The organism is Ruminococcus sp. (assembly GCF_016287535.1).
Classification (GTDB): domain Bacteria; phylum Bacillota; class Clostridia; order Oscillospirales; family Ruminococcaceae; genus Ruminococcus.
On the sequence record NZ_JAEFAJ010000006.1, the window covers coordinates 57,672 to 98,067 of the forward strand.

At 45.5% G+C, this 40,396-nt stretch carries 29 protein-coding genes, 1 tRNA gene and 4 pseudogenes (1 of these 34 running past the window's edge); 8 read left to right on the forward strand and 26 right to left on the reverse strand.

What is annotated here, in order from left to right:
- From QZZ36_RS04380 to QZZ36_RS04410, 7 genes are all read right to left on the reverse strand, one after another.
- A protein-coding gene (locus tag QZZ36_RS04380) for a formate--tetrahydrofolate ligase (RefSeq protein WP_295077403.1) crosses the window boundary here: on the reverse strand, nt 1–959 show its 5' portion. Its footprint begins 715 nt before the window's first position; the window shows 959 of its 1,674 coding nt (coding positions 1–959); its start codon is at nt 957–959; its stop codon lies beyond the left edge, outside the window.
- A gap of 170 nt (nt 960–1,129) precedes the next feature.
- Entirely contained in the window at nt 1,130–1,981 is an 852-nt protein-coding gene (locus tag QZZ36_RS04385) for a carbohydrate ABC transporter permease (protein ID WP_295077406.1), read from the reverse strand.
- Nucleotides 1,969–2,964, reverse strand: coding sequence for a sugar ABC transporter permease (locus QZZ36_RS04390; RefSeq protein ID WP_295077409.1), 996 nt, complete (start codon nt 2,962–2,964; stop codon nt 1,969–1,971). Before QZZ36_RS04390 ends, QZZ36_RS04385 begins: the two co-directional genes overlap by 13 nt.
- Nucleotides 2,965–3,032: 68 nt before the next feature.
- Nucleotides 3,033–4,523 carry a carbohydrate ABC transporter substrate-binding protein gene (locus QZZ36_RS04395; RefSeq protein WP_295077414.1) on the reverse strand — a complete coding sequence of 497 codons (1,491 nt, stop codon included), beginning with the start codon at nt 4,521–4,523 and terminating at the stop codon, nt 3,033–3,035.
- 49 nt (nt 4,524–4,572) lie between these two features.
- Nucleotides 4,573–5,886: a xylose isomerase gene (gene xylA / locus QZZ36_RS04400; protein ID WP_295077416.1), complete on the reverse strand. Its 1,314-nt coding sequence runs from the start codon at nt 5,884–5,886 to the stop codon at nt 4,573–4,575.
- A gap of 18 nt (nt 5,887–5,904) precedes the next feature.
- Nucleotides 5,905–7,983, reverse strand: coding sequence for a glycoside hydrolase family 3 C-terminal domain-containing protein (locus tag QZZ36_RS04405; protein ID WP_295077419.1), 2,079 nt, complete (start codon nt 7,981–7,983; stop codon nt 5,905–5,907).
- A gap of 18 nt (nt 7,984–8,001) precedes the next feature.
- Complete coding sequence (locus QZZ36_RS04410; RefSeq protein ID WP_295077422.1) at nt 8,002–8,895, reverse strand: hypothetical protein; 894 nt, start codon at nt 8,893–8,895, stop codon at nt 8,002–8,004.
- 256 nt (nt 8,896–9,151) lie between these two features.
- On the opposite strand from QZZ36_RS04410, the gene QZZ36_RS04415 reads away from it, so the two are divergent.
- A complete protein-coding gene (locus QZZ36_RS04415; protein ID WP_295077425.1) occupies nt 9,152–10,018 on the forward strand; it encodes an AraC family transcriptional regulator in 867 nt (288 codons plus the stop codon).
- 145 nt (nt 10,019–10,163) lie between these two features.
- Here the strand turns inward: QZZ36_RS04415 and QZZ36_RS04420 are convergent, their stop codons facing one another.
- From QZZ36_RS04420 to QZZ36_RS04450, 7 genes and pseudogenes are all read right to left on the reverse strand, one after another.
- Nucleotides 10,164–10,814 carry a glycoside hydrolase family 16 protein gene (locus QZZ36_RS04420; protein ID WP_365685649.1) on the reverse strand — a complete coding sequence of 217 codons (651 nt, stop codon included), beginning with the start codon at nt 10,812–10,814 and terminating at the stop codon, nt 10,164–10,166.
- A gap of 162 nt (nt 10,815–10,976) precedes the next feature.
- Nucleotides 10,977–11,564 (reverse strand): annotated as a pseudogene (locus tag QZZ36_RS04425) (glycoside hydrolase family 16 protein); the annotation flags it as partial.
- A 204-nt stretch (nt 11,565–11,768) separates the two neighbouring features.
- Nucleotides 11,769–12,344: pseudogene (locus QZZ36_RS04430) on the reverse strand (glycoside hydrolase family 16 protein); the annotation flags it as partial.
- 279 nt (nt 12,345–12,623) lie between these two features.
- A pseudogene (locus QZZ36_RS04435) lies at nt 12,624–12,944 on the reverse strand (dockerin type I domain-containing protein); the annotation flags it as partial.
- Between the two features lie 78 nt (nt 12,945–13,022).
- Complete coding sequence (locus QZZ36_RS04440; RefSeq protein WP_295077428.1) at nt 13,023–13,814, reverse strand: helix-turn-helix transcriptional regulator; 792 nt, start codon at nt 13,812–13,814, stop codon at nt 13,023–13,025.
- A gap of 295 nt (nt 13,815–14,109) precedes the next feature.
- Nucleotides 14,110–14,862 (reverse strand): AraC family transcriptional regulator, encoded by a 753-nt coding sequence (locus QZZ36_RS04445; protein WP_295077431.1) that lies wholly within the window; start codon nt 14,860–14,862, stop codon nt 14,110–14,112.
- A gap of 132 nt (nt 14,863–14,994) precedes the next feature.
- On the reverse strand, nt 14,995–17,997 hold the full coding sequence (locus tag QZZ36_RS04450) for a family 43 glycosylhydrolase (RefSeq protein WP_295077435.1): 3,003 nt from the start codon (nt 17,995–17,997) through the stop codon (nt 14,995–14,997).
- 501 nt (nt 17,998–18,498) lie between these two features.
- On the opposite strand from QZZ36_RS04450, the gene QZZ36_RS04455 reads away from it, so the two are divergent.
- Complete coding sequence (locus QZZ36_RS04455) at nt 18,499–20,619, forward strand: glycoside hydrolase family 11 protein (protein ID WP_295077444.1); 2,121 nt, start codon at nt 18,499–18,501, stop codon at nt 20,617–20,619.
- Between the two features lie 86 nt (nt 20,620–20,705).
- Here the strand turns inward: QZZ36_RS04455 and QZZ36_RS04460 are convergent, their stop codons facing one another.
- The gene (locus tag QZZ36_RS04460; protein ID WP_295077453.1) at nt 20,706–22,043 is read right to left on the reverse strand and encodes a peptidoglycan DD-metalloendopeptidase family protein; all 1,338 of its coding nucleotides are present in this window, start codon (nt 22,041–22,043) and stop codon (nt 20,706–20,708) included.
- A 197-nt stretch (nt 22,044–22,240) separates the two neighbouring features.
- Between QZZ36_RS04460 and QZZ36_RS04465 the strand changes: the two genes are divergently transcribed.
- The gene (locus tag QZZ36_RS04465) at nt 22,241–22,492 is read left to right on the forward strand and encodes a cation transporter (RefSeq protein ID WP_295077459.1); all 252 of its coding nucleotides are present in this window, start codon (nt 22,241–22,243) and stop codon (nt 22,490–22,492) included.
- 35 nt (nt 22,493–22,527) lie between these two features.
- Here the strand turns inward: QZZ36_RS04465 and QZZ36_RS04470 are convergent, their stop codons facing one another.
- The 3 genes from QZZ36_RS04470 to QZZ36_RS04480 all read right to left on the reverse strand — a co-directional run bounded on the left by QZZ36_RS04470 (nt 22,528) and on the right by QZZ36_RS04480 (nt 27,368).
- Nucleotides 22,528–24,921 (reverse strand): cation-translocating P-type ATPase, encoded by a 2,394-nt coding sequence (locus QZZ36_RS04470; protein ID WP_295077462.1) that lies wholly within the window; start codon nt 24,919–24,921, stop codon nt 22,528–22,530.
- Nucleotides 24,922–25,280: 359 nt separating this feature from the next.
- On the reverse strand, nt 25,281–26,789 hold the full coding sequence (locus QZZ36_RS04475) for a PASTA domain-containing protein (protein ID WP_295077465.1): 1,509 nt from the start codon (nt 26,787–26,789) through the stop codon (nt 25,281–25,283).
- A 12-nt stretch (nt 26,790–26,801) separates the two neighbouring features.
- Nucleotides 26,802–27,368, reverse strand: a complete 567-nt coding sequence (locus tag QZZ36_RS04480; protein ID WP_295077467.1) for a sigma-70 family RNA polymerase sigma factor — start codon at nt 27,366–27,368, stop codon at nt 26,802–26,804.
- Nucleotides 27,369–27,667: 299 nt separating this feature from the next.
- Here QZZ36_RS04480 and QZZ36_RS04485 point away from each other — a divergent pair, with 299 nt between their 5' ends.
- Nucleotides 27,668–28,231 carry a biotin transporter BioY gene (locus tag QZZ36_RS04485; protein WP_295077469.1) on the forward strand — a complete coding sequence of 188 codons (564 nt, stop codon included), beginning with the start codon at nt 27,668–27,670 and terminating at the stop codon, nt 28,229–28,231.
- A gap of 33 nt (nt 28,232–28,264) precedes the next feature.
- Here the strand turns inward: QZZ36_RS04485 and QZZ36_RS04490 are convergent, their stop codons facing one another.
- The 6 genes from QZZ36_RS04490 to aroB are packed head-to-tail and all read right to left on the reverse strand — an operon-like array spanning nt 28,265 to nt 34,016.
- The gene (locus tag QZZ36_RS04490) at nt 28,265–29,113 is read right to left on the reverse strand and encodes a patatin family protein (protein ID WP_295077471.1); all 849 of its coding nucleotides are present in this window, start codon (nt 29,111–29,113) and stop codon (nt 28,265–28,267) included.
- Nucleotides 29,114–29,128: 15 nt separating this feature from the next.
- Nucleotides 29,129–30,025 carry a hypothetical protein gene (locus tag QZZ36_RS04495; RefSeq protein ID WP_295077474.1) on the reverse strand — a complete coding sequence of 299 codons (897 nt, stop codon included), beginning with the start codon at nt 30,023–30,025 and terminating at the stop codon, nt 29,129–29,131.
- Nucleotides 30,026–30,075: 50 nt separating this feature from the next.
- On the reverse strand, nt 30,076–30,669 hold the full coding sequence (locus QZZ36_RS04500) for a DUF4364 family protein (protein WP_295077477.1): 594 nt from the start codon (nt 30,667–30,669) through the stop codon (nt 30,076–30,078).
- A gap of 11 nt (nt 30,670–30,680) precedes the next feature.
- Nucleotides 30,681–31,760 carry a chorismate synthase gene (gene aroC / locus QZZ36_RS04505; protein WP_295077480.1) on the reverse strand — a complete coding sequence of 360 codons (1,080 nt, stop codon included), beginning with the start codon at nt 31,758–31,760 and terminating at the stop codon, nt 30,681–30,683.
- Complete coding sequence (gene aroA, locus QZZ36_RS04510) at nt 31,741–32,973, reverse strand: 3-phosphoshikimate 1-carboxyvinyltransferase (RefSeq protein WP_295077482.1); 1,233 nt, start codon at nt 32,971–32,973, stop codon at nt 31,741–31,743. The genes aroC and aroA overlap by 20 nt, the downstream gene beginning before the upstream one ends.
- 2 nt (nt 32,974–32,975) lie before the next feature.
- Nucleotides 32,976–34,016: a 3-dehydroquinate synthase gene (gene aroB, locus QZZ36_RS04515; protein ID WP_295077485.1), complete on the reverse strand. Its 1,041-nt coding sequence runs from the start codon at nt 34,014–34,016 to the stop codon at nt 32,976–32,978.
- 372 nt (nt 34,017–34,388) lie between these two features.
- On the opposite strand from aroB, the gene QZZ36_RS04520 reads away from it, so the two are divergent.
- Both QZZ36_RS04520 and QZZ36_RS04525 read left to right on the forward strand, forming a co-directional pair.
- A complete protein-coding gene (locus tag QZZ36_RS04520; protein WP_295077488.1) occupies nt 34,389–36,077 on the forward strand; it encodes a GGDEF domain-containing phosphodiesterase in 1,689 nt (562 codons plus the stop codon).
- Between the two features lie 353 nt (nt 36,078–36,430).
- Nucleotides 36,431–36,517: transfer RNA gene (locus QZZ36_RS04525), tRNA-Leu, on the forward strand.
- Between the two features lie 251 nt (nt 36,518–36,768).
- On the opposite strand, the gene QZZ36_RS04530 is transcribed toward QZZ36_RS04525, so the two are convergent.
- The gene (locus QZZ36_RS04530) at nt 36,769–37,296 is read right to left on the reverse strand and encodes a hypothetical protein (RefSeq protein ID WP_365685652.1); all 528 of its coding nucleotides are present in this window, start codon (nt 37,294–37,296) and stop codon (nt 36,769–36,771) included.
- 11 nt (nt 37,297–37,307) lie between these two features.
- Between QZZ36_RS04530 and QZZ36_RS04535 the strand changes: the two genes are divergently transcribed.
- Nucleotides 37,308–38,630, forward strand: a complete 1,323-nt coding sequence (locus QZZ36_RS04535) for a recombinase family protein (RefSeq protein WP_295077494.1) — start codon at nt 37,308–37,310, stop codon at nt 38,628–38,630.
- Nucleotides 38,617–40,191: a recombinase family protein gene (locus QZZ36_RS04540; protein ID WP_295077497.1), complete on the forward strand. Its 1,575-nt coding sequence runs from the start codon at nt 38,617–38,619 to the stop codon at nt 40,189–40,191. Before QZZ36_RS04535 ends, QZZ36_RS04540 begins: the two co-directional genes overlap by 14 nt.
- Nucleotides 40,192–40,284: 93 nt before the next feature.
- Here the strand turns inward: QZZ36_RS04540 and QZZ36_RS12930 are convergent.
- Nucleotides 40,285–40,396, reverse strand: a pseudogene (locus QZZ36_RS12930) (XRE family transcriptional regulator); the annotation flags it as partial.

The window sequence follows — 40,396 nt, forward strand, 5'->3', positions numbered from 1 at the left end:
AGTCCGCCGACACGGCACTTTATATCAAGGAACTTTTCAGCGCCGAGATCGGAACCGAATCCAGCCTCTGTAACTACATAGTCACCGAGCTTTAGCGCAAGCTTTGTAGCTCTGAGGGAATTGCAGCCGTGAGCGATATTTGCAAAGGGACCGCCATGTATAAAAGCAGGAGTATTCTCTAATGTCTGTACAAGATTAGGCTTGAGAGCGTCTTTGAGGAGAGCGGTCATAGCGCCTGTGCATCCGAGATCCTTTGCATATACAGGCTCTCCGCTGAGGTTATAGGCTACAAGGATATTTCCGAGCCTCTCCTTCAGGTCGGATATATCAGAAGCAAGGCAGAGTATAGCCATTACCTCAGAAGCAACGGTGATATTGAAGCCGTCCTCACGTGGTACACCGTTAGCTCTGCCGCCGAGACCGATAAGGATATTTCTCAGGGCACGGTCGTTCATATCCATACAGCGCTTGAACATGATACGGCGCTGGTCTATATTCAGCTGATTTCCCTGCTGCAGATGATTGTCGATCATAGCGCAGAGAAGATTGTTCGCAGCTGTGATAGCGTGCATATCTCCTGTAAAGTGGAGATTTATATCCTCCATCGGAACTACCTGTGCGTAACCGCCGCCGGCAGCTCCGCCCTTCATGCCGAAAACCGGTCCGAGTGAGGGCTCACGGAGAGCAAGTACGGATTTTTTTCCTATCCTGCGAAGTGCGTCGGAAAGACCAACGCTTATTGTAGTTTTTCCCTCTCCTGCGGGAGTAGGGTTTATGGCTGTAACCAGTATAAGCTTGCCGTCTTCCTTATCAGCAAGATTTGAAAAGATTTTTTCTGACAGCTTGGCTTTATAATGTCCATAAGGTTCTATGTCTTCATCGGCTATCCCAAGACCTGCAGCGATCTCTGAGATACGCTTCATATTCGCGCTCTGAGCGATTTCGATATCTGATAACATATAAGGGTCCTCCGTATCAGTGTATTAATAAGAATATTATACCACATTTTTTCTGATAATGCAAGTTCCGGAACAAAATATTAAAACCACAATAACAAAGAAGGCTGCACGTTTTCAGTGCAGCCTTCAATGATTTAAGAAAGAAAATGTGATAACTTCGAGAATACAAATTAACCCTTTACACCGCCAAGTGCAACACCTTCGATGATATACTTGGACAGACAGAAGTATGCGATAAGGATCGGAACTACTGTAAGGAACAGTCCGAGATAAACTGTACCGTACTCTGTCTTGTACGAGTCACCTTTAAGAAGTGAAACCATCTGAGGCATTGTGTACTTTTCCATTTTAGTAATGAGAACCTGAGGCATAAACAGCGAGTTCCAGCTGGTAACGAAGGCGAATATTGCCTGTGTAGCCATAGCTGGCTTCATCATAGGCAGAACGATCTGGTTAAAGATCCTGAATTCACCTGCACCGTCAATTCTTGCCGACTGGAGGATCTCCATCGGAAGAGACGGTATCATATATTGCCTCATAAAGAATACGACTGTTGGTGCGGCTATTGCGGGAAGTATAAGAGGGAAGTAAGTATTTGTCCAGTGTATCTTATACATCATATGATAGAAACCGATACTGGATACCTGTGCAGGTATCATAAGTATAGCCATAATGAATGTAAAGAATGGTTTTCTTAATTTCCAGTCATATGCAACAAGTGCAAAAGCTGTCATTGTTGAGAAATAAACAGTCAGTGCCGTTGTACAAACTGAGATAAATAATGAATGTTCAAAACCCTTAAAAGGATTGAAGTCCTTACCATTGAGGTAACTCCAGTTTATTCTGAGGTTTGAACCCGGAATAAGTGATAGAGCGTGATGCTGAATCTCTCCTGAACTTCTTGTTGAGTTGATTATCATAATAACAAAAGGGAACAGACTGAGTACAGCAAGGAGAATACAAACCGTATAGGCAACTATCCTGAAAGCATAGGTACCCGGCTTTTTATTTACCACTGCCACTGGTTTACTCCTCCTTTCATAGCTCTTTTAGCTTCCTTCTTTGCTTTTTTAACTTCCTTATCGATCTTGATCTGATCCTTATCACGCATGATAAAGAAGAGAATAGCTGACAATACTGCTATCAGCAGCCACATCAGCATACTTGCAGCTGATGCTCTGTTGTACAGATATCCAACCTCAAACGCCTGATTATAGATAAATACAGCCGTCGTAAGCGTCGCTCGGTCAGGACCGCCGCCATTGTTGAACAGGAACGGGATATCGAACATATTGAGACCGCCGACAAGGCTGGTAACCAATGTGTAAAGCAATACAGTCTTTAAGTTTGGTATAGTGATTCGGAAGAAGGTCTGAACACCATTCGCACCGTCGATCTGAGCCGCTTCATAGATATCAGGGCTTATACCAAGTACACCTGAAATAAGAACGATCATTGTATTTCCGTACCATATCCAGAACTGGATAAACGCAACAATCAGCTTTGATGCTGTTTTGTTTACAAGGAAATAGAATGGTTCTTTAAGTAATCCCGTAGACTGAAGAATATCATTGACCGGTCCTACAGGATACTGGAAGAAAGTCCTGAAGAGGATCGCAACTGTTGCAGCTGTAATGATGTTCGGCATATAGAAAACGACTTTAAAGAATCCTTTTCCTTTTATCTCATTTGTGTGTGAAGTAAACCACGCAGTAAGGAGAAGGGCAAGGGATATCTGAGGGATAAAGTTAATGATCCATATAACAACGGTATTCTTCAGGGAGATCCTGAATGATTCATTTTTGAGGATCATTTTGTAATTATCCAGAGGATGATCAAGGAAATGGAAATTGTCCAGACCTGTGGCACCCTTACAGTCGGTAAAACCGAGGATAGCTGTATATATAGTGGGATACAGCGTAAAAATCAAAAAAGCAACAACAAAAGGAATACTGAATAGATATCCATATTTTGAATAACTAATACCCTTGAGCTTCGTTTTCAAAGCCGTAAGCCTCCTTTATTTTTTGAAGAGGGCTGTACCGCAGAATTGCGGTACAGCTCCTAAGAAAATTATTCTACATCAAGGCCAAGGTTATCAGAAACTGTTGTCTTGAAGTCCTTGATAGCCTGATCTCTTGTCTTCTGACCAGATGTGTACTGACGAACCTGATCACGCCAGTAGCTGTTGATCTTCTCATCATACTGTGTGAGGTTTGAACCGTCTGCATAATCGTTTGCAGGTACGAATACATCGAACATATTCTGTCCGCCGAGGAAGTCGAGCTTACCGTCAGACATTTCCATTACTGTTGTAGAAGAAACAGCGTCCTTTGTTCCGCCAGGGCCGTTGAATGTTCCGTTAGCCCACATATACTGGAGGCCGTCCTTTGTGCAGTCAAGAGTTACCCACTCAAAGAACTTAGCAACAGCTTCCTTCTTGCTCTCAGGAAGATCCTTGTTAGCAAGGAGCCATGTACCGCCCCAGAAGAAGCCTACAGGTGAATTACAGATTGCCCAGTCACCGTATGTACCGATTGATGTATCGAGCTCCTTGATAGGATTGCCGTCTGCATCTGTCTCTCCTGTATCCTTCCAAGAACCACTGTTCTCAGCAAGTGTGTAGTTGATGAGCCAAGCAGGTCCGAAGTAACCGAATATCTTCTTGGGTCCTTCGTCTCTCATATCAGCCTTCCAAGGCTCCTGCCAGTCTTCTGTATCGTTGTGGTACTGGTTCTCCTTGAGCTTCATAGAAAGATCGAGGAAGTTCTCACGCTTCTGGTCGATGTGGAGCTTGCCGTCAACAACCCAGCCTGCGTCAGAGCTGTTCTCAACTGCGTGCCAGAGGTCACCGTCACCAGAGATGATACCGTAGCCCTTATTCTTGAGCTTCTCAGCAGCCTCGAAGAACTTATCCCAGTTACCTGAATTTGAACCGATCTCCTTCTCTACTGTCTCACGCTCGTCTGAACCGAATACGTCCTTAGCGATTGAACGTCTGTAGATGAAAGCACCGCCTGTAGCCTGATAGTTAAGAGCAACAACATCGCTGTTGTCTCTTGTACCGAGCTTAACTGCGTAATCAGCTGTCTTTGCAGCAGCAATACCGCCGTCAACGTCGATTCCGAGATCCTTGTAAGGCTTTGCAAATGCCTTCATATCGCCCTGTGTATATCTTACAACGAAAGCAGCTTCTGCACAGTAGATGTCAGGAGCATCCTTGCCGCCAGCCTGAAGTGCCTTATCAAGAGCAGGCTGATATGCGCCGTCTGTTGTAGGAATGATAGAAGGCTCATATGAGTACTTTGCAGCAATGTCAGGATTGAGTTCGAGGAACTTCTTTAACATATTTGGAACTTCATCTGTGAAGGACCAGATGTTAATAACTTCCTTTGTACCGTCATTGCCAGTAGCCTTTGTTGTAGTCTGCTGATCGCCGCCTGACTTGGTTGTAGTGGCAGTGTTGCTTGAGTTGCCGCCATTGCCTTCGTTGCTGCCGTTGTTACAAGCAGTAAGTGAAGCAAGGATTGCAAGTGCTGAAATGACCGATAATGCTTTTTTCATATTCTTGACCTCCATTTGAAAAATAGATTTAATTTCCATCAGTCTTTAATTAAAGGCTGAAAAGAACATTGTTAACGATAGACTCCAACATTTCCTGTCTGCCGCTTGAGAGTGAAGCTGTAACCTCTCCCTTTTCAAGAGCATACTTTTCAAGAGATGCAAAGTCTGCCTTGCCTGCAATGATATCTGCACCAATGCCTGTGTTCCATGAAGCGTATCTGTCAGCAACGAACTTGTCGATACGACCGTCATCGATGAGCTTGAGAGCTGCTCTGAAGCCGAGTGCAAATGCATCCATGCCTGCGATGTAGCTGTAGAAGATATCCTCAGGAGTAAAGCTGCCTCTGCGAGCCTTAGCGTCAAAGTTGAGACCGCCGTTTGTGAAGCCGCCTGCCTTGATAACTTCGTACATACACATTGTTGTATCATAAATGTTTGTCGGGAACTGGTCTGTATCCCAGCCGAGGAGCATATCGCCCTGGTTAGCGTCGATCGAACCGAACACACCGTTGTCTCTTGCAACACGGAGCTCATGCTGGAATGTGTGCTGAGCAAGTGTAGCGTGGTTAGCTTCGATATTCATCTTGAAATCCTTGTCAAGACCGTACTTTCTCAGGAAACCGAGAACAGTAGCTGTATCGAAATCATACTGGTGCTTTGTAGGCTCCTTTGGCTTGGGCTCGATGTAGAAATCACCCTTGAAGCCGATTGAACGTCCGTACTCAACAGCCATCTTCATGAGACGGGCCATATTGTCGAGTTCAAGGCCCATGTTTGTATTGAGGAGAGTCTCGTAACCCTCACGACCGCCCCAGAATACATATCCGTTACCGCCGAGCTTTACTGTAGACTCGATAGCTTTCTTGATCTGTGCAGCAGAGAATGCAAATACATCAGCAGAAGGAGATGTGCCTGCACCGTGCATGAATCTCGGATGATCGAAGCACTTTGCTGTACCCCAGAGACACTTCTTGTCGCCCATAGCAGACTTCATATAGTCTGTAACTATGTCGAGCTGAGCGTTTGTATCCTTGAGATTACCGTACTCAGGTGAAAGGTCACGGTCGTGGAAGCAATAGTAATCGATTGAGAGCTTATCCATGATCTCTGCAGCAGCGTCGACCTTAGCCTTTGCTCTTGCAGCGGGATCGCTCTGTCCCCATGACTTGTCTGTTGTACCGCAGCCGAACATATCTGTTCCGTCGCCGCCCATTGTGTGCCACCAAGAAAGTGCGAACTTGAGGTGATCGCGCATCTTCTTGCCGTTGATCATTTCATCAGGGTTGTAGTACTTGAATGAAAGAGGATCTGTACTATCCTTACCCTTATACTCGATTTTTCCGATGTTGCTGAAAAATTCCATTTTATCCTCCATAATGTTTTATAAATTTATTTTCAGAGTAGTGCATTTCTTACCTGTCAGCTTTTCACTGAGCTCGTCGGGCTGTGAAGTTCCTGCGTAGAGGGTGAACTCACTGCCTTCCTTTACCCACTCGCCCTTTTCATTGACTGCCATTGTTGACCTTTCGGGAAGAGTGATCTTTACGATCCTGCTCTCGCCCGCGTCAAGTGCGACTCTCTTGAAGCCGCATAGGCTGTGGTTGGGAACTGCGTTCTCCGAATAACCTTTTATATAGAACTGAACTACGTCCTCTGTTGCGCGTTTGCCGGTATTTGTAACCTTTACTGAAACAACTCCGTTTTCAAAGCTGAGGTCGGAACATTCTGTCTCCGAGTAGGTCAGTCCGAAGCCGAAGGGATAGAGTATATTGCCCTTGGCGTATCTGTATGTACGGTTCTTCATGCTGTAATCCGAGAAATCAGGCAGCTTTGAAGCGTCCTCATAGAATGTTACAGGGAGCTTGCCGGAGGGTGAAGTCTTGCCGAAAAGGATATTGGCAAGAGCTCTTCCGCCGAGCTGTCCGGGATACCATGCGTGGATAATTGCGTCGCAGTCAGCTTCAACATTTATCGCACTGCCGGCAGCGGTTACTATGATAACGGGCTTTCCTTTAGCCATGACCGTCTTAACAAGCTTTCTCTGTGATTCGGGAAGTCTCAGGTCGTTCTTGTCGCCTGATGAGAACTCATTTCCTGTATCTCCCTCTTCGCCCTCGATAGTGGCGTCGAGTCCGACAACAAGTACCACAAGGTCAGAGTGCTCTGCGATGATCTCAGCTTCTGCGAGTCTGTCGTCAGGAAGACCGAGCTGCATACATCTGTCCTTATAGAGATGACATCCCTCGGAGTAGATGACTCTGCCGTCGAATGCCTCACGGATTCCTCTGAGGAATGTGACATATTCGTCAGCCCTGCCGTTGTAGTTGCCCTCAAGTGCGGGAACGCTGTCGGCATTTGGTCCGATAACTCCGATAGTCTTGTATTTGCCCTCTGCAAGAGGTAAAATACCGTTATTTCTGAGAAGCACCATTGAGCGCTCCGAACATTCAAGGGAAAACTTCTTGTGCTCATCGCAGGCAACGATATCATAATTGAGTCCGTCAAATTCTGTTGACTTGTCAAACATACCGAGCCTTACTCTTGTTCTCATCAGCTTGATACAGGATCTTCTGAGATCCTCCTTGGTGATGAGTCCTTCATTATATGCGATAAGAAGGTGAAGATATGTATTGCCGCAGTTGAGGTCGCAGCCTGCTTTAAGAGCCATAGCCGCCGACTCCGGAGCGGTCTTTGTAACTCCGTGATTTGTATGGAAATCTCTGAGAGCCCAGCAGTCGGATACAAAATGACCGTCAAATCCCCACTCGCTGAGCTTGCTCATAAGAAAACTGCTTGCGCAGGCAGGTTCGCCGTTCACACGGTTATACGCACCCATTACGCTTTCAACCTTTGCTTCCTTTACAAGTGCTTCAAAAGCAGCGATGTATGTTTCGGTCATGTCCTTCATGTTGGACTTTGCGTCAAATTCGTGTCTTGTGGCTTCCGGACCGCTGTGAACTGCGAAATGCTTTGCACAGGCAGCTGTTCTGAGAACCTTTCCTTCTCCCTGAAGACCTTTTGCGTATGCAACGCCGAGTCTGGAAGTAAGGAACGGATCCTCACCGTAGGTCTCCTGACCTCTTCCCCATCTTGGGTCCCTGAATATATTGACATTTGGCGACCAAAGGGTAAGTCCCTTGTATATATCACGGTCGCCGTGTGCTGAATACTCGTTATACTTGGCTCTTGCTTCAACAGAAGTTATCTCTCCTGCCTTATGCACAGCCTCTTCATCAAACATTGCCGCAAGACCGATCGTCTGAGGGAACATTGTTGCTGTTCCTGCTCTTGCGACTCCATGTAAGCCTTCGCTCCACCAATTGTAAGCCGGTATCCCCAGTCGTTCCACCTTCGGCGCATCGTACTTGAGCTGTTCAGCCTGTTCTTCGACTGAAAGCCTGTCCGTAATGTCCTCGGCTCTTTCAAGTGCGGATAATGCTTCATTCATGTATTTTTCCACAAGCATTCTCCTTTCATATTATATTTTGCTTACAAATTCTTCTATAAATTTTTCAGGAGAACCGCCTGTGTCGGATATCTCCCACACTTCCCTGATAGACGCTGTCTCACCGGGCTGATAGCTTTTCAGCTCGCCGAGTATCTCGCACTCAAGGAACAGATCGTTGGTATAAGTTTCAAAATTACAGCAGAAATCGGGATAAACGATCTGTTTATAATCATCGAAGCTGACTTTGAGCACCTGGCTGTCCTTTATATAAACTATCTTCTTGTCTGTAACATTGAATCCTGCCTTGAACGGCTTTTTTTTCTTTGAATCCTGTTTCAGGAGAGCATATTTGTTGTTCAGCTCAAAGCGTTCGTCCTTTATATCGGAATAGCTCCAGAGCGCCATTGTCCTGTTCGGAAGGAAACCATTGTCATCACGGCACAGCGGGATTATTTCGGTCCCTCCTGCCGCAAGGCCTGTAACCGACCACGGAGCGTATTCAGCAGGTTTATCAGAGCAATTGATGATCCTGTTTTCAATTATGACCGAATTTCCTTCGCCCATTGTGACCACGATCTCAAACTGCTTATCAAATTTTGTCATTGCAGGTCTGAGAGTGAGCACACCGTTATCGAAAAATGACTCGATCCTTGTATTGTCAGGGAGATAAGTTTCAGGCATGACCTCCGGCGCAGACCAGATACGGTGTCCGCCGTAAGCGTACCACACGCCATAGCCGTTGTTTATCTCATAAAAGTTCCTGTCTATATCCTCAAAGAGCATATTTGCGCCGTTTGAAGCACCGAAAAAAACTATTCTCGGCCCAACATCAACAGTAGCTATCAGTTTTATCCTGCCGTTATCGAGCCAGGCACACCTTCCATAGTTTTTATAATCGGATTCTTTGTAGTTAACAGACATCATATATCACCTTTCGTTTACTCTGTAAATATTATAATACACTTAAACAATTAATACTAATCAAATATTGCGGCTTTTTTAATAGTTTTTACTCAGGAATTGCTAACATTTTCAGTTTTTTACCCAACCCACTTTACAAATGACATAAATGTAGTGTATAATATAGCTGAAAATATCGGTATTTGTGATGGCGACACATCTACCGGAACGGGTATTAATATGTTATTAACATTTATTATTGATTATAAGGAGGTCAGTCATGATTAAAAATCTGTCAGGCGATTATGAGACAGTTGAGTATGAAAATCAGCGCTTCGTACTATTATATGATAATGACGAAGTGGAAGAATATCCCACTCACTGGCATAACGCCGTAGAAGTCATAATCCCTCTTCACAATGGCTTCACAGTTACAGTAGGCGGAAAAAATTATCATCTGAATGAAAAGGAGATAATAATAATACCGCCGGGCGAGCTTCACTCGATGCCCGCTCAGGAAGGCAGACGCATCATTTTCCAGTGTGAGAACAGCATTATAAGCGACGTTCCCGCCCTCGAAGCGCTCACGCCTGTTTTTTCGGCTCCGTTCCACATAACCCCCTCTCTCAGCAAGGAGCTCTACGTATTATCGAGGAAGAACATACTTGATATCTATTCTGAATACTATTCAAAATCAACTCTTGCAGACGTAAGGATATATCTTTCACTTGTAAACATACTCGCTGCTGTGCGCGAATATCAGCTCACCATTGCCGCCGACGCTTTCTCGAACGACGTTGCGGGACGCGACGACACACGAAAGTTCGGAATGATAATGAAATACATCAATCAGAACTATATGGAGGAGATCCCCCTTGAAAAGATCGCTTCCATAGCAGGTTACAGCAAATACCATTTCTCAAGGATATTCAAGAAATACAATAATGTTTCTTATATACAATATATAAACAGCAAACGCATCAAAGCCGCAGAACGCCTGCTGATCGATCCGAATCTCTCTGTAACGGAGGTGGCGATGCGCGCAGGTTTTGCAAGTCTCACCACATTCAACCGTGCATTCAAGAAAGCCAAGAACTGCACTCCGACAGAGTTCAAGACTCTTTACAAAATATCAGACCATACATAATTATACATCAAAAGCGCTGAAGTATCAATACTTCGGTGCTTTTTTTCTTATAAACTTTTATATGCATATATACCAAAAGGCGGTACTATCGTACCGCCCTTCAGCTTTATGTATAATGGAAGGATGTTATCTTAATGACAAACACTTACTGCTTGTTGTAGGTCGCCCACTGGTAACGTGCCGTAAGAGGAGTCTTTCCGTTATAGTGATTCAGCCACTCGTCAACACCTCTGCCGGGCCATGTGTTCATCATTATCTTTCCGGGTGTCTGAGGAATGTTGCTGTTTGCTGTGTAAACAGGCTTTCCGTCAACATACCATGTAATGTGATCGCGCTGCCAGTCAAAGCCGTAGGTATGGTAGCCCTGAGAAGCGTCGAATCCGAGATTGTACATGAACTCGTGATTGCCCTGACCATTGGTATAGTAGTTGAACTGTACCTTTGTAGTGTCCTTTCCGAGTATCTCGATATCTATCTCGTCCCACGGATTATTGTCGGAAGGACCTGTATAGGTGAAGAATGATGATACTACTCCGTCATTCTTTATTGCCTGCATGGAAGTCTCATAGTAGCCGAAGCCGTAGAAATCATTGGTTCTATACTCAGCGCCGGCGTAATTGTACTTGCCGCTGTAGTCCTTGTCTATGCTGAGTGTAAGAGCGCCGTCCTTGAAAGCGGTCTGTGACTTGTACCAGCCGCAGTCAAAGGGATCGCCGTTCTCCCAGCCGTCGGAAGCAATGAAGTAGCGTGATGAGCCCTTTCTGAAATCGTCAGCCATAGTAGCTGAAGTATTCATAGCTGTACCGTAGTCTGTCAGACCTGAAGCTGTCTGACCTGACTGCTGGTTATTTCCGCCCTGCTGACCGTTGTTTCCCTGCTCCCAGGGATTCTGCCACTGATTATTGTTGCCCTGCTGCTGGTTGTTACCGCCTTGCTGCTGGTTATTGCCGCCGGAAGCTCCGTTCTGATCATATGTTACCCACTGATAGTAAGCTGTGAGAGGAGTTTTTCCGTTGTAGTGATTCAGCCACTCATCAACACCTCTGCCGGGCCATGTGTTCATCATTATCTTGCCCTTGGTCTGGGGAATGTTGCTGTTTGCTGTGTAAACAGGCTTTCCGTCAACATACCATGTAATGTGATCGCGCTGCCAGTCAAATCCGTAGGTATGGAAACCCTGTGAAGCGTCGAAACCGAGATCGTACATCTTCTCATGGTTGCCCTGACCGTTTGTATAGTAATTGAACTGTACCTTTGTAGTATCCTTGCCGAGTATCTCGATATCTATCTCGTCCCACGGATTATCGTCGGAAGGACCTGTGTATGTGAAGAATGATGAAACAACACCGTCATTCTTTATTGCCTGCATGGAAGTCTCATAGTAGCCGAAGCCATAGAAATCATTGGTTCTGTACTCAGCGCCTGCGTAATTGTACTTGCCTGAGTAGTCCTTATCTATCGAAAGTGTAAGGTAACCCTTGCCGAGAGAAGTCTGTGACTTGTACCAGCCGCAGTCAAAGGGATCGCCGTTCTCCCAGCCGTCAGAGGCTATGAAATACTTTGACGAACCGTCTCTGAAATCCTCAACCATTGTAGCTGAGGTATTCATAGCAGTTCCGTGATCCTGGATAGAACCGCCCTGCTGACCGTTGTTTCCCTGCTCCCATGGGTTCTGCTGCTGGTTATTGCCGCCCTGCTCCCACGGGTTCTGCTGCTGATTGTTTCCGCCGCCCGAAGCGCAATTATTATCGTATGTTACCCACTGATAGTAAGCTGTCAGTGGAGTATTTCCGTTGTAGTGATTGAGCCAGCCGTCAACGCCTCTGCCGGGCCATGTGTTCATCATTATCTTGCCCTGAGTCTGAGGGATATTGCTGTTTGCCGTATAAACGGGCTTTCCGTCAACATACCATGTGATGTGGTCGCGCTGCCAGTCAAAGCCATAGGTGTGGAAGCCCTGTGAAGCGTCGAAACCGAGGTCGTACATCTTCTCATGGTTGCCCTGACCATTGGTATAGTAGTTGAACTGTACCTTTGTGGTGTCCTTTCCGAGTATCTCGATATCTATCTCGTCCCACGGATTATCGTCGGAAGGACCTGTATAAGTGAAGAACGATGATACTACTCCGTCATTCTTTATTGCCTGCATGGAAGTCTCATAGTAGCCGAAGCCATAGAAATCATTTGTCCTGTACTCAGCGCCGGCATAGTTATACTTGCCGCTCTTGTCCTTGTCTATTGAAAGTGTCAGACAGCCCTTGTCAAGAGAAGTCTGTGACTTGTACCAGCCACAATCAAAGGGATCACCGTTCTCCCAGCCGTCGGAAGCAATGAAATATTTTGACGAACCGTCTCTGAAATCCTCGACCATTGTAGCTGAGGAATTCATAGGAGTACCATAATCAGTTATATTCAGCTTTGGAGCTGTTGTAGTTGTAGTAGTTGTCGTTGTAGGAGGTGTTGTAGTTGTGGTGGTAGTAGTTGTTGTCGTGGTCGTTGTTGTGGTAGTTGTAGTAGTCGTGGAGGTGGTAGTTGTTGTAGTATTATCTCCGCTGTTCGGCAGATAGGATTCGGGAAGCTCTTTTATGGTATGCAGAAGATACTTCTGTATCGAAAGCGCATCCGTACTTGTAAGGTAAGAACCGTTCTCATAAACGTCCGCGTTTCTTATGCCCTGTTCTGTTATACGGTTTGCGTCTGTACCGTTAACACCATACTTGTTTGGATTCGCAAGAGCCTGCATAACAATTACAGCGTCGCCCATATCAACTGTACCGTCGCAGTTTGCGTCGCCCCACAAAGTAACGCCGTCAGCTGCCGTAGCATTGAGCGTCATTGCAGTTAAGGGATAGGTCATCAGCGCGCAGGCTGCAAAAACTGCGGCACAGCGCTTGAATGTATGCTTTTCCATAGTCTGCCCTCTCATTCCGTGACAAAGGTCACTGTATAAATTCTTTTTTATTGAAACAGAATATGCTGCAACACACGAAGCTGCTGCGGCACATCATGTTACATTCTGTGTACTTCTGCGGAACTCCGACGGAGTATATCCGGTCTGTTCCTTGAACTGCCTTGCGAAATGAACATAACTGTGATATCCGCTGCTTGCGGAAATATCATTTATATTCATATTTGTGGTCGAAAGCAGCATTTTCGCGTAACTCACACGGCTCCTGACAAGATCCTCTATGAAAGTCATGCCGAAATGCTTTTTGTAAGCGTGCTGGAAAGCCGACCTGCTCATACGTACTTCATGGGCTGTACTGTCCACTGTACGCTGCTCATAGGGGCGGCAGTATATCTTGTTGCGAACGGTCGATATAAGCTCGTACTGGGTACTGCGCCTGCCGGAGATACTGTTCTGATTTTTTTCCTTTATCTTTATGAACATTAGCTTCATAAACAGCTCTGCCGACTTCGCCCTGCAAGGGTTGTCCGAATATCTCTCATAAGCTATGGATTTTACGCAGTAGCTCAGAAATTCCAGAGGCATTGGCACAGGCGTTTCAAGCGGAAGCTCCATATTGCGGAACTCCTCTTCTTCGGCGAAGCTTTCAAAGTCGAAATGGACCCAGTCGTTCTCGAATACATTCAGCGGAACGCAGCGGTAACGCTGAGGTCTGCCCTTAGGATAGATAAACACCGTGCCTGCAGGCGTAAGCATCTCCCTGCCGTCTATCTCAAACACAGCAGGAGTACGCACAAGCAGAAGCAGATAGTCACCGCTTCCCTCCGGTCTGTCTATAAAAAAGTCTGCGTCATGGCAGTGATCAAAGCCCACATTATTAATTATCATTGTCATTTCTCCATTTTCTGAATTTCAGTCTATGACAGATTACCGATTCAACAGTTATGAACCTTTTTATTCATTGTGTAGATTATAACATTATCAAATCTGTTTTTATATTATTTTATTGTCAAATTTGGCAATATTATGATATCTGCACAAAATGTTATCCCCCGTTTCACTTTGATACTCTTACAGAATTTTTTGTCATTTACCGTGTGAGACTTTTCAGAAAAGTCAGCTCACCGTTAAATATACATTATATTCCATACGGGTATCAAAGCTGTGCGAGGGATATATAGATTTATTTATTCTCTTTCATAAAATCAGGGAATTTGTAACGCTTCTTGTATTCCTTCGGCGTTACGCCAAGATACTTCTTGAATATCTTGATAAAATAGCTCTGAGAGCTGAAACCGAGAAGGTTGCTTATCTCCGAATCGGTATACTCTGAAAAAGTCAGCAGATTTGCCGCTTCCTCAGCCTTCGTCTTGCTGACATAGTTGCTGAAGGCAATACCGGTTTCCGACTTGAAAAGACGTGAGAGGTATGCCGGACTTATCTTCAGGAAATCAGCAGCGTCCTCTATCATTATCTTTCCGTGGAGGTGGTCGCTTATGTAATCCAGGGCTCTTACGATCTGCTTTGAGTAGATACCGCTGTTGCGCACTCTTCTCATATGGCGTGTATAGCCCTCTATCATTTCCTGATGTACAGCGTGGACTTCGTCCGCAGTCCTGCATTCGTCAGCCTTCATTATATATATGTCACTAAGATTATAAGCTTCCTCAAGAGTCATGCCGCTGTTGATGCAGAATCTTGCGATCAGTGCAGCCGATATAGAGAAATGGTACTTCAGATTCCTGAGAGGATCCTTGCTGAGTATACCGTAGCCTTCACTGCACAGCGGAGTGGCAAACACCTTCACAAGCTCGATATTTCCGGAGCAGATACTCTCATAGCAAGCGATCTCGCGGTCAAAGGGCGCGTGCTCAAAGCCTTCCTCACGTTTAAGGAAAAGATGGGATGATATATACTTTTCGGTATAATCGCTCATTCATGTCACCTCACTTCATGGTACTATAGTAATATTATAACATTAAAATGTGAACTAATCAAGCACGATATGTTACTTGAATCAAGCTCACCATATCATTTATGGTGAGCTTGACAAAAAGCATCTATGTTATTATGTACCTGTTTCGTGGAAGAAGTAAGGCAGTGCGTCATAGACATAGTGTCTTACGTATCCCCACCAGTGAGTTGCTCCGGGAGCTACCATGAAGTAGAAGTTGCCCTTTGAGAAGTCAGAGGTATATACGAACTGGCTCATTTTCTTCATTTCCTCTATCTGAGGATTAAAATTCGGATATGCTATATCTTCTGAGCCCGTAGCCGCAAAGATGAAATACTGATTTTTCTTGAATCCCGACTTGTCAACTGCATCTGCTATCAGCTTTGCTCTGTCATAAGCAGAATTAGCGTCACGGTTCTCACCGCTGAGAGGCATATAGTATCCGACGATGTCAAGACAGTTCTCTAATACAGCCCATGTTGAAATCGAGCCCATGGAGAAGCCGCCGTATGCTCTGTGCATTCTTGAAGCCTGCAAAGAGCTCTGTGAGGTATCCTTCTTTGCGTAAGTGGAATACTTGCCCTCAACGAAAGGTACTACGCTCTGACGGAACTCGCTGTAGAAGCGTCCTGCCTCAGTCTTGTTGAATGTAGGGAATACAACGATAAGAGGCTCAAGCTCACCGTTCATGATCATATGATCCAACATATTCTGAATCATTGTATCGTCCTGGGCGATAAGAGTGTTCTCGTTCTCTCCGCCGCCGTGCATGAGATAGAATATGTTGTACTGCTTGCTGGCATCGTAGCCGTAGGGCAGGTAAACATTCAGGTTGTTTCCGCCGTTTATACCGTTGTAGCTCTCCTTAACAACCTTTCCCGCCTGCTGGCAATTGTTGAAGTAATTGCCGGGAGCTTCCTTGTACTGCTTATTTGAGTCGTAATCGAAAGGAGTTACCTGAGGTTCAGGAGTATTATCCGGGAATTCCTTTATCTTGCCGAGAACGAATTCCTGAAGGAGTATCAGGTCGTTCACCTCAAACTCCGTGCTTCTGTCAACGTCTGCAAGCTTTACCAGCGAAGTGTCCTTGCTGCCGCTGAGGATAAGCCTTCTTGCAGCGCTTACGTCCAGCGCGTTTATGCAGCCGTCCGAATTGATGTCGCCAAGTATGGACTGTCCCCCGACAGCTCCGTCTATGGACGTGCCTCCGGCAGCTATCGCCACATCGTCTACATAGAAGCTGGTGTTGCCGGATTCCGACTCGATGTATATGTATATATCTGAAGCGCCTGAGGGCACCGTGAAGCTCTTGTTCGCAAGCTGAGCCCACTTTCCCTTCATGGGAGAAGCATTGGCTATCTTTACATAATTTGTACCGCTTCCGTCGCTGTACTGCATGGTGAAATAGAACTTCTCGGAATCGCTTCCCTCGTTCTGCATCACATTAGCGCTGAAGCTGTAGGTCTTGCCCGCAGTCACATCTCCGTCGATACTTACAGTAGCACCGTTCCACGAATCCTCTCTGCCTGAGCAGTAGAGAGAGCCGCTGCCCTGGAAAGCCTCCTTTGACGAAGCGCTTACAGAAGCGCTTCCTCTGCCTTCCCAGTTATCGTCGCTGCCCTCAAAGGTCCAGTGCCTGATATAGCCGTCGGGATCGTCAGGCTTTACGGTCGTTACAGTAGTTGTAGCCGTTGTATTATCATCCGGCGCTGTAGTAACAGTTGTGGTTACTGAAGAAGATCCGCCCTCTCCGCCGAACTGCCACCAGTCCACATTGAACAGGTAATCGTTTCCGCCGGTGAACTTGAAGTAAAGGTCATGTTCTCCGCTGGCGCCGCTTACTGTGCAGGATACCTCCTCCCAGCTCTGCCAGCCGCCTGTTCCCGGAACAGAACAGGTACCTATCTTCTTGCCGCTGAGACCGTCGAGGTATATCTCGATATCGCCGCCGTTGCCGCTTGCAGCAACGCTTGCGGTAAACTTGTCGGCACCGTTTCCGAAGTCAACGCCGCTAACCTTGACATAGCTGCCGTTGCGGATATTGGAGATGTTCATTCCACCGTTGTCGCACTTCTCCGTCTTGACTCCTGATGAGAAGCATATAGTCTCAGCCTCTACCCGCTTGTAGGGATCAAGAGAAGCTATTTGCTTGGGACCGGATTTTGTGGGTGATATAGTCGGGATAGAGCCGTCCGAGCCGTACTGGAACTCGTCAACGCAGACACTTCTGTCGAAGTCTCCGCCGCCGGGAAGGCTTGCGTCATGGTAGAAGAGGTAGGAATGTCCCTTGAAATCAATAACGCCAGGATGATTTGTGAAGCAGTTATGCTTCTTCATCACCTGTCCGCGGTAGGTCCACGGACCCGTTGGCGAAGGAGCTGTTGAGTAGCCTATGCTCTCCGAGCCCTCACCATTGTAGAACGCAGCAAAAACGAGATAATAGAGATCGCCGCGCTTATAGAACCACGGTCCCTCACCATAAGAGGAAGCCTTTCCTCCTCCGGGACCGAAGGTAGATGAATTCATATTGAAATTACCGATCTGACCGTCGAGAGTAACCATGTCCTCCTTCAGCTTGACGTAGTAGCAGGTGGGATTTCCGAACATGAGCCATGCCTGACCGTCGTCGTCGATGAACACCGTCGGGTCGATATAGTCCCAGTTGGGACCGCAGAGCGGTTTGCCTATTGCGTCCTTGAAAGGACCTGTCGGCGAATCTGCTACAGCAACGCCTATACCTCTTCCGCCGCCGTTTTTGTGCTCAAGAGTCACATAGTAATAGAACTTACCGTTGCGTTCTATACACTGTGAAGCCCATGCGGTGTCCTCCTTGCCCCACGTGAAAGAATTCCACGAAAGCAGCATACCGTGATCTGTCCAGTTCTGCATATCCTGGGAGGAATAGCAGTGCCAGTCGGGCATATAGTAGAAGTCTGAGTTGTCCTTGTCGCGTCCTGTGTATACATATACCGTATCATTATACACCATCGGCGCGGGGTCTGTGCTGTAGATAGTCTGGATACATGGATTGTCAGCCATGACCTGAGTTACCGGGACTGTTGCCAGCGCTGTGCATGACAAAGCTGCAGCAGTCACAAATGATAAAAGTTTTTTCATAAGTCTGCCCCCATTTTAATTTTTTGGATTTGCTTTTTATTATTTCCCTTCGTTTTAACTGTGAACTTTCGACGGTCAAAGTTCACAATTTCTTTATATTTTATTAAATTATAATGTATATTTATCAGCCCATTATACCAAATTTTTGTCAAAAATGGTAATATTTCTACCACAAATATCATTTTTGCGCTAAACATATCATTATTTGCTATCGAAGCAAAAATATCTATACATTGCTATACTTTTGTTCATTTTTTTCCTAATTTATCGGGAGATTCGCGTTCAGTTACCTGCCGGATACGCTGTTATTCCTCCCGCAAAAAGCCTCTATTTTTTTCAACACACAAGCAATTTTTGGCACTGTTGACAACTTTTCACAAGTTTTGGCTTGCATTTCACTTGTTATTCATATTATAATATAGGTAGCGATAATGGGGGAATTTTCGCCATTATTGCTTACTTAATGATACTTTTTTGGTATTCATGTAAAGGAGTGATATAATGGGAGCCAAAAAAATCCGCAGGATAATCAGTGGCTTTGTTTCAGCACTGATGCTCCTGTCCTGTATACCGTTCACAGCTTCTGCAGCTGATAAGACTAAAAGAGGCATGAGCGGTCAGTACGACTATGAGATGTGGAACAAGGGCAGTATCGGAGAAGCTGATATGGAAACTGATACCAACTCGTTCACCTGCTCATGGAAAGATGTAGAGGAATGCATTTTCTGTATGGGCAAGAATTTCGACTCACAAAAGAAGAGTTCCCGTCAAATATCCACGAATTGGCGTACAATTGATTATGAGGTGGATTATTTCCCTAAGGGCGATTCCTTCATGGCTGTTCACGGCTGGACAAGAAATCCTCTTGTTGAGTATTACATCGTCGAGGCATGGGGAGCTGTCAAACCTTCTCCAATGTATTCAACCGCCGAGGACTGCGGCTCATACATAATTGACGGCAATACCTATGACCTGTACAGGAATATGGTCTATAATCAGCCCAGTCTTGACGGAACGACATCATTCCCTCAGTACTGGAGCATACGCACAGAGAATCCGGTAAATAACAACCAGAACAACCATATCGAGGGTGATGTCAGCTTTTGCAAGCATTTTCAGACCTGGGAGCAGTTAGGACTTGATATGTCGGGAACTCTTTATGAAGTGTGCCTGTATTTTGAAAATCATCACTCCAGCGGCTCGGCGGACGTGAATAAAATCCTGTTAAGCGGACATGAATCTTCCACCCCCGTACAGATAATCAGATTCGGTCCAAATTCATATAATCCGCGGCTGAATTTTACCAACATCTACGGTTATTATTACATATACAATTTTGACATTGCTCCTATCCTTGACTGGTCCCCCTACTATGACTGCAGTATGTCAGTATCCGAAAACGGCTACTATGGAAGCGCAAACGATAAATGTGTGCTCGTATCCGACCGTATAGAGGAATGGGACGGTCCTGTCTTGCCAATTTCCCACAACTTCTTCCCCGGCGATACTATCAGCTTCGGCGCGGCGGTAAAACAGGATACAGAAGAAGCGACAGATTTTATACTCACAGTCATGTATACAGACGAGAACGGTTTCGATAAGTTCGATGAAGCTGCCGCAGTCAAAGCAAAAAAGGGCGAATGGACTGATCTTTCAACTACCTCATATACAATTCCAGAGAGAGCACAGAATACCACTATCCGTATCGAAACGACCGGCAGCAATACCGATTTCTTCGTTGACTACGCTTACGTAGCCGAAGGCGGAGTACAGTCCTATATGAGCAAACTTAACGAACAAAGGCATGATAACGAAGGAGCAGCAGGCGATCTGAACGATGACGGCGTTGTTGACGTATTCGACCTTGCTCTCCTCAGAAGAATGATGGTCAATCTTCTTGCAGGCATAGGACAGTATTCTCACAGAGCTGATATAAACTCTGACGGCATAGTAAACGTAGCAGATCTTGTGTCTCTTCAGAGATACCTTCTCGGCGCAGGAAGCTTCTCCGGTAACCCGACAGGAACAACGACAACAACGACAACAACAACTACTACAACGACAAAGACAACTACTACCTCTTCTAAAACAACCAAGGTAAATAAAACTACAGCTTCAACAACTATATCATCAGTTACAACTGCAACATCTGCCGCAGAATCAAAAGCTTCTTACGACTTCAAAGCAAAATATGTAAGCACTGACGGAAAAAATGACACCTCCTATCCCCAGACAAAGATAATAACAAGCCGCGAAAAACTCGACAGCTATATAGCCGATTACAAAGCTTCCTTAATGGAAAAGGCTTACACCTCGGAAACATATTATTCACAGCTCTATTCGGAAGATATAAAGGAGTATACCGAAGAATGGTTCGGCAGTCACAAACTGGTAATGGTACTTTTGCGTGAATTCATGTCAGCTCCTGACTGTCACAAGGTTACAAATGTGACAAGGAATAAAGTGGAAATAGACCGCACACTTAAAATGGGCGATACGGTTATCTCCTACTGGCATATCTTTATCGAAGTGGACAAGGACGCAGATATCAGTAATGATTTTGAAGTCGTTATCACTGATACCACAAACCCTGAGGATCATTCTTTTGGTTCTATAGCGTAATTAATACTCAGCAGTCAAAACAAGCATGATATAGTTAATAAATAATCCCGGAAGCAGAGCGCCTCCGGGATCATTTTTTTCATTATTCATTCCGCAGCTTTTATGACAGCCTTCTTTATGGCTACAAGATCAAAAACGTCAACATTTCCGTCCTTATTGAGATCTGAAGCCTCATACTGCTCCTTGGTGAAGCCCTCCGACTTGTTCAGCAGATGATCCTGCAGGATCACCACATCGGATATATCCAGCTTCTTGTCGGCGTTAATGTCGCCTGCAACAGCCGTTTCTGCTGCTGTACCGCTTCCCTTGCCTATTATGAAATCGCTTTTCACCAGCTCGAACTTCCCACCCTTTTCGTCCTCGGCAGTTATCTTGTAGGTATAATCACCGTCGTTCAGGGCGTTGAAAACGATATTGCGGTCAAAGTAGGAAGAGAGATCATATTTCACAGCATTGGGCACAGCCTCCGCATACTGGCTGGTGACCTCTCCGCCTCGGAAATAAACGCCGCCATAGACCTTTGTGATCTTGAAATTCGACGTAATTACGCCCTTAATCGAAAAAGCACTGCCCTTGGAAATAGTTCCCGAAGGAGATGTGGCACCTGCTATCGTCATACCCGACTTGAGCTCGGATTTGAGCTGCATATATGCCATTGAAGCGTAGCCCTTCTTGCCGTTGTATTCAACATGAGCCCATTCGCCGTTGCCCTTGGTCACGGTAAACTCAGCGCCGGCAGGTATCTCTCCGATCACAGCTGACGTGGTATTATGTCCGGCTCTGATATTGAGGTATGTCACAACGCCCTTGGTGGTATACGCTCCTGCACAGTCATCGGTACAGCTGCACTCAGGCTCAGCTGTCGTCGTTGGCGGAGCAACTGTCGTACCGCCTCCGGCATTGTCGGAATATGTAAAATAACTGAGCGGATCATAGTAGGTACGTGCCGGCCAGCCTGCCTGCAATGTATCGCAGATTCCGAAATGCAGGTGATTTCCGGAGGAATTTCCCGTACTTCCAACCTGTGCGATGATATCGCCCTGATTGACAGCCGCTCCCGCACTGACAAGAAGCTGTGAGGCATGGGCGTAGAAGGTATATACTCCGAGGTCGGAATGGTAAAGTATTACCATATAGCCGTAGCCGTCCTTCCAGTCCGCTGAAATGACCTTTCCGCCGTAAGCGGCAAAAATGCTGCTGCCGCCGTCTGCTTCAATATCAATACCGTTGTGATATCCTGAAACATCGTTCACATTTCTTGAACCGTCAAAATATGTGGTGATATTTTTGAATCTTGATTCGGTAGGCCATACTCCAAAAGCTGCCGCATGGACATTTTGGCTGAAAGGCAGCCAGAGCTGAGCAGTAAAGACAAGTGCTGTTATAACAAGGAAAGCCGCAGCTCTCCTGAAAATATTTTTCATGATAAAATTACTCCTTTTGCGTAAAAGCGTAAATTTCTAATACATATATTACCATATTTCACACAAAAAGTCAAACCGGATAAGTAAGCCGGAGCAAAACGCTGTATCAGCGGCTATATCTTCTGCTCTTGACAAAATAGTGAAAAGAGGGTAAAATTATATTGTCAGTATATACTAACCTAAGGAGCTGAATGACTATGTTCAAAACTGTAATCAAGATAGAAGGCATGATGTGCGGAATGTGCGAGGCTCACGTCAATGAGGCAGTACGCGCAGCGGTATCCGCAGAAAAAGTGTCTTCCTCGCACAAAAAAGGCACCACAGAACTGATAACCGAAAAAGAACCGGACGAAAACAAACTCAGGGAAGCTGTTGAAAAGGACGGCTATAAGGTTCTTGGCATAACCACCGAGCCCTATGAGAAAAAAGGTCTTTTCAGAAAAAAGTGATTTAAAAGGCAGTTCATAACGAACTGCCTTTTATACTATTCTTTTTTTGTTTCTTCCTTCACAAAGAAGTCCTGCACCTTTTTGGTTATCATGGTCAGATATCTCAGGCAGGGCTCCGCGATAATTGAGAAGTTCACGCAGAGAATGATACATCTGTTTGACATGGATGATATAGAGAACAGGTCGCTTACAAATACCATACAGCATACAAGACCAATGCCGCAGCCTATCCATATACCCATTTTCAGAACGTCAAGCGGCTTTGATATCTGATAGAGTATCATCATGCCGACAATACTCATCAGTATCGTTGAAGCAGTAGCGATATCGTTCGGACCAACGCTGAAGATATTTCCGAAATATATCATGGCTCCGACTACAAGAACATCGGTAAGTGCCGCAGGAAGAGCCTTCAGCAGTATATTCATTATGAAACGTCCCCGTATCAGTTCACGGTTGGGCATGAATGAGAGGAAGAACGCAGGAAGTCCGATGGTGAACACGCTTATGAGCGATAACTGCGACGGCAGAAGCGGATACTTCATGCCGAAGCATATTGAAAGTATAGCAATGATGAATGAGAATATATTCTTTACTATAAACAGACTGCCTGAACGCTCAATGTTGTTTACTACCTTTCTGCCCTCTGCCACAACATCGGGCATTTTCGAGAAGTCCGACTCCAGCAGTACGAGCTGAGCGGCCTGTGCCGCAACATCGCTTCCCGAAGCCATAGCAACCGAACAGTCCGCGTCCTTGAGCGCAAGCACATCGTTGACACCGTCGCCGGTCATGGCAACTGTTTTTCCTGCTTTTTTCAGTGCTCTTACGAACTTTCTCTTCTGTTCCGGAGTAACTCTTCCGAATACCGTATATCTTGTCACAGCTTCCTTTATTGAACTCTCCGTGGTAAGAGTCGTAGCGTCAACATAATTCCCGGCATTCTTTATGCCTGCGCGTTTGGCGACCTCTGATACAGTGACGGGATTATCTCCTGATATTACCTTTATCTCCACGCCCTGTTCAGCAAAGTATCCGAAAGTCTCAGGAGCGTTCTTTCTTATCGGGTTGGACATTATAACAAAGCAGACCGGCTCCACAGCTGAAGTGAGCGCTTTTCCGTCGGGGAGACCTTTGTATCTGCCGAAAGCGAGCACACGGTAGCCCTTGTGGCTGTATGAGTCGATAAGCTCACGGTGATCCCTTATATTATCTTTCAGAATGAATTCGGGAGCACCCAGTACATATGAATCCTTTTCAAATGTTACGCTGCTGTACTTGAACTCCGACGAAAAGCCTGTAGCCGCAACAGCTGTCCTGCCTGCCGGACAGTGGAAGTGATTCTTTATAGCAGCCATAGTCTCATTGTCCGAATCCTGAGCCGCAGCAAAATCACTGAGCAGCCCCTCTATACGGTCGTCGTCATCTCCCTCCGCGGCATTCACGACAGCCGAAACTGTCATGGTATTCTCGGTGATGGTGCCGGTCTTGTCCACACAAAGCACATCGACACGCGCAAGAGTTTCAATGCATTTCATATCATGTACGAGTACCTTGTTGACAGCAAGCTTCATGGTACTGATAACGAGAGCAACACTCGCAAGCAGGAAAAGTCCTTCAGGTATCATACCTATTACAGCCGCCACCATTGACTGAACACTTGCCCTTATTGTCTCGTGACTGAGATAGTAAGCCTGATAGAAAAGAATGATGCCGATAGGTATTATAGCAAAGCCTGCAAACTTTACGATCCTGTTGAGCGAGCGTATCATTTCGGACTGCTCGCCCTTTTTTGTCTTTTTAGCCTGAATGGTGAGTCTTGATATATATGATTCCCTGCCCACCTTTTCCAGTCTTGCGCGGCAGGTGCCTGAAACGATGTAGCTTCCGGACATAAGGGTATCTCCGGGCTTTTTGCTGACCTCGTCCGATTCACCTGTCAGAAGCGACTCGTTTACCGAAACATTTCCGTCCACCACAATAGCGTCCGCGCATATCTGGTTGCCTGCCTTGAAGATAACTATATCATCAAGAACAAGCTCCTTCGACGGAACCTTTCTGACCTCTCCGCTGCGGACAACAGTCGAGACCGGAGCATTCAGCATTGAGATCTTGTCAAGAACGGATTTTGAACGAAGCTCCTGAATGATACCTGTCAGGGCATTGGCTATGATGACGGGCATAAAAGTAAGATCACGGTACGAACCGACTACGATCAGCAGTACCGAAAGGATAACGAATATAAGGTTAAAGTAAGTAAAAATATTGTCAGAGAGTATCTCCTTAACGGTTTTTGACGGAGCTTCAACAGGTGTGTTGTCAAGTCCTTCTTCAATTCTCTGAGTGACCTGTTCATCGGTAAGACCTGTATCATAATCCGCCTTAATGCGTTTATAGTCAATGATATCCCTGAATTCACTGGTTTTCATTATGCAATAATACTCCTCGCATATAATACTTTTAATATTATAACATATTAAAATGCAAATATCAACCCTTATACCGAAATTACGTTGTTTTTGTGTATTCAGCAGCCGACGTCATACAGCAATTGTCCCAAAATGTATTTATGATGCGCAGATTCCTTATAAAAACAGGGATCTGCGCATCATACATATTTATATTGAACCATATCATTTTTGACGCTTTGTACATATACGGTACATTTTTATTGTGCAAAGCGCAGAATCCGGAAACTTTTTAATATCAGTGATCTCCCGTTGAATTTCACCCCGTTCCTCTGATGAACTGTGTAAACATAATCTGTACCGGCGAATAACTGACTGTATTATTTTCCGCTTACTAAGCTGAATGTTTCTTCCATGTTGCTGCTGTCAGTTCTGCTGATAACATTCCTATCGCCGATGCGCTCACAGTAAAATGAGATCAGGAACGCTCTTACACCTGTATCGCTGTTTGTAATATATACGTTTACTACTGAGTTGTCGTCAAACTGTTCAGCCGGGATATTTACTTCTGCCGTTCCGGGACAGCTGAACTCATCACCGGATATTATCCTTGCATCTTCGTTATCTCTTGTAATAATAAAGTCTAAATTGAACTTTCCGCTCGCATTGTCCGGTATGCTTATCACGGGTTCAGACGCACCTTCGGAAGCATTCCCGCTGCTGATATAAAAGTGTACCTCCTTGCTCTCCGCAACTCCACTGCCCGGCAAAGGCGACTGAGCGACTATGATACCTTTTTTCTGTGCTGAGGCTACAGTAGTTGTATGTATATTAAAACCGTAATATCCTGCCCGAACATCTGCGTCATCTGCGTTCATGCCTCTGAAATCATACATTTCCATGACCTTATCGACTGAATCGCTGCTTACATAAAGAGTTACCGTCGAGCCCTTAGGAATTTTTTCACCTGCTGCGGGTTCTGACTTTATAACATAACCAGGCTTTACAGTTTCATCTGCCATTTTTTGGGTATTGATATTTAGACCTCTTTCCCTGAGCTGCTGCTTTGCCAGCTCGTACTGCATATCAGCGACCGGAGGTATGGAAACAGTTTCCGATGATGTTTTATCAAGCTGTTGCTCATAATTCCATATCTCACTGCTGTTATCCTTTGCTGACGCCCCGTCAACGGCGTATAAGAACTTATCAGGTTCCAATTCGACAGAGTTCAGGAACTGTGTTATCTTATCATTAATGCTGTAATGTTTAGTCTCTGTTATGCCATCGGCTTCTTTAAGATACGTTATGGAACCGTCCATCATACTTACCATGAGCAGATACGGATCATTATTATTATATATGTGCAGGATCGAAATTTCGCCATCAGCAGGCTCCTTATCCTTCAGTTCCTTCCACGGCAGTTCATCAAGTATGGAAACGAGCTCCTTTACATCTTCGCTTTCAAGCTCTATAGCCGCAGGCGCTATTGCAGGGCAGAGCATACGCACCCTGTCAATCTTGCCGAAGGGATAATTGTTTTCTGTTTCCGTAACTGCTGGAAGAGTGCCTTCCTGAGCTAAGAGAGTATGACCTGTTCTGCTTTTTTGCAGCATTGCCAGTCCGCCTGCAGCGCCTCCTGCGACTAAAGCGATAACAGCTGCTGCCGATACTATTTTCTGCCATAAGGGCTTTTTGTATATCTCCACGCCGGATACTACCATAGCGGGAGTTTCATTACTTTCTTTGGTTCTTTCGTTATATATCTTTCTGCTCATTGCAAACATCCTTTCCTTGTCACTTTCGGAAGCAGGACAGTTGCCGGCAATGCGTCTTATATCAGAATCGTCTGCATTTTCAAGTATTTCAAGATCAAGTTCTTTATCCTTCATACCTGTACCTCCTTACAGTGAAATGTTCATTTCGGTGAGCTTTGACCTGAGCTTTCCGAGAGCGCGGCTGCAGCGCATACGCACAGCTTCAGGCGTCATAGAAACTATTTCCGCTATTTCCTTTGAGCTGCGCATAAAGAAATACTTCTGCATTATTATAATGGAGTCCGGTTCGCCGAGAAGCTCCACACAGTGTATCAGCTCTGAGCGGAGCTCATTTTTGTCAACGGTCTCCTCCGTATTATCCGGAGCTGTAAGCTCCTTTGCTTCATCGTCCTCAATGGAAAAGCTGATATTTTTATGTCTTGTCAGCCTGTTATACACGTCAGCCGCCTTCCTGCGGGCTACAGCTCCTACAAAACCTGAGATGTCACCGCTGAAATCCTTTTCCGAATCGTAGTATATGTATATGTCGGCAAAGGAGTCGCTGACGCATTCCTCGATATCCTCGCGTTCTGCGCAGCTCCGCAGCCTGCTGAAAACAATAGTGTATACGTAATTGAAATACTCGTTGAAGAGTGTACGCTGAGCTTCTTCCTTTGATGTTTCGGAAGCCTGCCTGTATTCTTCATGTGTCATGATCTCACCTTCTTATCCTGTAAAGCTTTTATAATGCATTGTATCGGCTTACATCATATCTATTCCAGCTCCCGGACAGAAACGCAACAGCCGCAGATATATTTTTTTATTTTAATCAAATTCGGCTGAAACAGGTTTCAATTCCATTATTCCGGTCAGGAAAAGCATTCCGTACTTTAAACACTCTGCCGCGAAAAACAAATATCCGCAATTATTGTCAACCGATTTTTAATATTAAGGTTGACAAAGCAGACGTACTATGCTATAATAGATTTATAATCATTAAGGAGATGCTGCAAATGACAGAACAGAACACAATAAAACGAAGCTTTTCCACGAAGGAACTCGTACTCACAGCTCTTTCCACAGCCATAACGGTGGTATGCGCATGGATATCCATACCTATAGGAACTATCGCTTTCACTATGCAGACCTTTGCGGTATTCTGCGCACTTCTGACCCTCGGCGGCAGGGACGGGCTGTTCTCATGGTTAGCCTATATACTTCTCGGAGCTGCCGGACTTCCCGTATTTACCGGATTCAAGGGCGGTCTGGGAGTCCTTGTGGGTCCCACAGGCGGTTATATTCTCGGCTTTATACTTATGGCGCTTTTATACTGGGCCGGAACGAAGCTCCTCGGCGAAAAGCTAGCTGTACGGATAATACTGCTGCTTGCAGGACTTGCCGTCTGCTATGCCTTCGGCACATTATGGTTCGTATACGGCTACTCAAAGGGAGGAAATGCCATGACATTCAAAAAAGCTGCGGAAATATGCGTACTCCCGTTCATACCGTTCGACCTGCTCAAACTTGTCCTCGCACTTATAATATCGGACCGCGTGAAAAAATATGCAAAGCTCTGAAAAACAGACCTGTTCAGCTGAACAGGTCTGTTTTTATTCTGACATAAAGCCCTGAAGGGCTTCAAGTTTTTCACTGGCGATACGCCTGCCTATACGGTAGACCTCCCTCATGACATCAGGATCATGCTCTGTATGACCTATAGGAAGCTTCTCCGGAGGAGCGATAACAAAGGCTCTCCCCTCATTTTCAGCACTGAATATGTACTTTGTCTCACTGTTGTACATCTTATGATAATTGCCTATAGCCCTTACCAGCTCCGGATATCTGCGGTATCTTATCTTTATGAGATTAATTGCGCTCGTCGGCTTTTTCACGTAATCACGCGGCTGAGTGAGTATTACCACATTTCTTTCGCAGCCTCTGCTCTCCATGAACCTGAGAGGGAGCACATCGGCTATACCGCCGTCAAGCAAACTGTATCCTCCCACCTCTACTATCCTCGCGGCAAGAGGCATGGAAGCGGAAGCCCTTATCCATTCGAGCTCATCATAGCAGATCGCCCCGCACTTATGGTACACCGCCTTGCCTGTGGAAACATCGGTACACACCACCCAGAAATCCATAGGCGAAGCGTTGAAGGCTTCTTTATCGAAGATATCAAGCTTTTCCGGCAAGGTATGATAGCAGAACTCCGCGCCGAACATATCTCCTGTTTTTATCAGGGAAAGTGCGCTGCAATAGCGCTTGTCCCTGCAGAATCTTGTATTGTAGCGTATCGCCCTGCGTATCTGTCCCGACTTATAATTGCAGCCGAAGGCAGCGCCTGCCGAAACTCCCACAGCCGCGTCGAATGCTATATTGTTTTCCATGAGGACGTCGATAACTCCGGCGGTAAAAAGTCCGCGCATAGCTCCGCCCTGCATAACAAGTCCGTGTTTCATATCTTACTCCCTTTTTTATGCATTGTATCTGTAAAAAAGCAGCTTGTCAAGGGTCAGCCTCGGTCTCCACCAGTCTCTCGCCTGTCCGAACTCTTTATATCCGTTATGCCACTGCCATGATATATCAAAACCGCCGTCCTCCTGCTGCAGCTGACCGAGTATTTCCCTCTCGGCTCTGATAAGCGGACGTATCCTGTCCGTTATGAACTGCCCGAATATACCGCAGAAGAAGTCTGATGGCTTGGGAACATATTCCGTTCCGTACCTTGAAGTATCGCTGCATATTACCTGCTCAAGCTTTTCGCACAGGATATCCTTTGTGTTGAATCCGCTGCCTATAACTGCTGCATTGTTTCTTTCCATAAGTTCATAAGCAAGAAGAAAGCATTTAAGGTCATCGGCTATCATGTCCTCCTGTTCCGCAAGAGCTTCAAATGCTTCAAGGACTATCTGAGCGTAATACTGCTTTTCATCACTGAAGCACATCATAAACGCCGCCAGCGAGACCGAAGGATTGAAGCCTCGTATACCGTCCCCGTTCTTCTCCCACCATACCGCGTGAGGATAGTCCTTATTGCTGTCTATGGCAAATAGCCAGCGCTTCTTCTCTTCGTCGAATGAGTCGTGAGAACCGAGATAATGGGCTATACGGTCTGTGATACGGCTTTTTTCGTCAAGGACGCCTGTTCTGAACAAAGTCATTATGGCGTCGTTTGTGGCTACAGGATTTGAATCTGGGTTCCAGTTATCCGGTTCCACAGCGTTTCCGAAGCCGCAGTCATCATTCATATATTTCAGCAGCTCATGTACAACCTTTCCCCTTGTGCCGTTCTCAAAATAATAGCAATAAAGCGCCTTTTCAAGCGGTCTTGCGTTTGCTGTAATAAATTCAGAAGCTTTTAATGTATCCATTCCTTTTTTCCTTATCAAGAAAGGAGCTGCCGCAACAGCTCCTAATGTCGTCAATTATCACTGAGGTCATAAGGCTGCTCCTCGTTTGAGAGAGCCACCTCTATCACCTTGCCGTAGAATCCCGCAGGATTGAGGAGTATCTTCTCCCCTATGAGCTTTGCCTGAGTAAGATCCGGAGCATAAAGCCTGAGATCCATCAGATCAAAGCCGGTATCTATACATCTTACGTGGATATAGTAACCCTTTCCCACGGGTTCGTACTCTATTTTCAGTTCCTTCTCGTACTTTATCCTTGCAAAGTATCTCAAAGCCGCAAGGACGAGCTTATCCCTGTAGGACTTGGGAGCATAGTTTTTCAGCTGTTTTGCGCACTCCCTGCCCTTTTCGCCGAGGACGTAGCATTCTCCGCCGTTTTCGTCCTTTTCAGATGAAACAAGTCCGTTTTTGAGGAGATAGCCTATAGAGTCCTGATAGTAGAAGTAGTTTATTATGCCCGTGCCGATAGCTATATCGTAAAGCTGCTCCGGGCTCACCGGACGGTCTATTTTATAGAGCAGGTAGCAAAGGAGTATATTAAGGGTAGGAACGTCCTTTATCTCGGTATCCGCCCGTTCAGCCATTTTCATTATATTTTCGTCCTGCATAGTATGTCACCTTAACAGAAATTCGGATAATCCAGCATATTTGACAGCAGAGCGATATTAACAGCCGCCTCCACACAGGGGACAGCCGCAGGAACAGTACAGGGGATATTCTTTTCGCTCTCCACAGTCTCGCTGGTCATATCCCTGTAATTCACAGCTGCCTGCTGACCTGCGGTATACTCCGAGGGCTTCATGGCAACTCTCAGAGTTATGGGCATACCTGACGAAATACCGCCGATTATGCCGCCGTGGTTATTGGTCTTTGTGAGGACGTGACCGTGGTCGTTGACATAGAACTCGTCATTGTTCTGACTTCCCACCATTTTAGCGGAAGTAAAGCCCGCTCCGAACTCAAGTCCCCTTACTCCGGGGATACCGAATACCAGCTGAGCGATATTATTTTCAAGTCCGTCAAAAACAGGAGAACCGATACCGGCAGGAACATTCACGGCAGCGCATTCGATTACGCCGCCGAGGGATTCGCCGCCCTCGTGAGCCTTGTTTATATCCTCTATCATATCCCAGCCCTTGCGGTCGTTGATAACGGGGAACTTCTTCCTCCTCACGCTGATAACGCCGTCACGGGTTATATTCACCGGGTCGAAGGGATTATCCTTTATGTTGTGTATCTGGAGTATATGCGCTCCCGTATAGATACCCCTTCTTTCGAGTATCTGTGCGCAGACAGCTCCCGCAAAGCAGAGAGGAGCCGTAAGTCTGTCGGAAAAATGCCCGCCGCCGCGGACGTCGTTGAAGCCCTTATACCTGAGAGTACCTGTATAGTCTGCGTGTCCGGGACGTACAAGATTGTCGAGCTCTTCATGCTGTGGAGCAGAAGTCTCTGTATTCTGAAGGAAGGCACACAACGGCGAACCAGTAGTGCGGTCCCTGAAAATGCCCGACATTATATGCGGCATGGAATTAACAGCCGGAGAACCTCCGCCGGTATATCTTCTTGCCATAAAATCCGCAAGCGCTTCGGCGTCGATATACTCCCCTGCGGGAAGATTGTCCACAGTCACGCCTATTGCGGGGCCATGAGCTTCTCCGAACATGGATATGGATATCCTGTTATTCCATACTGATGACATTGGCTTTACCTCCGAGCATTTTGTAGTCGTCAAAGAAAGCCGGATAGGACTTTTCTGCCGCTTCAGCGCCCTTTATGACGACTTCTCCGTCTATGCGGGTCGCAGCAACAGCAGCAGCCATTACTATCCTGTGATCGCCGTAGCTGTCAACCGTGCCGCCGTGCATGGCGTTTGTGGGACGGATAATAAGCCCGTCATCGGTAACAGTAACGTCTCCGCCAAGTGCGTTCAGCATTGCGGAGGTGCTTTCAAGGCGATCGCTCTCTTTTATTTTAAGTCTTTTAGCGTTATAAATGACAGATTCTCCGCTGCCGAAAGCTCCCAGCACAGCCAGTATGGGCACAAGGTCGGGAATATCCGAGCAGTCGGCTCTGTAATGTCCGATATTGCTATTATAACACATCCCTCTGATAATTTCAAGGATTTTCTTGTCGCCCTGAACACTGTTTTCATTAAGGTTGTAAAGCTCCACCTCCGAGCCGAGTGCATTTGCCACGCAGAAGAAGGCAGCCTGAGAGTAATCTCCCTCTATTTTCTCGTCTCTTGCAGTATAGCTCTGACCTCCCTTAACGCGGAAGCCGCGCTCCGTTTCTTCTGCGGAAACGCCGAAACGCCGGAGCGTATCTATAGTTATATCAACATATGGACGGGATTCAAGATGCGAGGTCAGGACTATCTCGGAATCCCCTTCAAGGAGAGGAAGAGCAAAGAGAAGTCCGGTTATGAACTGTGAGGAAACATCGCCCTCAATCTCAAAAATCCCGCTTTTCAGTCCGCCGGATACGGTAAATGGCATTGTATTGCTATAATCGAAACGGACGCCGTTTTTGCCAAGCTCACGGATAAATATATTTATCGGGCGCTGAGGCAGACGTCCTCTTCCGCGGAATTCTGTTTCACAGCCCACAGCTGCCGCAACAGGAATGAGAAAGCGGAGCGTCGAACCGCTCTCGTTGCAGTCGATGGCGCATTTATCCGTCTTCCTGCCGCCGCTGCCTTTTACGGTGATATCGCCGCCGTTCACGGTGAATTCAGCTCCGAGAGCGGTCATAGCGCCGATAGTGGCTTCGATATCCTTTGACATGGTAACTCCGCTGAGATGCGAAACTCCCTCAGCGAGCGCGGCGCATATTATTGAACGGTGTGCGCAGCTTTTTGACGCTGGAACGCTGAGCTTTCCACGCAGCACCGAGGGTCTTATGCTAATATCCATTCTCAGCCCTCCATAAGACGGCAGAATTCGCTGAAGGGCACCTTTACTATCTCGCCCTTTCCGACTTCCCTGCAAATAATGTAATTTATGTCCTTTGCCTCGTTCTTCTTGTCCTTTGAACAGAACGGGAGCAGCTCATTCATGGGGATATCGCTTCCCGTCGGAAGTTTATAAGCCTTTACACATTTTTTCAGTCTCTCCGACAGCTGAGGAGCGAGCCTGTCGGTTATCATGCACATACCAGCGGCAACACCCTCTCCGTGTGCGATATCCTTATAATTATGCCAGCCCTCAAGAGCATGACCAAGAGTATGGCCGAAATTCAGCACCATCCGTTCTCCGCGGTCAAACTCGTCATTCTCAACTATCCTGCGTTTTATGTCGATACATGAGTATACCATCTCATCCATTATCGCATCAACATTTTCAAGGCAGTGGGACTCCATGAGCTCAAAGAGCTTTTCGTCCCGTATCATACCGTACTTTATGCACTCGCCCATGCCCTCCGCAAGCACCTCCTGCGGCAGTGTCTTCAGGGCGTCGCTGTCGCATATAACGAGAGCAGGCTGCTTGAAGGCTCCCACAAGGTTCTTGCCGCCGGCAATGTCTATAGCGGTCTTGCCGCCCACAGAGGAATCCACCTGCGCAAGCAGAGTTGTGGGTATCTGAACGAAATCAACGCCCCTGAGGTAAGAAGCAGCGGCAAATCCTGTGATATCGCCTACAACTCCGCCTCCGAGGGCAACTATGATATCCGATCTTGTGATATTGCTCTCACAGAGAAAATCATATATCCTGCCAAGGTTTTCAAGGCATTTCGACTGCTCGCCGTTAGGGAAAACAAAAACACTGCACTCAAAGCCGGCAGATTCAAGCGAGTCCTTTACCGCCTTCAGGTGGAGCTTTTCCACGATATCATCGGTGATTACCGCTGCCCTGCGTGACTTTGTGACCGCCGCTATATATTCTCCACTTTTTGCGAGTCCGCCCCGCTCTATTATAACATCATATGGATGGCTCGTTTTTACGTTTATCCTCTTCATTCTGCCGACCTCCGGTATTTTCCTTGACACTGCACCAGGCAGCGTTTTATCTCAGAAAAAATTATACCATACACTATAAAAGCTGTCAACACTTTTTTGCTTTAAAACTTTTATCTGCTGAATTTTAGTTGTGACAAACATAGAAATACTTAAGGCGCTTTTGTTAATTTTTTCTATGTTATCTGTATAAAACATATAAACGCGAACAGTTGATTTGTACATTTTTCACATCATATTTCAACTCATATAGCAACACATTGTGATGTTAATACTGAGTTCACAAAATGTCAATCAATGGCCCCAGGCAATGTGATATAATATTATTATCATTTAATCAGACATTTTAGTTATGCAGATCCGGAGGTGAGTCATATGTCCACAGATGAATACATTTCTGCCCTCGAAGAGTTCATTGTCCTCATGCAGAACGTCGAAGCTGCATCGCCGGATATCATGTCCGAGGCTATGACAAGGCTCTGCCATGTACTGAGGATCGGCAAGGTGGAAGCGCTGACATATGAGAACGAAGCCGCCGAACACCTCGGTCTTGCATCTGTTCACCGCTATTATAACTGCGGTGTCCCCTGCCTCGGCGAGTATATCAGCAAAAGAATAATCACCGTCGATGAACAGATAGCCGTATACCGTGTTTTCATCGTAAATGACGCTGAGCCGTGGAATGATACCGAACGCAGCAGGATCAACCTTTTTATCGTGCTGCTCAGCACCTTCAACGGCAAGATGAGACTGCTCTCTCTGACACACCGCCTCACCTTCTTCGACAGCGACCTTAATATGTACAATCACCGCCATTTCATGCACCTCATAAGGAAGCTGTACAAAGACGAGACTATCGACCGCTTCACAGCCGTATACTTCAATCTGAAACGCTTTTCCATAGTCAATCAGCAGATAGGCAGGGAAAACGGTACAAGAGTAATGAAGAAATTCATCGGTATGTTTGAAAATCTGCTTGACTGTCAGGAAGAGTGCGTTTGCCGTATCGGCGGCGATAACTTCATAGCTCTCATAAAACAGGAAAAGCTCAGCGATGTGCTCGGACTCCTGAGCGGTACGGGCATAACCTACGACGCAAGCCGGTCGGAACGTATATTTATATCCGCGACCGCCGGTGTGTACGTTATCCCTGATATAGACAGCTTCATACTCCCCACTGATATCATGGACCGCGTCAGTATGGCTTTCCACCTTGCAAAAGGCTCCGTCAAGCAGGATGTGGTATTTTTCGACGACGCTCTCCTCGCACGCAGCAAACAGAATAACGAAATAACCGCCTGCTTTCTGAAATCACTCGAAAAGCAGGAGTTCCTCGTTTATTATCAGCCGAAAGTAGATATAAGAGACCGCAGTGTTGCCGGCGGAGAAGCTCTGTGTCGTTGGGTACACAATGAAAGACTTGTTCCGCCAGCCGAGTTCATACCGGTTCTCGAACAGAGCAGGGATATCTGCAAGCTCGATTTTTATATGCTTGACAGCGTATGCCGTGATATCAGGCACTGGCTCGACACAGGTATGCAGGCTGTAAGGATATCGGTAAACCTCTCACGGCGCCATCTTTCAGATATGGATCTGCTTCAGCATATCGTCGAGATCATCGACAGTCACAATGTCCCACATGAATACATCGAGATAGAGCTGACAGAAACTACCACAGACGTCGAGTTCAAAGACCTCAAGCGTACTATAAAAGGTCTGCAGGAGGCAGGTATCGCAACATCAGTAGATGATTTCGGTATAGGCTATTCTTCGCTGAATCTTATCAAGGAAGTCCCGTGGAATGTGCTGAAGCTCGACAAGAGCCTGCTGCCTGACTATGAAAAGGACGATCCCGAACAGAAAAGCGTCATGTTCAGATATATTGTCGCTATGGGACGTGAAATGGGTCTCGAATGTATCGCCGAGGGCGTCGAGACAAAGGAACAGGTAAAGCTCCTTGAGGACAACCGCTGTGACCTTGCTCAAGGCTTCTACTTCGACAGACCTCTCCCCGTTAAGGAGTTTGAGAAACGTCTCATTGACGATTTCCGCTATGATAAATGACAACAGGCTGCCATTCATAAGGCAGCCTGATTTTTACTCTTGACATCATAGCCGTGTATATGGTATAATATTAAACGATGTGCCGGTGTGATGGAATTGGCAGACGTGACGGACTCAAAATCCACTCAAACTTTTTTGGCTGAGTGAATTCCAAATCTACCACGATTTTCTTGAAATCTACGTCATTCCGACGTTTCAACACTATTGCACTTCTCATTTGGTAGAAAAAGTCTTGTATTTTTTCTCATGGGGTTCAGAAGTTTTCTACCAAATTTGATTGTTTTCTCATTCTTTTCGGTTGCAGTAACGGACTTTTTGTCTTGTGTGCTTGTTTTCAAAAATTTAACAACTATGCCGGTGTGATGGAATTGGCAGACGTGACGGATTCAAAATCCGTTGGTGGCAACACCGTGCGGGTTCGACCCCCGCCACCGGCACCATATTTAGACGTCACAATGGAGATATTTCTCATTTGACGTTAGTGAAAAGCATCCCTATTTATAGGGGTGTTTTTCTTTTTATGCCTTTTAAAACAACGAAGGATTATATTATTGATCGGTAATTTGAGCAATTAAGTATTGAAGTGATCTTGAGACTAATTCCAACTGCACCAAGGCTCACCCACTCCTCATACCATCTCACCATATCTCATCCATAAAAAATCGGACAGTTTATGCTGTCCGATTTTTTATTAAAAGTATTGGCTAACTAAATTATTTAATTGTTGCTTTATACCATTAAAGTCACAATCTAGGTCCAAACTTTTTACGCCAATAGTATTGCCGCTCATTGAATATTCCTGATCGGGCTGAATGAAATCATCAGTTTTGGCATATAGTAGCAATCCAGAGACTTCCTTGCCTGATCCAGCTTCTAATGATTTATTCTTCGTATATGTAAATATTTGATACAGGTTTCCCGAATGTATAGATCGAGAATCATATTGAATCTGAAGATTATGAGAATAATACTTAGCGTCAATAATCAAAATCTTATCTCTATACTCAAGAACAACGTCGCTTTGCATAACTGGCAACATATCAAAGTAGCCGTCGTCGATTTGCCAAGGAATCTGAGGTGAGCTGGTTTTTATGTCTGGGAATTCTTTACGGTAGTACTCGAGTATGAATTTTTCGTACAGACGATGCATATGTTGATCGTCCAAGAAATCCATAAGTTTCGTGGAGCCATCCGCTTGAGTTTGCAATAAGCCCTTTATGACAAGATAATATGGCTACAGTAAAAAGAATCGAAGCGAAATTCGCGCCAACGGTCGTCTCTAAGCGCGTTGCGGCCTATGCACGAGTTTCTTCAGATAAAGACGCCATGCTGCAGTCTTTATCCGCACAGGTCAGCTACTACAATAACTACATCACCAACCATCCTGGTTGGGAGCTAATTGAAATCTATTCCGACGAAGGTATATCAGGAACAAAAGAAGATAGACCAGGATTCCAAAAGATGTTGGAAGATTGCAGGAACAATAGGATTGATCTTATTATCGCAAAATCGATAACAAGGTTTGCTAGAAATACGGTCATCCTACTGCAAACTATAAGAGAGCTGAAAACACTAGGTATTGATGTATATTTCGAGAAAGAGAATATACATACATTAAGTTCCGAAGGCGAGTTCATGATTACGCTGTTGGCATCTTATGCGCAAGAGGAAGCAAGGTCAGCTAGCGAAAATCAGCTTTGGCGAATACATAAGCTATTCGAAAACGGAATGCCTAGCACTTGTTTGTATTATGGCTACAGATACGATAAAGGCAAATTCGTAATAGAACCGGGCGAGGCAGAAGTAGTAAGAGAAATCTTTGACCTATATCTGTCCGGTTATGGCATCATGAGAATCGCCAAGCTACTTAACGACCGAAATACTCCTACTAGACTCGGCGGTAAATGGAAAGGCCATAGAATCTACAAAATGCTCAAAGACGAAGTGTATATCGGCAATCTGCTTCTTCAGAAAACATATACCAAAGACTATATCTCGAAACAACGTATGGAAAACCGCGGAGAGAAGCCAATGTACGAAGTTATAGGCAGTCATGAGGCGATTGTTGACGAGAACACATTTTATCAGGTGCAAGAAGAGATGATGCGCAGAAAAGCAGTAAACGATAGTCGCCAGAAAGCAGATACACCTGCATACAAATCGCAATTCACTTCTCTGCTTATATGCGGAATTTGCGGCAAAACTTATAGGCGAAAGAAGAACTGCGGAAGATATGTTTGGACTTGCAGCACTTATCATGACTTCGGTCAAAAGTATTGCAATTCTAAACGAATACGAGACGATATCCTTACCGAATCAGTAACCAAGGTTCTCGGAATTGAGCGAATTGATGACATAGACATCCGTTCAGTATTAAAAGAAATCATAATCTGCGAGAACAATATTTTAGAGTTCCACTTTAATAACGGCGAGGTAAAAACGCTCGAATGGAAGCAAAAATCCAGGAGTGAATCCTGGACTAAAGAAATGCGAGAAGCGGCAGGAAGAAAGACCGCTGAAAGATACAGGAGGAATAAAAATGGCAGTAATTAGAAAAATTGAAGCCAAAATTCCCGAAGCGGCTTTTACTAACGATGGCACAACTCGAAAGAAAAGAGTCGCCGCCTATGCTCGCGTATCTACCGAGCAGGACGAGCAGCAGTCAAGCTATGAAACGCAAGTAAATTTCTATACTAATTATATCCAAAGCAACCCGGACTGGGAGTTTGCAGGAATCTATTCCGATGAGGGTATTTCAGGAACAAATATCAAACACCGCGATGGCTTTAACCGCATGATCAAAGATGCTCTGTCCGGAAAGATTGACTTAATCCTTACTAAGTCAATTTCCCGTTTTGCTAGAAATACCGTAGATTCACTCGTTACTATCAGAAAGCTAAAGGAGAAAGGCATAGAGGTTTATTTTGAAAAGGAAAACATCTACACTTTAGACTCCAAAGGCGAGCTCATGCTTACGATTATGTCGTCTATTGCTCAGGAAGAAAGCCGCTCTATCAGTGAGAATGTTACCTGGGGCAAGCGTAAAAGCATGGCTGACGGAAAAGTATATGTAGCAAGGAAAGGTTTCCTGGGATACAAGCTCGACGAGAATGGAAATACCGTAATTGATGAAGCTGAAGCGAAAATAGTCCGCGAAATATATGATCTTTTTCTCAAAGGGAATACTATTCGCAATATTTGTTCCATATTGGATTCCAAAGGAATTCCGACGCCGCGAAAAAGTAAGCATTGGCCAGTAAGTACGGTAAAGAGCATTCTTAGTAATGAAAAGTATAAAGGTGATGCTCTTCTGCAGAAATCTTATGCGATAGATTTTCTTAATAAGAAAAGAAAAAAGAATACCGGCGAACTTCCACAGTACTATGTCGAGGGATCACATCCGCCGATTATTAGCCCAGAACTCTTCAATTTAGCACAAACCGAACTTCGAATCAGAGAACACAATAAAGCAAGAAGCACTAGTATCTTTTCATCGAAGATCATCTGCGGAGATTGTGGTTGCTGCTACGGCAGAAAAGTAAAGAATTCTACCGGCAAGAATAAGGCTCACTATTGGTACTGTAACAAGAAATACTCCGGAAGCCAGACTTGCGAAACACCTAGCATTACAGAAGAAGCAATTAAAGATGCTTTTGTCCGTGGGTTCAATTCGCTGATTGCAAATAAGAAGTATTACTTCTCTAAAATAACCTCTAGGCTCGAAAGCCTGGACAATACGCAAAATATCCAAGCGGAACTCGAAGATATAACCAAACAATACAACGAGTTAACGCAGCAGTTGCGCCAGCTTATTGAGCAAAACTCCGTTATATCTCAGAACCAAGAGGAGTATAGGGCCAATTTTGAAAGCCTTAACTCTAGGAGACTTCAGCTAGAAGACGAGATTGGCATTCTCGAAAAACAGCTTCAAAGTATACGCTCCCAAAAGGAGCAGATAGCGTTATTCCTAAAGACGCTCGAAAAAGAAGATAGGATAATTCAGAGCTTTGACGAGGAGTTATGGAATATTCTCGTAAAGAATATGACCATAATGCCGAATCAGACAGTAGTCCTACTTTTTAAAGGTGGAACGAAGATGACTGTTGAATTATAGTTCTTTTATCACAAAAGCTCCGCTTATTATATGCGGAGCTTTTCAATGCCTAATCTTTATAGCTTTTCAGTTTTCTCATTAGTTTAATTCTTCCCCAAATAGTGATGCTCCCCACCCTGCACCTGACATTGTCATAAAACCGCCAACAAAGAAAATACCAATGCCAAGAAATATACCAACACCATAAAAAAGTCCAATTGCCATA

What these genes read in the sequence shown, in the direction of transcription:
- QZZ36_RS04395 (WP_295077414.1), bottom strand. Translation starts at nt 4,523, where the DNA reads ATGAAAAAAGCATTATCGGTCATTTCAGCACTTGCAATCCTTGCTTCA.
- xylA (WP_295077416.1), bottom strand. Translation starts at nt 5,886, where the DNA reads ATGGAATTTTTCAGCAACATCGGAAAAATCGAGTATAAGGGTAAGGAT.
- QZZ36_RS04410 (WP_295077422.1), bottom strand. Translation starts at nt 8,895, where the DNA reads ATGATGTCTGTTAACTACAAAGAATCCGATTATAAAAACTATGGAAGG.
- QZZ36_RS04415 (WP_295077425.1), top strand. Translation starts at nt 9,152, where the DNA reads ATGATTAAAAATCTGTCAGGCGATTATGAGACAGTTGAGTATGAAAAT.
- QZZ36_RS04420 (WP_365685649.1), bottom strand. Translation starts at nt 10,814, where the DNA reads ATGAATACTTCAGCTACTATGGCTGACGATTTCAGAAAGGGCTCATCA.
- QZZ36_RS04440 (WP_295077428.1), bottom strand. Translation starts at nt 13,814, where the DNA reads ATGATAATTAATAATGTGGGCTTTGATCACTGCCATGACGCAGACTTT.
- QZZ36_RS04445 (WP_295077431.1), bottom strand. Translation starts at nt 14,862, where the DNA reads ATGAGCGATTATACCGAAAAGTATATATCATCCCATCTTTTCCTTAAA.
- QZZ36_RS04450 (WP_295077435.1), bottom strand. Translation starts at nt 17,997, where the DNA reads ATGAAAAAACTTTTATCATTTGTGACTGCTGCAGCTTTGTCATGCACA.
- QZZ36_RS04455 (WP_295077444.1), top strand. Translation starts at nt 18,499, where the DNA reads ATGGGAGCCAAAAAAATCCGCAGGATAATCAGTGGCTTTGTTTCAGCA.
- QZZ36_RS04460 (WP_295077453.1), bottom strand. Translation starts at nt 22,043, where the DNA reads ATGAAAAATATTTTCAGGAGAGCTGCGGCTTTCCTTGTTATAACAGCA.
- QZZ36_RS04465 (WP_295077459.1), top strand. Translation starts at nt 22,241, where the DNA reads ATGTTCAAAACTGTAATCAAGATAGAAGGCATGATGTGCGGAATGTGC.
- QZZ36_RS04470 (WP_295077462.1), bottom strand. Translation starts at nt 24,921, where the DNA reads ATGAAAACCAGTGAATTCAGGGATATCATTGACTATAAACGCATTAAG.
- QZZ36_RS04475 (WP_295077465.1), bottom strand. Translation starts at nt 26,789, where the DNA reads ATGAAGGATAAAGAACTTGATCTTGAAATACTTGAAAATGCAGACGAT.
- QZZ36_RS04480 (WP_295077467.1), bottom strand. Translation starts at nt 27,368, where the DNA reads ATGACACATGAAGAATACAGGCAGGCTTCCGAAACATCAAAGGAAGAA.
- QZZ36_RS04485 (WP_295077469.1), top strand. Translation starts at nt 27,668, where the DNA reads ATGACAGAACAGAACACAATAAAACGAAGCTTTTCCACGAAGGAACTC.
- QZZ36_RS04490 (WP_295077471.1), bottom strand. Translation starts at nt 29,113, where the DNA reads ATGAAACACGGACTTGTTATGCAGGGCGGAGCTATGCGCGGACTTTTT.
- QZZ36_RS04495 (WP_295077474.1), bottom strand. Translation starts at nt 30,025, where the DNA reads ATGGATACATTAAAAGCTTCTGAATTTATTACAGCAAACGCAAGACCG.
- QZZ36_RS04500 (WP_295077477.1), bottom strand. Translation starts at nt 30,669, where the DNA reads ATGCAGGACGAAAATATAATGAAAATGGCTGAACGGGCGGATACCGAG.
- aroC (WP_295077480.1), bottom strand. Translation starts at nt 31,760, where the DNA reads ATGTCATCAGTATGGAATAACAGGATATCCATATCCATGTTCGGAGAA.
- aroA (WP_295077482.1), bottom strand. Translation starts at nt 32,973, where the DNA reads ATGGATATTAGCATAAGACCCTCGGTGCTGCGTGGAAAGCTCAGCGTT.
- aroB (WP_295077485.1), bottom strand. Translation starts at nt 34,016, where the DNA reads ATGAAGAGGATAAACGTAAAAACGAGCCATCCATATGATGTTATAATA.
- QZZ36_RS04520 (WP_295077488.1), top strand. Translation starts at nt 34,389, where the DNA reads ATGTCCACAGATGAATACATTTCTGCCCTCGAAGAGTTCATTGTCCTC.
- QZZ36_RS04535 (WP_295077494.1), top strand. Translation starts at nt 37,308, where the DNA reads ATGGCTACAGTAAAAAGAATCGAAGCGAAATTCGCGCCAACGGTCGTC.
- QZZ36_RS04540 (WP_295077497.1), top strand. Translation starts at nt 38,617, where the DNA reads ATGGCAGTAATTAGAAAAATTGAAGCCAAAATTCCCGAAGCGGCTTTT.